The sequence below is a fragment of the Rhizobium sp. CB2179 genome, assembly GCF_057653455.1.
This window is the reverse complement of the sequence record NZ_CM172781.1, coordinates 4,805,881-4,860,187: the sequence shown is the minus strand read 5'-3', so window position 1 is coordinate 4,860,187 and position 54,307 is coordinate 4,805,881. Positions and strand designations below refer to the sequence as shown.

The window sequence follows — 54,307 nt, the reverse complement described above, 5'->3', positions numbered from 1 at the left end:
CGGCGTCCGTCCGGAAAATCTCGTCGCAATCGAATATTCGACGGATTTTCATAAACATCTGCAGCGAACCTATCCCGGCGTGCACTTCATCAACGGCGATGCCTTCGATCTTCAGAGCACTCTTGGCAATTTCAGCGGTCTCACCTTCGATTCCGTCGTCTCGGGCATTCCGCTGCTGAATTTCCCGATGGCGAAGCGCATCTCGCTGCTCGAAAGCCTGCTCGATCGACTGCCGGCCGGCCGGCCGATGGTGCAGATTTCCTATGGCGCGATCTCGCCGATCGCCGCCAATCCCGACCGCTACCATATCCAGCATTTCGACTTCGTCATGCGCAATATTCCGCCGGCGCAGCTCTGGATCTATAAGCGCGGCTGAGATGTTCGGGATCTACATCACTCATCCGCAGGTCAGGATCGACCCAAACGTGCCGGTGCCGAAATGGGGGCTTTCCGATGTCGGCGCGGCGCGGGCGCGCGAAGCGGCAGAGAGCGGCTGGGCGAGGCAATTGCAACGCATCGTCTCCAGCGACGAGACGAAGGCGATCGAGACGGCCGAAATCCTGGCGGAAGCGTCCGGCGTGACGATCGAGATCGTCCACGCGACGCACGAGAACGACCGCACGGCCACCGGCTTCCTGCCGCCGCCGCAATTCGAAGAGGCGGCCGACTGGTTCTTCGCCCATCCGGAACAAAGCTTCAAGGGCTGGGAGCGCGCAGTCGACGCGCAGGCCCGCATCGTCGAGGCCGTTAATGCCGTTCTTGCCACGCATGATGCGACGGCGCCGATCGCCTTTGTCGGCCATGGCGGCGTCGGCACGCTGCTCAAATGCCATCTGGCGGGCAGCCCGATCGCGCGCGACCGCGACCAGCCCGGCGGCGGCGGCAATCTCTATGCTTTCGGTCTTGCGGATCGGCGCCTAACATGCGACTGGACGCCCATCGAAGACTGGCAGGGGTGACTTCAGATGGACGCACGCGAGCGGTTGATCGTCGGCCTGGATGTTCCAACGATCGGCGAGGCGGAAAGACTGGTTTCCACGCTCGGCGACGACATTCTCTTCTATAAGATCGGCTATCAGCTGGTCTTTGCCGGCGGCCTGGAATTCGCCCGTGATCTTGCCGCAAGCGGCAAGAAGATCTTTCTCGACATGAAGCTGCTCGACATCGACAACACTGTCGCCTCCGGCGTCGAGAACATCGCCAAGATGGGCATGTCGATGCTGACGCTGCATGCCTATCCGAAAGCCATGAAGGCAGCGGTCGAGGCCGCAGCCGGCTCCGGCCTCTGCCTGCTCGGCGTGACCGTGCTGACCTCGATGGATGCCGACGACCTTGCCGAGGCGGGCTACAGCCAGGATCCGCACAGCCTGGTGCTGCGCCGCGCCGAACAGGCGCGCGCAGCCGGCATGGGCGGTATCGTCTGCTCAGCGGAGGAAGCGGCTGCGGTGCGCGAGATCGTCGGACCCGAGATGGCGATCGTTACGCCCGGCATTCGCCCTGATGGTAGCGACAAGGGCGACCAGAAGCGGGTGATGACGCCTTTCGACGCGCTGAAGGCGGGAGCGACGCATCTCGTTGTCGGTCGGCCTGTCGTCAAGGCGCCGGATCCCCGAGATGCCGCCCGCGCGATCCTCAGCGAGATGGTGTCGGCACTCTGGCCGGCAAACCGCTGACCGCATTCAACGACAAGAGGGAGAAGACCATGGCCAAAGGATACTGGATCGCCCGCGTCGACGTTCGCGATGCCCAGCGCTACAAGGACTACGTCGCTGCGGCCAAGCCGGCCTTCGAAAAATATGGCGCGAATTTCCTGGCGCGCGGCGGCGCCTTCACCGAACTCGAGGGCAAGGCGCGCGTCCGCAACGTAGTGATTGAATTCCCGTCGATGCCGCATGCGGTCGACTGCTACAATTCGCCGGAATATCAGATCGCCGCGAAAATCCGCCAGGAGGCCGCGGATGCGGAAATGGTCGTCGTCGAAGGCGTCTGATCGACGTTACATCTTAAAAAACTGACGGCGTGATGGGCCTTCCCGTCGCGCAGGGATTCGGCTAAGACGAGAGCCAATTCAGCATCCCGCAAAGCCTTTCGAGGAGCCTGCCATGACCCTTGCCAACCTGCCGCCGCTCGTTACCGTGTTCGGAGGCTCCGGTTTCGTGGGCAGGCACGTGGTTCGGGCGCTGGCCAAGCGCGGTTATAACATCCGCGTCGCCGTGCGCCGTCCCGATCTCGCCGGCTTCCTGCAGCCTCTCGGCAATGTCGGCCAGATCTCCTTCGTGCAGGCGAACCTGCGCTACCGCAGCTCGATCGACCGCGCCGTCGACGGGGCAAGCCATGTCGTCAACTGCGTCGGCATTCTGCACGAGGCCGGCCGCAACACATTCGACGCCGTGCAGGAATTCGGCGGCCGTGCGGTTGCCGAAGCGGCGCGCGGCGCGGGTGCGACGCTGACGCATATTTCGGCGATCGGCGCCGACGCGAAATCCGATTCCGACTATGGCCGCACCAAGGGCCGCGCCGAAACGGCCATCCTGTCGGTCAAGCCCGATGCGGTGATCTTCCGTCCGTCGATCGTCTTCGGACCGGAGGACAGCTTCTTCAACAAGTTTGCCGAGATGGCACGCATGTCGCCGATCCTGCCGCTTATTGGCGGCGGCAAGACGAAATTCCAGCCTGTCTATGTCGAGGATATCGCCGAGGCCGTCGCCCGCGCCGTCGACGGCAAGGTTGCCGGCGGCAAGGTCTATGAGCTTGGCGGGCCCGAGGTGCTGAGCTTCCGCGAATGTCTCGAGACGATGCTGAAGGTAACGTGCCGCAAGAACCCGCTGGTATCCCTGCCCTTCGGCATCGCTTCGATGATCGGCAGCATCGCCTCGCTGATCCCCTTCATAACGCCGCCGATCACGCCGGATCAGGTGCGCATGCTGAAGCGCGACAATGTCGTCTCCCGAGAAGCCGAGGCGGAAGGCCGCACGCTGAAGGGCCTCGGCATTGCGCCCACCATGGTGGCATCGGTGCTCGGCTCCTATCTGGTGCACTATCGTCCGCACGGCCAATACACCGGCACCGGCAAGGCCGCCTGACCATCTTTTCCAACAGATGCGACTTGGCCGTCTGCGGATCCCGTGGGCGGCCTTTTGGCGTTGCCGTGTCATGCAAAGCCCGGCGCAAGCCTGGGGTGTTTTGCTGTCCACCACATTGAGTTGCGTTGCATAAAAGACGCATCGGAAATTTTGTGGAATTAACGCGAAATTTAGCAGGAACGTTTATTGCTATTTGCCATTCCACTGACTACCAAACCCGCGCGTCTTCCAACGGACTCAACGCCTGCGGTCGCGCGCGGCAATCACTGTGAAAGGCAATTCTCGATGGGCAAGTCAATCGCGCTCCTGTTTGCGTGTGCGGCGCTGGTTATCCTTGCAGGCTCTTTCGTTGCGCCCGGTTCGGTCGCGGCGGTAAAGGGCGATTGCTCGCCGGCCTACGGCGTCGATCCTTGCTCGACGGCTTCGATCATCCATTGACGAAAAGCCCGGCCCTGCGCCGGCATCCTGCTCCAAGCAAGCAGTCGATCGAAACGCCTGACACAGGGCGCTTCTAGATCATCGCTCAGTTTCGCCTGCTTCAAAGCGGCGGTGGGAGCGTAGCCCCTCAATGACCAACTGAAAAATCGGCGCCTTGCCGGTAATCGGGTGCCTGTTTTGCGGTCCGACGGGGCATTTGCATTCGCGCCGGGAGTTGCGCGAATGCAATGCAGGACGGATGTCTCAGGCAATCAAGCCGGTCGCGGCCATGCCGAGCAGCAAAACACCGAGAATGATGCGGTAGATGGCAAACAGGGTAAACCGGTTGCTCCTGATATAGGCCAGCAGCCACTTGACCGCGACGAAAGCGACGACCGTGGAGACGACGAAGGCGATGCCGAGCGCCGTCCAGTCTTCGCCTGCCGCTCCGCCATCCCTGAACGTCTTCAGCAATTCATAGGCGCTGGCGGCGTACATTGTGGGTATGCCGACGAGAAAGGCAAATTCGGTCGCGGAGGCGCGGTTGCCCGTGCCTGCCAGCATGGCAACGAAGATGGTGGCGCCGGAGCGCGAGGTTCCCGGGAAGACGCCGGCAACGATCTGGGCGATGCCGACCAGGATGGCGACAAGCCAGGTAATCTCTTTATGCGGCGGCCTGCGGGCGGCGGCCCATTCGGCAAAGATCATCCAGATACCGCCAATGATGAGCGCCCAGGCGATCGGTGTTGCAGTCTCCGGCAGTTCAAAGCCGAGTTTCTTGACGACCAGTCCGAGAATGGCGGTGATGAGAAAGGCGACGATCAGCTTGGCGGCATAATCGCGGTTGACGGGGTCGCGCCAGCCAAGCACCAGATCCACCAGGCGACGCCAGTAAATGATGGTGACGGCGAGGATGGCGCCCGCCTGAATAACGATGTTGAACATATCCGACCGATGTCCGAGCCATTGCTCGGCGATGATCAGGTGGCCGGTGCTCGAGATCGGCAGGAACTCGGTGATCCCTTCTATGACGCCGAGAATTGCAGCATTTATATAATCCATACATTGTCTCCGGTTTAAAGTTCGGTCGGGCCTGAGCGCTTGGGCCGATCAGGCTGCCGCTTCCATTCGTTCGTTAGACCGTGTTTCGCCATTATCAGATGGCCTGAAAAATCCGATTCGCTTGTATTGGCGGGGCCAAGCTCCTATAGCTTCAACCAATGAGTCATGACTAGGGCGCTATAATCGAGCTGCCACACAGTCCTGTAACAGCAATCACAAAGCCCGAGTATCGATGCCCACGCTTTATCATCATCCCATGTCATCCGCATCTCGCTTCGTCCGGCTGATCCTGGCGGAATACGGCTACCAGGCGGATCTGATCGAAGAGCAGACATGGGAGAAGCGCCGGGATTTTCTGGCGCTCAATCCGGCCGGCACGCTGCCTGTTTATGTCGACGACAGCATGCGCGCGCTCTGCGGCGCGAGCGTCATTTCCGAATATCTGGACGAGACGCATGGCGTCTTGAAGCGCGACCGGCGGCTGCTCGCCGAAGACCCTTTCCAGCGGGCGGAAATCCGCCGGCTGACCGAATGGTTCATGCAGAAGGTGGAAAACGACGTGACCAAGCCGCTCGCCCGCGAGCGTGTCTACAAGTTGCAGATGACCGCGGATCAGGGCGGCGGAGCGCCGGATTCGAAGGTTTTGCGCACGGCCCGCGCGAATATCCGCCAGCATATGCGCTATCTCACCTGGCTTGCCGGCTCGCGTCAGTGGCTGGCGGGCGAGCGGATGAGCTATGCCGACCTTGCCGCCGCGGCGTCGATCTCAATCCTCGACTATCTCGGCGAGATCGAGTGGGCGGATTCGCCCGTCGTCAAGGACTGGTACCAGCGGCTGAAGTCGCGTCCCTCCTTCCGGCCGATGCTGACCGAGCGCGTGCGCGGCCTGACACCGGTTTCACACTATGCCGATCTGGATTTCTGACGAGGGCTCTTCATGCCCGAAGCTGACAATGATGCCAAAGAGCGCCGTCGCCGCGACAATTTGACCGAGTTCGTCCGGGCGGAATCTGCCGCCAAGGGCTTCGATCTTTGCCGCATCACGCGACCGGACACGATCCCGCAAGCGAAAGAGCGTCTCGGCCAATTCATCGATGCCGGGCGCCACGGGACGATGGACTGGATGGCGGAGACGCGCGACCGGCGCGGCGATCCGCGCACACTCTGGAGCGAGGTGCGCTCCGTTGTTGTCTTCGGCCTGAATTACGCCCCGGAGGAAGATCCCCGCGCTATCCTCGACAAGCCAGACAAGGCAGCGATATCAGTCTATGCCCGCAACCGCGATTATCACGACGTCATCAAGGGCCGGCTGAAGGAGATCGCCACGCGCTTTGCGGCGCGGGCGGGCGCCGATGTAAAGGTCTTCGTCGATACGGCGCCGGTGATGGAAAAGCCCTTAGCGGCGGCGGCCGGGCTCGGCTGGCAGGGGAAACATACCAATCTCGTCAGCCGCATGCACGGCTCCTGGTTGTTCCTCGGCACGATGTTCACCACCGCCGATCTTGTGATCGACGCGCCGGAGAGCGATCATTGCGGCACCTGCCGCGCCTGCCTCGACATCTGTCCGACTGCTGCCTTCCCGGCGCCTTACCAGATCGACGCGCGGCGCTGCATCTCTTATCTCACCATCGAGCACAAGGGACCGATCGACGCCGATTTGCGCATATTGATCGGCAATCGCATCTACGGCTGCGACGACTGTCTTGCCGCCTGTCCCTGGAACAAGTTCGCAAGCTCCGCCTCCGAGATGAAGCTACAGGCGCGGGAAGATCTGAAGGAGCCGTCGATCGCCTTTCTGCTGACGCTTGACGATGCCGCCTTCCGTGCCTTTTTCAGCGGCTCGCCGGTGAAGCGGATCGGCCGCGACCGCTTCGTCCGCAACGTGCTGATCGCCGCCGGCAATTCCGGCGACAAGGCGCTCATCGGGCCATGTCGCCGGCTTTCGGCCGATCCCTCACCCGTGGTGCGCGGCATGGCGGTCTGGGCGCTTTCGCGACTGATGCAGGCTGGCGAATTTGCGGCCTTTGCCGCACAAAGGACGGATGAGAGAGATGACGACGTCCTGAACGAATGGCGATTGGCGGGAGTGGGTTGATGCATGTGATGATCTTTGGCTGCGGCTATTCCGGCACGGCAATCGCCAAGGCCTTTGCCGGCGACGACGTGCGGGTTTCCGGCACCACGCGCTCGCCAGACAAGATGGACGTGCTCCGCCGGAACGGCATCGAAGCATTCCTTTTCGACGGCGAGAGCATGGAAGAGGGGCTGCGGCGGGCCTTGACTGGTGTAACGCATCTGGTGCAGTCGATCGCCCCTGGAAAGGCCGACCCGCTGCTGCGGCTGTTTGGCAAAGATGGCGCAAGCCTGCTGCCGAAGCTCGAATGGATCGGTTATCTCTCCACCGTCGGCGTCTATGGCGATCACCAGGGCGCCTGGGTGAGTGAGGAAACGCCGTGCCTGCCCGTTTCCGGACGGTCGACCGAGCGGCTCGAGGCGGAAGAGGGCTGGCTGGCGATGGGCCGGGAGCGCGGCGTGCCGGCGGCGGTGCTGCGCCTTTCCGGCATCTATGGGCCGGGCCGCAACGCCTTCTGCAATCTGGACAAGGGCACGGCGCGACGGCTGATCAAGAAGGACCAGGTGTTCAACCGCGTCCGCGTCGAAGATATCGGTGCGGCGACACGCTTCCTGTCGGAGCGCGGCCTCGGCGGCATCTATAATGTCACCGACGACCGGCCCGGCCCGCCGCAGAATGTGATCGTCGAGGCAGCCCGCCTGATGGGCGTCGAACCGCCGCCGGAGCAGGCCTTCGAGACCGCCGAATTGACGCCGATGGCGCGCACCTTTTACGGCGAGAACAAACGGGTTTCGAATGCGAAACTGAAGGCCGCCGGCTTCGCATTCTCCTTCCCGAACTATCCCATGTCGCTTGCGCAATTGTGGCGGGATGGACGCTGGCGGGGGGAGTAGAACTCAGTCCTGTTTGCGACGGATACGTTCACCCAAAATGAGTAGGAAATTCCTACTTTCCCGGTTTGGCCGGACAATTTTCGCCGCATCCTATGGTTAACGGCCTTTGAATTTGCCCAAATGTGGCAGTAAATATGGCGAAATGGGAAAAATATTTTCGCGATTTTCGTGAACGCCATGGCGTTAACTATCCCTTCGGAAAATTCGTTCGGATTTTAACTGATTTTATTAGGTTTTTTCCACGTTTTGGCGCGGCGCGCATTCCTGGAATCCCGACACCACACTCACGAATGTTACCGACTGTAATATTCCGTGAACAGTAGCGGCACTTTTTCGCCACTTTTTCGCAGATTTAAGCCCCGCCGCCTGCAAGGGCGTGAGTTCAATAGTTGAGGGATACTCTGTTTTGAAGAACATACGTCGTTCTATTGTCGCCGCTGTAACTATTGCAGCCTGTTCTTCCATGCTTCCGGCGGAAGGTTTTGCTGGCAATGGTTGTGGCGGTGCTTCATGGTACGCACTTCGCTCCAAAACTGCTTCCGGGGAACGTATGAACCCTGCCATCTTGACTGCCGCACATCGTTCGCTTGCTTTCGGCACCAAGGTGAAGGTCACCAACCGCAACAATGGCCGCACCGTCGTCGTTCGTATCAACGATCGTGGTCCGTTCATCCGTGGTCGTGTGATCGACCTGTCGCGCGCCGCCGCGCAGAATATCGGCATGGTGAGCTCCGGCACTGCGAAGGTCTGCTACCAGGTCGTCAGCTGAGGCCGCCACTGACTGCGCCGGAAGCGGCGCTTGCTCTTGCCGTCAATCGCGGTTACCACCCGGTTGAGACTTGTGAACAAACGACTGCGTGACACTCGCGTTTGCGCTGATCGTTCACACGCCACGGCAACAGGAGACATGTGAATGCGTCTGGGCGGCCGCCTCGAAGGGGCGATTTCTGTGCTCGCGGACATCGATGCCCGCAAGCGGCCCGTCGCCGACGCGCTGAAGGACTGGGGCCTTGCGCACCGCTTCGCCGGCTCCGGCGATCGTGCTGCGATCGGCAACATCGTCTATGACGCACTGCGCATGCGGCTTTCCCATGCCTGGCTGATGGATGACGACAGTCCTGCTGCCATTGCCCATGCCGTCATGTTCCGCCAATGGGGTTTCACACCTGACCGTCTTGCCACTGAGCTGGCGGATGACAAATTTGCGCCGGCGCCGCTTTCAGCCGACGCTGTTGCGGCCTTTCAAAGCCGCTCGCTCGACGATGCGCCGCCGCATATCCGCGGCGATATTCCCGAATGGGTCCAACCCTCCTTCGAACAGGCCTTCGGCGCCGGATGGCTCGTCGAGGCACAGGCGCTCGCCGCCCGCCCGACGCTCGATCTGCGCGCCAACAGCCTCAAGGCGTCCCGCGACAAGGTCGTCAAGGCGCTCGAAAGAGCCAACGCGCATGCTGCGAAGATCGCCCGCTACGGCATCCGGATTGCCGCTGGCGAAGGCGCCTCGCGTCTTCCCAACGTGACAGCCGAGCTTTCGTTCCAGAAAGGCTGGTTCGAAGTTCAGGACGAGGGATCACAGATCGTCGCTGACCTGGTGCTCGCCCATGATGGCGAACAGGTTCTCGACTATTGCGCCGGCGGCGGCGGCAAGACGCTCGCCATGGCCGCGGCCATGCAGAACAAGGGACAGGTTCACGCCTATGACGCCGACCGCAAACGGCTGGCGCCGATCATCGAGCGGCTGAAGCGGGCGGGCACACGCAATGTCCAGGTGCATGACGATGCCAGGGCGCTCGCCGCCCTTGCCGGACGCTGCGACAAGGTGTTAGTCGACGCGCCCTGCACCGGCACCGGCACATGGCGCCGCCGCCCCGATACGAAATGGCGGCTGACGGCGAAGAACCTCGACGAACGCACCGCCCAGCAACAGGACGCGCTGGCGCAGGCGAGCAGCTTCGTCAAATCAGGCGGCGAACTGATCTATGTGACCTGCTCGGTCCTGCCCCAAGAGAACGAGGAACAGGCGCGCCGCTTCACGGCTGACAATCCTGATTTTCAGATCGTCAGTGCCCTGCCTGCCTGGGATCAGCTGTTCGGAAAGGACGCCCCGCGTCCGCACTCTTCCGACGGCCTGTCGGTGACTTTGACCCCCGCTTCCACCGATACAGACGGCTTCTTCTTCTGCCGCATGCAGCGGAAGGGCTGACGCGACTTAGCGGAGGCCTCAGCAACTGCCGGTTTTTCAAGCAAATGCCGTTCAAAAATGACCGGTTAGCCACGCCTGTCCGTTCTTAAAATCATTCCAAACTAGAGTGTTTGACACCAGTTTGCTTTTGCGCGAAGAGACGGAGCCCGATTACAGCGCCGCGCGTCTTATCAGACGCGCAAAGGACGCTGTAACACTTTGAATCGACGCATCGTGCTTTCCGAAAATCGATTCCGATTTTCGGGCCGATGCGGTAGACGGAAAATCCCGTCACAGGAGAGGATCATGAAGCTCAACACATTCCGCGCAGCCGTGCTGGCGATTGCCCCCGCCGCCCTGCTCGCCCTTCCTGCGCATGCCGCGACCGATGCTGCTAGCGTGGTGAAACACTATGCCGACGTGGCGCATGCAAAATACGAAGACTCGCTGACGACGGCCAAGGCGCTCGACGCCGCGATCGACGCCTTCCTGAAGGCGCCGACTGATGCGACGCTCAAGGCCGCCAGGGAGGCCTGGATCAAGGCGCGCGTCCCCTACCAGCAGACGGAAGTCTATCGCTTCGGCAATCCGATCGTCGACGACTGGGAAGGCAAGGTCAATGCGTGGCCGCTCGATGAAGGCCTGATCGACTATGTCGATGCTTCCTACGGCACCGAGAGCGACGAAAATTCTCTCTATGTGGCAAATGTCATCGCCAACAAGACGATCAAGATCGACGGCAAGGATGTCGACGCCTCCAAGCTGACGCCGGAATTCCTCTCCGGCACGCTGGCTGAGGCCGGCGGCATCGAAGCCAATGTCGCGACCGGCTATCACGCCATCGAATTCCTGCTCTGGGGTCAGGATCTGAACGGCACGGGTCCCGGCGCCGGCGACCGTCCGGCAACCGATTACGACCTCAAGAACTGCACGCACGGCAATTGCGACCGCCGCGCCGAATATCTGAAGTCCGCCTCCACGCTGCTCGTTTCCGACCTGCAGGAAATGACCGACAACTGGACGCCGGACGGCGCTGCGACGAAGAACGTCGAAGCCGATCCGAAGGCCGGCCTCGTCGCGATCCTGACGGGCATGGGTTCGCTTTCCTACGGCGAGCTTGCCGGCGAGCGCATGAAGCTCGGCCTGCTGCTGCACGATCCCGAGGAAGAGCATGATTGCTTCTCGGACAATACCTACAACTCGCATCTCAACGACGCGATCGGGATCGCTGCTGCCTATACCGGCAACTATACCCGCGTCGACGGCACCAAGCTCAGCGGCCCGTCGCTGCATGATCTGGTGGCCGCCAAGGACAAGGCGCTCGATGCCGAAGTGGAAGGCAAGCTCAACAAGACGCTCGATGCGATGAATGCCATGGCAAAGCGCGGCGAGACCGTCGAGAAGTACGACCAGATGATCGGCGAAGGCAACAAGGAAGGCAATGCCGTCGTTCAGGCCGCCATTGACGGCCTGATCGATCAGACGAAATCGGTGCAGCGCGTTATTGCCGCACTCGATCTCGGTACGGTTCAGCTTGAAGGTTCCGACAGCTTGGATAATCCTAACGCCGTCTTCAAATAAGCAAAAAGGCGGGCCGCTTCGAAAGCCGGAGCGGCCCGGACCCTGAAATGTCGCATGCCCCGGCCCGCCGATTTTTCGCCAGCGTAGCGCTCTGCGCCACGATTGCCGGTTTTTCCGTCAGCATCGCCGCCGGTTTCGATCTGCCGCGGAAACGCACCGACCTCTCCGAGGCCGATCTGAAACGCGTCGCCGCCGTCACCCGGCCGACAGCGGATTTTTCCAAGGCCGAACAATACGAAGCCATGCAGGCAGGGGCTACGACCTCGATAGACCCTGTCACCGAAGACAGCTTCTCGCATATTTCGGCCAATATCCCCTTCGAGGAAGAGCAGAATTTCAAGCTCGGCAACGCGCTCTTCCGCAAGCTCTGGGTGTCCGCTCCCTCCTCGACGCAGGCTTCCGATGGTCTCGGGCCGCTGTTCAACGCCCGCTCCTGCATGAGCTGCCATGTCAATGACGGCCGCGGCAAACCACCGGAGGGAGGCCCGAGCGCCACCTCGATGTTCCTGCGGCTTTCCCGCGCCGCCACGACGCCGGAGGAAGAAAAGGCGGTCGCAAGTGCCGATGTCGTCAATTTTCCCGATCCGGTCTACGGCCATCAGCTGCAGGACCTTGCCGTTCCCGGCCTTGCTGCAGAAGGAAAGATGGCGATCAGCTACCAGGAAGAGAGGGTGACGCTCGGCGACGGCGAGACCGTATCGCTGCGCCTGCCGAGTTATGCGGTGACGAACCTCGGTTATGGACCACTCCACCCCGCGACGACGATTTCGCCGCGTGTCGCCTCGGCGATGATCGGCCTCGGACTGATCGAGGCCATTCCCGAGGCCGATATCCTGGCCCATGCCGATCCTGATGATGCCGACGGCGACGGCATCTCCGGCAAGGCAGCAATCGTGCGCGACCACCGCAGCGGCAAGATCGCGCTCGGACGATTCGGCTGGAAGGCACAGAACGCCACGGTGCGCGACCAGAGTGCCGATGCCTTCGCCAACGATATCGGCATCTCGACGCCCGATCACCCGGATGCGCAGGGCGATTGCACCCGGGCCGAAGAGAAATGCCGTGATATGCCAACCGGCGTGCAGAAGCGGCTGGGCGCCGAAGAAGCGCCGGGGCCCATTCTCGACCTCGTCACCTTCTATTCCGGAAATCTTGCCGTTCCGGCGCGGCGCAAGGCGAGTTTCCCCGAGACGCTGCAGGGCAAGCGGATCTTCTACGAAAGCGGCTGTATTTCCTGCCATCTGCCGAAATTCGTCACCCGCCGGGATACGCCGGACAAGGCACAGTCCTTCCAGCTGATCTGGCCCTATTCCGACTTTCTTCTGCACGACATGGGCGACGGGCTTGCCGACGGGCAGCAGGTCGGCCTTGCAAGCGGACGTGAATGGCGCACGCCGCCGCTATGGGGTATAGGACTGACCCGAACTGTCAGCGGACACAGCTTTTTCCTGCATGACGGCCGTGCGCGTGATCTCACCGAAGCGATCCTCTGGCATGGCGGCGAAGCTGAAAAGGCCCGCAACGCTTTCTCCTCCCTGCCGAAAGACGACAGGGCGGCCCTGATTACATTCCTGGAGTCACTTTGATGCGCCTTTGGCACCCCCTGCTCTGCCTTACTCTGATCGGCCTCGCGACATCAGCGGTCGCCCAGACGGCCACTCCGCCGGCAGGGCTGAACGAGGATGCCGTTCCCGCCGTCATGCAGCGCGCCGTCGACGAGGTGATCCGTCCCGGCTATCGCAACATGCAACAATCGGCCGCTCGGCTGACTACGGCGATGAAGGATCTTTGCGCCGACGGCACGCAGCAGACGCTCGACAAGGCGAAGTCCACCTTCGACGACACGATCCGCTATTGGTCGATCATCGAGATCGTGCAGACCGGACCTGTTATCCAGGACAATCTCTTCGAGCACATCCTGTTTTATCCCGACCGCAAGGGCGTCGGCCTCAAGCAGGTGCAGGCGCTGATCGCCAAGGCCGACCCGAAGGATGCGACGGTCGATGCGATCGCCGGCAAGAGTGTTGCGTTGCAAGGCCTGACGGCGCTGGAATACGTCCTTTATGGCAATGGCTCCGACGATCTCGTCGGGCAGAAGGGCAGTTTCCGCTGCCTTTACGGCGAGGCGGTCGCCGGCAATATCCAGCGTGAGGCCGGCGAAGTCGTCGCCGCCTGGGAAAAGCCCGATGGCGTGCAGGCGAGCTGGAAACATCCGGGCCCGCAGAGCAACGATTTCATGGACAACAAGGAAGCGGTGACCGCGCTGCTCGGCATTCTGGTCCATGGCGCCGAGAATGTCCGCGACCAGCGGCTGGAGCAATTCTACAAGGGCAAGGACACCGCGCCACGGCCGCGCATGGCGATCTACTGGCGCTCCAAAAATACCTGGAAATCGATGGCCGCCAATCTGGAGGGCCTGCGCACGCTCTGGCAGAAGGCCGGCATGGCCGAACTTCTGCCACCGGACAAACAGCCGATCGCCGCCGCGATCGACGAGGACTTCAAATCGCTGCTCGACAGCGTGCCGAAGCTCAATCCCGACATCGACGTCGCCACAAGCGATGCGGAGAAGGCCAAGCTCGATACGCTGCTTGCCGAAAGCCGCGACCTGATCACCCGGATCAGCGACGAATATGGCGCGGCGATTGGCCTTTCGGCCGGCTTTTCCTTTTCGGACGGAGACTGAGACGATGATGCAAAGTGCCGCGATCGACCGACGCAGCTTCGTCAAGGCGGCGGGGCTCAGCTTCCTTGCCACCTTGACGCCAAGGTCGCTGATGGCGCTGGAGAGGACCGATGCGGTCTATGCCTCGGGCATCCGGGCAGCCGACGGCTCCTTTGCCATTGCGACCGTGACCGAGCGCGGCGAGATCGTCGATCAGGTGGCGCTTCCCGCCCGCGCCCACGGCATGGCCTTCAGCGCCAGTACCGGCAAGACGGTCGCCTTCGCGCGCCGGCCCGGCACCTATGCGATGATCTTCGATCCCTGGAACAAAAGCGAGCCGATCGTCATCAACTCCAGGGAGGACCGGCATTTTTACGGTCACGGCGCCTTCTCTCCTGACGGCCGTTTGCTCTACGCCAGCGAGAACGACTTCGACGGCAATCGCGGCATGATCGGCCTCTACGACGCCACCGACCGCTTCACCCGCATCGGCGAATTCGAAACCTACGGCATCGGTCCGCACGACATGACGGTGTCCGACGACGGACGCCTGCTCATCGTTGCCAATGGCGGCATCGAGACGCATCCGGATTTCGGCCGCGCCAAGCTCAATCTCGGAGAGATGCAGCCGTCGCTTGCGCTGATCGATGCGGCAACAGGTGCGCTGGTCGAAAAACATGTGCTGCCGGCGGAATGGGCAGAACTCTCCACCCGCCATGTCGATCTCGACGGCGCGGGCCGCATCTGGTTCGCCTGCCAGTATGAAGGCCACCGCAAGGATTTGCCGCCGCTTGTCGGCCACTTCGCCAAGGGGGAGGATCTTACCTTCATCGACCTGCCGGAGGAGACCACGCGCAGGCTTGCCAATTACGTCGGGGCGATCGCCGTCAATCGCAGCGAAGGTCTCGTCGGCATCGCCTCGCCGAAGGGCGGCGCCTCGGTGACCATCGATGCAAGGACGGGCAAGATGCTGGCCGAGACTTCCGTTCCCGATGCAGCAGGCATCGCCCCGGCAAGAAGCGGCTTTGCCGTCTCCTCCTATGACGGCGATTTCCTGTCGACCCGCAGTGACGTCGCCTGGGATCAGCACATCGTGCGGATCTAATCACGGAAGCAGAGTTTTAGCTGGCACGCGAATAGGCTTTCTGCTCGGCGCTGACGCTCGATGCCGCGGCCCTTGCCGCCTCATGCAGCCATTCGTTTCCCCGCGCCGCCAAATCCTTCAGGATCGCCGCAACGGCCGCCGCATCGTCGGAATGGCAATTGGCGATCTCGAAGCCCATCAGTTCGAGCATCGTCGGCGAAAGCAGGATCTCGGGATGCCGGTCGACTTCGACCTTGCAGCTGTTCGGTGAGAGCCGGCGCACGAGGATGCGGCCGGAGACCCGGTAGTGCGGATCGGCTGAGCGCGCCCGCCCGTTGGCGATCTCTTCCGCATGGATCGCCATGTCCTGCGGGTTGTGGCGAAGCGACCAGGCGGACGGCAGCAGCGCCTTCGCCTCGCGCAGCACCGGCCCACCCTGCCATTCGGCATAGGCGACGAAACGCAGCCGACCGAGACTGCCGGTGCCGCCGCTGCGCGGCTTCGGCACGAAGGGTCCTGCCCCGGACGGCAGCGCGTCTGCGAGCGCCTTGGTGTAGGCTGATGGTGGCGGCTTGCTGCCGGGAAGCAACATCTCGTATTTCTCCCAGAATTCTCGGCGTTCGGAATTCGGCAGCAGCAGCGCCTTGCGCAGCCATTTGTGGTCGCGCTCGAGGATGACGGGCAACGGATTTTCAAGGCCCCGGCGATAGCCGCTCAAGATCAATTCGCCGATCATGCGAACCGAGGGACCGTCGTCGCCGCGGGCCAGGACAGCGCTTGCCGCAAGGCGAACGAGATCAAATGCATAGGGCATCACCGCCGCGTCGTCGAAATCATTGACACCCCAGACGAGCCGGCCCTCGATATCGCGCCAGGTACCGAAATTCTCCAGATGCGTATCGCCGATCGCCAATATCTCAGGCGCGCCTTTAAGTTCCGGGCAGATATCGAGGATGATCTCGCACCAGCGCCAGTAGGTGGCGCGCAGGAAGACGAAATCGCCACTTCGCATCTTCTCGTGCTTTTCCCGGAGATCGTCCTTGACGAGATCGTCGCCGAGTTCGACGGCCAGCCAGGTCTCGAAATTGCGGACCGATTGCGATATCGTCGTCATGCCGGCACTCCATCATTTCGCGACGCGTGCGGAGAATACGCGCGCCGCGCGAAGCTGCAATCGTCTTCGCATCGGATCGCCACGATCCAGCGGTATTGGCCAGCGGTACTGACCAGCTGTATCGGCTTGCACGGCGACGGAAAGGTGAAAGGTTGCCTCGGCGACACGGTCCCGGGTTTCCATCGCCGCCCGGACCGATTTCAGCAATGTCCAGCTTGTCGAATGCGGCGCGCCATGCCAATTTCGCGGCTGCAAGAGGGGCAGACATGAGCGAGACTGACAGGGGCGATTTCCGCGCGCGAATCCGCCGTAATTTTGCGCGGCAGGCGGCGATGGAAACGATCGGCGCGGAGCTGACGCGCGTCGAGCACGGCGTCGTGGAGATCGAGCTACCCTTCGACGTCAAACTGACACAGCAGCACGGCATCCTGCATGCGGGCATCATTTCCGCAGCGCTCGATTCGGCCTGCGGCTTTGCCGCCTATAGCGTCATCGACCCGGAAGCCTCGATCCTGACGATCGAGTTCAAGGTCAATCTCATGTCGCCGGGGCGGGGCGATCGTTTCCTGTTTCGCGGGGAAATCACCAAACCCGGCTCCACCATCATCGTCGCCGACGGACGAGGCTACGCGATCAGCGACGGGCCGGCGAAACTCATCGCCTCCATGACCGGAACGATGATGGTGATCCGCGGTAGAGAGGGCATTACGGGATGAAGTTCGAACTGAAATCGGTCGCGGGGAAATCCATCCTTTTCGTCATGGCGGCGGAGGCCGAATACGGCCCCTTCCTGCGTTCGCGCATCGAACCTTTGATGACCGGCGTCGGCCCGGTCGAGGCAGCCATCGCGCTGAGCAAGACATTGGCGCGGCTGGATGCCGTCGACGACCTGCCCGATCTCGTCGTGTCTCTCGGCTCGGCCGGTTCGGCGAAACTGGAGCAGACCGAAATCTATCAGGTGACTTCGGTTTCCTACCGCGACATGGACGCTTCGCCGCTCGGCTTCGAAAAGGGCAAGACACCCTTCCTCGACCTGCCAGCAACGCTCGATCTGCCGCTGCGCATTCCCGGCATTGCCGAAGCAAGTCTTTCCACCGGCGGCAACATCATCTCGGGCGCCGCCTATACCGGCATCGACGCCGACATGGTCGACATGGAGACCTATGCGGTGCTGCGCGCCTGCCAGGGCTACAAGCTGCCGCTGATCGGCCTTCGCGGCATTTCCGACGGCGCCGTCGAGCTGCAGCATATTTCGGGCTGGACCGAATATCTGCACATCGTCGACCGCAAGCTCTCCTACGGCGTCGACAGCCTGTTCACGGCGCTGGAGGATGGGGTTTTCTGGTTCTGAGCCCATGAACGCGCCGCACGTCTTTTTAGACGCGCGGGGGACAATCGGAACAATAAAAACCCGATGCCGCCGATTTCCCGGATTGCAAGGCGAAGCGCTTTTCATTAAAGCCTCGCCATGACCCAGACAGCACATCCCGACTCCGTTCTCATCGTCGATTTCGGCAGCCAGGTGACCCAGCTCATCGCACGACGCGTGCGCGAGGCCGGCGTCTATTGCGAGATCGTTCCCTTCCAATCGGCCGAAGAGGGCTTCCACCGCCTGCAGCCGAAGGCCGTGATCTTGTCCGGCAGCCCGGCTTCCACGGTGGACGAGGGATCGCCGCGAGCGCCTCAGATCATCTTCGACAGCGGCCTGCCGGTGTTCGGCATCTGCTACGGCCAGCAGACAATGTGCATGCAGCTCGGCGGCAAGGTCGAAAGCGGTCATCACCGCGAATTCGGCCGCGCCTTCCTCGAGGTCGACAGGGACTGCCAGCTGTTCGAGGGCCTCTGGTCCTCCGGCTCGCGCCATCAGGTCTGGATGAGCCATGGCGACCGCGTCACCGCGCTGCCGGATGGTTTCGAGGTGGTCGCCACCTCCTCCAACGCACCCTACGCCTTCATCGCCGACGAGAAGCGCAAATATTACGGCGTGCAGTTCCACCCGGAAGTCGTGCATACGCCTGATGGCGCCAAGCTGATCGGCAATTTCATTCACAACATCGCCGGCATCAAGGGCGACTGGTCGATGTCGGCCTATCGCCAGAAGGCGGTCGAGCAGATCCGCGCGCAGGTGGGCGACAAGCGTGTCATCTGCGCGCTTTCGGGCGGCGTCGACAGCTCCGTCGCAGCCCTGTTGATCCACGAGGCCGTCGGCGACCAGCTGACCTGCATCCTCGTCGACCACGGCTTGATGCGCAAGGACGAGGCGGCCGGCGTCGTCGCCATGTTCCGCGAGCACTACAATCTGCACCTGCTGCACGTCGATGCCGCCGATCGCTTCATTGGCGAACTCGAGGGTGTCAGCGACCCGGAAACCAAGCGCAAGATCATCGGCAGGCTGTTCATCGAGACCTTCGAGGAAGAGGCCAAGAAGCTCGGCGGCGCCGATTTCCTCGGCCAGGGCACGCTCTATCCCGACGTGATCGAAAGCGTTTCCTTCACCGGCGGCCCGTCGGTGACGATCAAATCGCACCACAATGTCGGCGGCCTGCCGGAGCGCATGAAGATGCAGCTCGTCGAGCCGCTGCGCGAGCTCTTCAAGGACGAGGTGCGCGCGCTTGGCCGCGAGCTTGGCCTGCCCGACAGCTTCATCGGCCGCCACCCTTTCCCAGGCCCCGGCCTTGCGATCCGCTGCCCCGGCGGCATCACCCGCGAAAAGCTGGAGATCCTGCGGGAAGCCGATGCGATCTATCTCGACGAAATCCGCAAAGCCGGCCTCTACGACGCCATATGGCAGGCCTTCGCCGTGCTGCTCCCCGTCCAGACCGTTGGCGTCATGGGCGACGGGCGCACCTATGAATTCGTCTGCGCGTTGCGCGCCGTCACCTCGGTCGACGGCATGACGGCGGACTTCTACCACTACGACATGGAATTCCTCGGCCGCGCCGCGACCCGCATCATCAACGAGGTGCGCGGCATCAACCGCGTGGTTTATGATGTGACGAGCAAGCCGCCCGGCACAATCGAGTGGGAGTGAGGGGAGTACCGCCGTCGGGCCCACCCCAACCTTCACGACTTTGTGGCCTTCAAATATTCGGTCGCGCGCTGCTCGAAGTTGTTAGAGCGCCGTGAGTCCTTTCGGACGCACGAAGGACGCTCTAACACTTTGAATCTACGCATCGTGCTTTAGCTCTTTGTCTTTACGCATGTCGTTATCGCAAAACCGCTGCACACTTTTGCGCGACATGCTTTAGCGCGCGCGACCAGTTCTCGGCGTCGATCACACGATCATAGATCGATTACTGCTCCTTCTTGAACAAATCCTGGAAGATGAGCTGGCCCCAAGTGCGGCCGCGTGCGTGCACCAGCGCGCCACCCTCGTTGAGCTTTCCCAGCTCGACGGGTGCGAACCCCAGTTGTTTGGCCAAATCCGCCACGGGAGCGATCGCGTCCTCGTCGTCGCTCGACAGAAAGACGACCCGGTGCCCGCCCTCGACGATCGGATCGGCAGCCAGGGTGGCCGCAATCAGGTGATTGAACCCTTTCACGAACTTGGCGCCGGTGAACGATTTCGCGACGAAGGCGGAGGACGGGAGGCCGTCCAGCTCTTCAGGGACGGGAAATGCGTTCGTCGCATCGATGACCGTCTTGCCTTTCCAGCTCGGCAGGGCCTTCGCAACCTCGCGATGCTCGCCGAACGGGACTGCCAGGATGATCGTGTCGGCCTCGAGTGCATCCCGCAGCGACCTGGCGACGACCGTGGGTCCAATCGCCCGAGCCTGCGGCGCCAACACCTCGGACGGCCGGCGGCTCGCGACGGTCACGGCGATGTTTTTACGGGCGAAGGCGTGGGCGAGGGCCTGGCCTATCTTGCCGAATCCTACAATTGCGTAGCTCATAATGCTTCTCCGATATTGTGTTGATATTGATTTCCCGACCCTTAGCGGCGCTGGGTTATCTGCCGAGCCCTACAGAGCTCCGAATAATCGAATGGAGCGCCCGGCCGGGTGCAGCGCGTCACAGTTGCGCCAGGCCGCCGTCGACGGCGATCTCGCTGGCGGTCATGAAGCTGCTGTCCGACGACGCCAGAAAGGCGGCCACCGCCCCGATCTCCTCCGGATCGGCCATACGCTGGAGCGGCGTCATCGCGCTGTAGGCCTTCTGGCCTTCCCCGCCCAGCGCCTCTTTCGCGAGTTCTGTCGCCGTCGCCCCGGGTGACAGCACGTTGACCCGGATGCCGGTGCCCTTCAGGTCCTCAGCCCAGGTCCGCGCGAGGTTGCGCACTGCCGCCTTGCTTGCGCTGTAGGCCGTAAATCCCGGTGCGCCCGTGGTGCCGGCGCTCGATCCGGTCAGGATGATCGAACCGCCCTTACCCATCAGCGGCAGCGCCTTCTGGACCGTGAAGATCGTACCCTTCACATTGGTGTCGAAGGTTTCGTCAATGTGCTGGGCGGTGATCTTGCCGAGCGCAAGCTGACTTCCCGCCCCGGCATTGGCGAAGACGATGTCGAGGGTTCCGCGCTCGGCCTTCACCGCCGCGTAAAGCCGGTCGAGGTCGCCCAGATCGGAGACCGAGCCCTTCACCGCACGGGCATTGGGCCCTAGGTCGGCCACTGCGGCGTCGAGCGCTTCCTGCCGGCGGCCGAAGATGAAGACGAAAGCGCCCTCCTCGATGAAGCGTTTGGCTGCGGCGCGGCCGATGCCGGTAGCGCCACCGGTGATCACGGCGGTCTTTCCATTCAGTCTGTTCATGTCATGCATCCTTTGGTCGTTCGGGGACGCCCCCGAGAGCCTCAAAATAGGTTCGCCGAAGTCAGGCGTTGAGTGCGGAAGCGCGCACATGGGTGGTGCAAAATCGATCCGGCCGGACGACTGACGCCAGCCGCGACGATGGGTGTGCGCCGTTTGGAATCGGGCCGTCCTTGCCTACATAGGCTATGATGACCGCCCGCACTGCTGTACGATGCGTTAGATACTGGCTTGGGAAGGCGCACCGCGCGGTGCCGGATTGCACCATGATCGACTGGGATGACATTCGCTACTTTCTGGCCGTGGCGCGCGGAGGCTCGGTGCGGGCTGCCGCCAAGGGCCTCGGAGTGAATCACGCGACCGTGCTGCGACGCATCGCACAGCTCGAGGAACGCCTCGGGGCGCAGATGTTCGAAAAGCTGCCTTCGGGCTACCGCCTGACGGCTGCGGGCGACGAGGTTCTCGAACTCGCGAACCAGATGGAAGCGTCGTCGCACCAGCTGGAGACGCGCGTCTTCGGGCGCGACCAGAGTGTGCGCGGGCTGCTGCGGGTGACGTTGGCTCCGACCCTTGCGACACACCTCCTGATGCCGGACCTCGCCGATTTCGCGCGTCAGCATCCTGATATCGAGATGGAAGTCTTGTCGTCCGGCGAGCTGGCAAATCTGACCAACCGAGAGGCCGATGTGGCGATCCGCGTCGTTTACGACCGCAAAACCCTGCCGCTCAATCTTCACGGCCTGAAGGGACCGGATATATTCGGCGGTATCTACATGTCCCGCGATCTGCTGGCAGCGTGGCGTGCGGGCGCGCCTGATCCCATCCGGTGGATCGTCATCAGCATGCATGGCATTCCGGATTGGGCCAGCGAGGGTGAGGTTCGCACTACAGGGGTTCCGTTCAGGACCACGGACGGCGAGGCGCAGATCGTTGCTGTACGGCAAGGGCTCGGGATGACGACGCTGCCGTGCTTCGTCGGAGATGCCGATCCGCTATTGGTAAGAGTGCCCGGCAGCGACCTGCACATGCATGGAACGCTCTGGCTTCTCACGCAGGGGGAGACACGCAAGACGAAGCGCGTCCGGCTCTTCACGGAGTTCGTATACCACAGGCTCGCCGCATACGCTCCGCTTCTCGCGGGGCTGCCCATATCGCGCGACTGACGCCCGGCAGGCCGCCGGCGACGCTTGCCGTCATCCGGTCGGAAGCCGCGCTGCGATTTTCGTCTGGCAAGTCGCGAGATCAAGCAGGAACGTAGGTCAACCTGATCACATCCTCGCCAATCCGGTCATGAGCCATCAGGTGGAGCGGCGGCCGGGGTCCGGCGAAATATGGCTTGCCGTGACCGAGCACGACGGGGTGCAGGTAGATTCGATACTCATCGATCAGGCCAAGTTCGGTCAGGCTTTGCGCCAAATTGGGGCCGGCAACTTCGATCTCGCCGTCGCGTTCCGCCTTCAGTTCGCGGATCGCGGCCTCAAGATCTTCCCCAACAAGCGTGGCCTTGGGACCGACCGACGCCAATGAGCGCGAGACGACCCATTTCGGTTGGCTCCGCCACGCCGTCGCGAAAGCCTGTCGCTCTGCATCCCATTCAGGATGTTCGTCGTCCCAGTAGCGCATGACCTCATACATCTGACGACCGTACACACTACCCGCCTGCCGCTGAGCCTCTTCGATGAAGTGGCGGAAGAGTGTCGGGCTTGGCGCAAACGCCATATGATCGACGTAGCCGTCCAGGGACTGGTTCATTCCGAACACAAGCTTAGCCATCTTCACTTCCTTTCCTAAAACGGCATATCCGCGCGCAGACCTGCTTGCATTATGCAATCGGTTGGAAGTTAGCTCAACTGGATTTATATCGCAATTGGTTTTTGAAGTGCACATAGATCCGCGAGCTGATGGTCGCCAACCGACCGGCCTGAGGTGGACAACGACCTGTCCGCTATCAGCGATCAGCATGGACAAGCCGCCGTCAGAGGGACGCTATTTCAGCGGCAGAAACAGCTCCGCCACCGCCTCATGCTCCGCCACCTCCGGGAAGAAGCTCAGCCGTTGGCAATAGATCGGGAAGTTGCGTGCTTCCTCGCCGCTGGCCGGAAGCCAGTCGCGATAAAGGTAGAGCGCGGCGGGCTCCAGATTGTCGGTGTTGCCGACGACACGCAGCACCGCGCAGCGCCCGCCGGGGATCTCGCCGGCTTTGATCTCTTCGCCGTTCGCCTCGATTGGTTGGCTGATCCCGACACAAAGGTCGACGCTATAATCGGCAGGCGACTGAGGACGCCGCTCGGAGCGCCAGACGTTGAAGGTCGGACTTGTCCTGGGGTGCAGGCCAGCGGCCTTGCGCCAAGCGATGAATCGCTGGATGGTGGCGCCGAGCGTCGCCGGGTCGCCCCGATGCTCCATGATCGCCACCGGCGTGGCAGGCACATTGCGAATTATCACGTCTTCAGCGATGAAAGTCTTCTGCATGAGCTTGCTCCTTGCATTGTCGAGAGGCCCGAAGGCGGCAAGCCACGGCTCCCATTCGGGAGATTTCCGGAACGACGAAGGCGATTGCCCGAACCGTTGCCGAAAGGCGCGGGCAAAGGCATCCGGTGCGTCGTAACCGGCATCCATCGCTATATCGGTGACGCGTTCTTCGTCCCTGTAAGCCAGCCGGTATGAAGCGCGCTTCATGCGGGCAAGCTGGATATAGCGATACACTGACAATCCGAAGGTCGCCGTGAACTGCCGGTGGAAATGAAATTTCGAGAAGGCTGCGACACTGCTCAACACGTCAAGATCGAGATCGTCATCGAGGTGCCGGTCGACATAATCCAGCACTCGCTGCATCCGCTCATGATAGTTCCGAAGCGCTGCGGTCATTCGTCTTGGTCTCCGTGGCAGCTCAAACTAGATCCCTCAGGCAACGCAGCGCTCGACCGATCTTGCGGTTTGGCATGGATCAGCCGGCGTGCGGCCCGATCGGAGCACTTGCGATCCTCGCCCGGCACTGTTATTCGCATTTCCATCTTAGAGGAGAATGCCTTTGTTTGCCGTCGCAACGATCCAGAATTCACCGGCTGCGGCGGTAGGGATGAAGGCGCACGGCATCGTGACCGAGAGCTGATCCTCGCTCTATCGCTCGGCCTTAGCGCGCCCAATGCTGGCGCATGTCTAATGTCGAGAAGACTATGATCATCGAACTAACCACTCGTGACTTCGAAGCGCTGCTAAAGGGCATCGCGCCTCGCAATCTGCGCCTTGTCCAAGACAGCGCAATTGCGCCTCCTGAGATATTGGAGATGTTGAACCGCCTCGCGACTGACATAGGCGCTGAATTCTCGCCGTCGGCCTGGATGATCGTGGAGGATGGCGAGATCGTCGGCCTCTGCTCCGTCGTTCGGGTTCCACAAGATGGAAACATCCATATCGGCTATGGGCTTGCGCCCTCACGCCAGGGTCGTGGATGCACCACGCGGGCCATAGGGCAGTTGCTGGAGTGGGCGCGGCATGACCCTCGCGTCGCCCTGGTCTCTGCGGAGACCGGGGTCGACAACATCGCGTCCCAGCGCGTTCTTGAGCGCAATGGCTTTATCCGTATCGGCGAGCGTATCGATGCCGACGACGGTCCGTTGATCTGCTGGGAAGCGATGACGGTCTAATTTTGCGGGCCGGATAAGCCCGCACAGGAACGGCCGGCCAAGGTTCAGTCACCTCGGCCGGCCGTTGTCATGGAGGAAATGACGACTGCGGATCCGAAGCCGGCTTCAGCGGCCGTAGGTGACCTCGACGGAGGCCTTGTCGAGCGTATTGGCCCTGACATAGAAGCCAACCATGGCAGCCGGGGCGGTCTCGGGAAGCGGGAGCTTGTCCACCGAGAGCGCGTAGACGGTGAACTGGTAGTGGTGCGGCTGATCGCCGGCCGGCGGGCATGCGCCGCCATATCCAGACATGCCAAAATCCGTGCGACCTTCGACAGTGGCTGCGGGAAGCTTTTTGTCACCGCTGGCGCCGGTGACAATCTCCGAGGCATTTGCGGGAATGTTGAAGACCGACCAATGCCACCAACCCGAGCCTGTGGGAGCATCCGGATCGTAAGCCATGACGGCGAAGCTTTTGGTCGCCTCAGGCGCACCCGACCAGGTCAGTTCCGGCGAGATGTTCTTGCCGGCGCAGCCGAAGCTGTTGAAGACCTGCGCGTCGGCCATGGACTTGCCGGCGGCCAGATCCTTCGAGGTGAGCTTCATTTCGGCTTGTGCGGCCGTCGCGCCAAAGACGGACGTAGCGAGAAGTACTGCTGTGATAAAACGCATGCTGTTTTCCTGCGGTTGATAATGCAAGAAAACTATCGTCACCGCGCAAGCGCATCTGCCCCGCTACGCTCAACTTCTGCCCCGATCCGCTCAAAACGGTCGGAGCCGCCCCGCACATGGCGCGGATTGACGCCAAACCGCTCTTTGAAACGCGCCGCGAATTGAGAAGGAGAGTCGTAACCGACCTCAAGCGCAATCTGCGCCATCGGCAGGGTTGTCGTCTGGATGAGCCCCAAGGCGCGGTTCATCCTTGTATCGCTCAGGATCTCAGTAAAGCCGGTATTTTCGGCGGCGAGCTTCCGCCTCAGCGTCGCTTCGCTCATGTTGAACGAGCGCGCCGCATGGCCCAGCGTCCAATCGAAGGCCGTATCGCTTTCGACTATCTGCCGCAGCCGGTCCTCGAACCGAGGACTTTGGCTTCGGCCCAACACCGCTCCGCCGAGCGCAAACCAGGTGATCAGCTCCATCAACCGAGCCTTGGCAATGGCGCCGGGAAGCCTCGTCAAATTGCCGGGCTGACAGCAATAGTCAAACAATGCCGCGGCTTCCTCCGGCAGCTTCGAGGTGCCTGCCGGCACAGGCCTCGATGGAACAGCGATCGATCCCATCCTGATATAGGCTTCCTCGAAGAGCGGTCGCGGAACGGGAAGCGCCAGGGTCTGATACTTCTGCGGCGCCTTGGGAATGTTCTCCATCGTCAACGGTCGATAGTCTGGCAGCAAGCCATAGGCGCCGGCCTCGAGGCGCAAAGCCTTATCGTCGGCCATGACAATCTTCGTTCCCGATTGCACCTGTATCAACAAGGGGCTCGTATTGACGAGACGATAAAAACAAGCCCGCCCACCCTGACGGATCAAAGCCCTGGCCGGAACGGGAAAGACGTCGTCGAGCATATGTTCTCCGCAAAAGGATGGAAGCGCGGCGAGCGGTGGCCTCTATAGAGCGCGCGCCGCCTCGCTGGCCTCTTTCATCGGGAATATCAAAGCCGGATGCCAGCGGCAACATTCAGCCCAAGCCGCAGGATTTGAGCCCGTGCGACTGGCCTGAAATCGCCGTCGAGACTTACCAGCGGCAGCTTGAGCCCAGACCGCATTACCGCCCGTCAAATCTGCGCACATAATCGACCAAGGCGCGCAACTTCAGCGGCTGCCTCTGGCGCCTGGGGTAGTAGAGATAGAAGCCCGGAAAGGGTGGACAGAAATCCTCCAGCAGCGGCACGAGTTCGCCGCGGTCGATATAGGACTGGAAGGTTTCCGCCATGCCGAAGGTGATGCCTGCCCCCGCGCAGGCCATACGGATCATCATTCCCATGTCGTTGGTCGTAACAGTGGGATCGACGGAGACGTCGAAGTCGCGGTCGTTTTCGGTGAACTCCCAGCGATAGGGCGCCGTATCCGGGCGTGGGCGCCATCCGATGCAGGCGTGGTTCTGCAACTCGCGGGGATGGCGGGGATGGCCGCGGCGCTCGAGATAGCTGCGGGATGCCGCCGCGCATTGTCGCTGCTCTTCGGAGACGGAGATCGCGATCATGTCCTGTTCGATCACCTCGCCAAGCCGGACGCCCGCGTCGAACCCGGCCTCGACGATATCGAATTCGTCATCGGTGATGGTGATATCGAGTTTGATGTCAGGGCAGGCTTCCATGAAGCCGGCCAGCAACGTGCCGGATAGGAAGCTCTCGGCGATCGAAGAAACAGTAATCCGCAACAGGCCGCTCGGGCGCGCCTGCATTTCCCGCACTGTCTGCATCGCATCCTTGACCTGGCGGACCGATGGGCGAACCGCGTCGAAGAACACTTCGCCGGCTTCGGTCAGGCTGACGCTGCGCGTCGTGCGCTGGACCAGGGCGACGCCGACCCGATCCTCGAGGCGCTGCAGGGCCTGGCTGACGGCGGAGCGGGTGACACCGAGCCGCTCGCCGGCAAGCCGGAAGTTCCGCGCTTCGGCCACCGCAAGAAAAACTGAAATGCCTTCGAGATCATCGACCATTGGTTAGCATTTCTAACCAAGGCATCCTGGATTGGCAACTTAATCGCCGCGGATCGGCACGCTATCTTTCAAGTCGAGATCAACGCCAAGACGCACTCATCGGCAGATCTTCTTCGAAAGGCAAGGCAATGCGAAAGACTTTCAAAAGCCCGGTCCTGCAGTTTTTCGCGGCGGTCACCCTGGCTGGCGCGGCGACCAGTTCGTCCGCGACCGATGGCGTGAACCGCCGAGATCAGCAGCAACAAACAAGCGAGAACAGAATGCAGCAAAATCGCTATGTCGGCATGTGGGTTACGGATGATGGCCGCGTCCGCCACGAGCTTCTGCCGAATGGCCGTTACGACGAAGCCCGTGGCAGCAGAGAAAGCGCCTATCGAGGACGCTACGACGTCACCGGAAACCACATCGAATATTGGGATGACACGGGCTTCACAGCCGACGGCGATTTCGTCGACGGCAATACCCTCCATCACGGTGGCATGGTGCTTCGGCGCAAATGACGTGCCGCCCGAAAGGCAACACCACACAGGAGAAGGCCGCATTTGCCGGCCGGAAAGGATGACGATCATGTCTTCCCCAACACCCATCTGGTTCATCACCGGCGCATCGTCCGGCCTCGGCCGGGCGCTCGCCGAAGCCGTGCTGGCCCGTGGCTGGCGCGCCGCTGTTACAGCGCGCAGACCCGAGACCCTGGCAGATCTCACGGCGCAACACGGCGACCCCGCGCTTGCCCTTGCACTCGATGTGACGGACAGCCGCTCCATCGCCGGCGCGGTTCGTGACGCCGAAACGCATTTCGGTGCGATCGACGTCCTCGTCAACAATGCCGGTTACGGCTACCTCTCGGCGATCGAAGAGGGCGATGATGCCGAGATACGCGCCCAGTTCGAGACCAATGTCTTCGGACTGATCGCCGTCACCAAGCAGGTTCTGCCGGGCATGCGCCGACGCCGGCAAGGGCATATCTTCAACGTCTCTTCGCTCGGCGGGCTCGTCGCTTTTGCCGCAACCGGCTATTACCATGCCACCAAGTTCGCGGTCGAAGGCTTGTCGGAATCGCTTTCGCATGAGGTCAAGCCGCTTGGCATCGATGTGACGATCCTTGAACCCGGCGCCTTCCGCACGGATTGGGCCGGCCGGTCGATGGTCGAATCCAGCACGATCATCGAAGACTACGCCGAAACGTCAGGCAAGCGGCGCCAGGCCACCCGCTCGATCTCCGGCAACCAGCCGGGCGATCCCGCGCGCGCGGCAACCGCGATCATATCGGCGTTCGAAGCGGACGTGCCGCCGCTGCGCCTGCTGCTCGGTGCACCCGCCCTGAAGATCGCCCGCGAACGGCTCGATGCGCTGCGCACAAATTTCGACGCCTGGGCGGAGACGACGCTCAGCGCCGATTTTCCAAGCTAACCGTAACGAAAATCTCACCTACAAAAATGGAGCTTGAAATGTCTGATATCAAAGGGAAAGTCATTGCCATCACCGGCGCCAGCAGCGGCATCGGAGAGGCCGCGGCAAAGGTGCTGGCTGCCGCAGGCGCCCATATCGTCATCGGCGCCCGCCGCACCGAGCGCCTGGAGGAACTCGCCGGCGAAATCGCCGCAAAGGGCGGGTCGGTGCGCCGGCGACAGCTTGACGTCACCGACCGTTCCCAGGTGGAAGCCTTTGCAGGCTTCGCCCGCTCCGAATTCGGACGGCTGGACGTTATCGTCAACAATGCCGGCGTCATGCCGCTGTCGCTACTCGACGCCCTCAAGGTCGACGAATGGGACCGGATGGTCGACGTCAATATCAAGGGTGTTCTCTATGGCATTGCGGCGGCGCTTCCGATCATGAAGGCGCAGGGATCAGGGCAGATCATCAACCTGTCTTCGATCGGCGGCCACAGCGTCTCTCCGACGGCGGCTGTCTATTGCGCGACGAAATTCGCGGTGCGGGCGATCTCGGACGGACTGCGGCAGGAGTCCGATCGTATCCGCGTCACCGTCATCTCTCCGGGCACGACGACATCGGAACTCGCCGACACCATCACCGATCCGACGGCGCGTGATGCCATGAAGGCTTTCAGGGCGATCACCATCAGCCCCGAGGCCGTCGCCAATTCGATCCTCTACGCCGTCAGCCAGCCTGATGATGTCGATGTCAGCGAGATCATCATCCGACCGACAGCCAGCCCCTATTGATCCGCTGAGATTGCTGCCAAAGTAATTCCAGCAAAAGTGTAGAGCGGTTTTGCCAGGCAAAGCGCGAAGCGATTTTGCCAGGCAAAGCGCGAAGCGATTTTGCCGGGAATTGCGGAAAACGAAAAGCCTCCGCCGCCTAAAAACCCAGCGACTGCTGGGCGGGCGGCGGCGGTGCAAGGTTGACGCCTTCGAGCTCCAGCATGCGGGCCTTCGATGACGAACCGCCGGGCGCGGAGAAGCCCCCGATCTTGCCGCCGGCCGCAAGCACCCGGTGGCAGGGGATGATCAGGGCGACAGGGTTCTTCGCCATCGCCTGGCCGACGTCGCGGGCGGCTTCCGGCCCGACGCCGAGCTCCTTGGCCAGCGCGCCGTAAGTGGTGGTGCGGCCCCAGCCGACACGCCTTGCCGCCGCATAAATATCCCGGAAGAAGGCATCCTGGCCGGCAAGATCGAGTTCGACGCCGGAAAAATCCGTCTCCTCGCCCTGGAAGTAGCGTTTCACGGCGGCGACCGTCTCGAGCACGCCGGGCGTTGGCGCGCCGGCTTCGGCATCCGGCAGGCGGCGCAACAGCAACCGTTCCGTCGCTTCCGCTGACTTGGTCGGCAGTTGGAAACGGATGATGCCGGCGTCGCTCCAGGCAATACCGCAGAAACCGCCCGCGGTTTCGAAGATGAGATAGTGGTGCGTTGTCTCAGCCATGACACAGCCTCCGCGTTTTCGATGACCTTCAAAATCGTATGGGACGGCCGCTGTTTCAACCCGTTTCTTGCGCGCGCCAGGCTTCCACGAAATATTGCGATGCGCCCCTGCATTGTCGACCGACTAGCCACTTCACCCGGTCCTGAGCGACGTTTCGGATAAGTGTGGCCCCGAGCATGTCGGGAAATTATGTTCTCTTTTTGTTCTTGATGTTGTTTCCTTGCAAAGTATCTTCGTCGCGTTTTGAAAACGACGAGGCGGGTCATGACGACCTGAAACTCTATGAACCAGATGCCCTTCGACTTCGGAGACGACAAAAATGGTCGCGGACGGCGGAACGAAAGCTACGTCAGCGGACACCGACTTTTCTTTGCGCTCTGCCCTCCTGATGCCGTCGAGCAGCAGGCGGCCGCAATCGCCGATGACTATCGTCGAGCCTTCTCCCTTTCCGGGATGCCGCGCCTGACGACATTGCATGTGTCGATCATCTGGGTCGGCGACTATCCGAGGCTGCCGGAGGATGTGGTCTTCGCGGCACGACAGGCCGGCGCCACAGTCGAGAGTGCCCCGATCGCAATAAGCTTCGACCGGATCATGCGATTCCCGCAGGCGCGTTCGCTTGTGCTTTGCGGCGAAGGCGGACGGAAACCACTGACACGGCTGCACGTCCAACTGGGCGTCGGCATGTACAATGCCGGCTTGCGGCACAATGTCGGCCGCGACTACAAGCCGCACATGACACTTCTCTATGACCGCAAAGCCGTGCCGCCGACGACCCTCGACGCACCCGTTTCATGGACCGCGTCCGAATTCCTGCTCATCCACAGTGTTCTCGGAAAAACCGAACATCGGATCATCGATCGCTGGCCGCTGCTCGGCTGAGGCAATGATGTCTTCGGACCACGCTTGCGCTTGCCCCATTTCCGCTCATATAGCTCGGAATGCCTAACCGGGCGCTGGTTGTAAACGGGAACGAAGACAGCGTGGACGTTTCAGAGATCATCATCCCTGGAGATACGCCGGGAACGGAGTGGCGGTTGCCGGTGCTGCGCTTTAAAGGCCACGATCCAAAGGCGCCGAAGGCCTATATCCAGGCGGCACTGCATGCCGGCGAGCTGCCGGGAACGGTGCTGCTGCATTTCCTCTGCGAAAGGCTGCGGCAGGCGGAAAGCCAAGGTGGGATCGCCGGCGACATCACCATCGTGCCGCAGGCCAATCCGATCGGTGCGGCGCAATCGCATTTCGGCGAGCTGCAGGGCCGTTTCGACCTGGGCTCACGCACCAATTTCAACCGGGATTTTCCGCTGATCTCGATTGTCGATCGCGCCACGCTGACCGAAGATCTCGATGATTACCCGGCTACCGACAGATTGAAGAGGCAGCTGCTGCATATGGCGCTTGGCGCCGATCTCGTGCTCGACCTGCATTGCGACGACGAATCCCTGCAATATGCCTATATCGACGAGGCCTTCTGGCCGGAGGCCGCCGATCTTGCCGCTTCACTCGGCATGGAGGCCGTGCTGCTTTCGGATGGCGAAAGCTCGGCCTTCGAGGAGGCCGTCGGCTTTGCATGGAAATATGAGGTTCCCGGCGAACGCCGGCCCCGTCTGCCCGGCAAACTCTCCGTCACCGTCGAGCTGCGCGGCAAACGCGACGTCGATCCGGTGCTGGCGAAAAAGGATGCGGATGGGCTCTGGCACTTCCTCGCGGCACGGGGGACCGTTGGCGACGAAAAGCCCGCGGCAATGCCATTTTCCGGTCCGGCCGTGCCGCTCGACAATGTCGAGATCATCCGCACGCCAGAAGGCGGAGCCGTGCTCTTCCATCGCGACATCGGCGAGAGGGTTGCCGAAGGCGACCGCCTAGTGACGATCGTCACTAGGCCGGGGCAGCCGGGCGGCAGCATCGAGCTCACCGCGCCGCAGGACGGGCTGATCCTGACCCGAACCTCCGACAGGCTGGTGCGGCGGCGCGGCGACCTGATGAAGATCGCCTGTGACGAACCCAGCAAGGCTTCCCGCAAGGCCGGCACGCTGGAGAATTGAACGGGGCCGGTTTTGTCCGGCTGCGATTGTCGACGCGCTCGGGGATAAAAGGTCGCACGGCGTTTGCGCTGGCCTTCGTGCATGTTATCTCGCTGCATCACAGGGAGATCGATCGGGCATGGCCGTCACCATCTATGGCATCAAGAATTGCGACACGATGAAAAAGGCGCGCAGCTGGCTGGAAGAACATAGCGTCGCCTATGAGTTTCACGATTACAAGGCGCTCGGTATCGACCGCGCCCATCTCGAAGCCTGGATCGACCAGGCCGGCCTCGATACTGTGCTCAACCGCGCCGGCACTACCTTCCGCAAATTGCCCGACGCCGAGCGCGAGAACCTCACCCGGGAGAAGGCAATCGCCCTGATGCTCGACCAGCCGTCGATGATCAAGCGGCCGGTGCTGGAAGTGAAGGGCAAGCTGCTGGTCGGCTTCAAGCCGGAGATTTACGCCGGTACGTTCGGAGGCTGACAGGCGGCCCGCTGAACTCACGAGGGAAAGAGATGTCCAAGACTACGCGCGCGACACAGCTTCTTTCGCAGGCAGGCGTCGCCTTCACCGTTCATGCCTATGACTACGACCCCAATGCCGAGCGCGTCGGGCTGCAGGCGGCCGAAGCGCTCGGCGAGGCGCCGCATCGGGTGCTGAAGACGCTGATGGCGGAGGTGGACGGCAATCCGGTCTGCGTCGTCGTGCCGTCGGACCGCGAGGTCAGCATGAAGAAGCTTGCCAGCGCCTTTCACGGCAAATCGGCCAATATGATGAGGCCTGCCGATGCCGAGCGGCTGACGGGTTATCATGTCGGCGGCATCAGCCCGTTCGGCCAGAAAAAGACCGTGCCGACGGCGATCGAGGAAGCCGCACTTGGCGAACCGCTGGTCTATATCAATGGCGGGCAGCGCGGGCTGCAGGTGCGGCTCGATCCGAAGCATGCGTTGAAGGCACTGAAGGCTGTCGCCGCGCCGCTGATTGCCTGATCGGAGCATGATGCCGAAAAGTGTGAGCGGGTTTCGGACGACATCATGCTCTCACTATTGAATCTAGAGGAAGCGGTCGAGCAGGCCGGCGATCGCCTTCGCCTCGTTTTCGGCAAGCTTGCAGCCGATATGGGTCTCGATCGACTTGGCATAGACGATCCACATGCGCTCGCGAAGCTTTCGGCCGGCATCTGACATCACCACCCAGCGGCCGCGGCCATCCTCGGCGAAGACCTCGCGCCGGACCAAGCCCTCTCTTTCCAGCCGGTCGAGCAGGCGAGAGAGATTATACTGGGCCAGCAATGTCCGCTCTTCGATCTCGTAGGGGCGCAGCTTGCCGTCTTGCGAGCGCGCCAATTCCCACAACACGTCGTACCAGGCAAGCGGCGGCACGCCGGCCGCCTTCAGATCGGCTTCGATGGCAGCGAGCAGCCGCTCGCGGGCGCGCATGATGCTCGTCCAGGCAGAGGTGACCGCTTCGCTTGGATTCGACGTTTTTTCGGACATAAATGCAATTACATCTATCTTGAATTCCGCTGCAAGCGATATTAGATGCATTTACATCTATCATCAATGCCAAGGAGACCCCATGAGCAAGCTTACCCTCGTCAGCCATCATCTCTGCCCCTATGTGCAGCGCGCCGCGATCGCGCTTCTCGAAAAGGGCGTGCCGTTCGAGCGCATCAACATCGATCTTGCCGACAAGCCCGACTGGTTCCTGCAGATCTCGCCGCTGGGCAAAGTGCCACTGCTGCGGATCGAGGAGGAGGACGGCAGCGAGGCGGTGCTGTTCGAAAGCAGCGTCATCTGCGAATATCTGGAGGAAACGCAGCCGGGCATCGCGCTGCATCCGAAAGACGCGCTGACGCGTGCCCGCCATCGCGGCTGGATGGAATTCGGTTCCTCCGTGCTTTCCGATCTCTGGGGTTACGAGACCGCCGAGGATGCCGCGCAGTTGGAGGCCAAGCGCAAGGCGCTCATCGCCAAATTCGCAACTGTCGAGAAGGTGTTGACGGACGGGCCGTATTTCGCCGGCAACGACTTCAGCCTCGTCGACGCCGTCTTCGCGCCGGTCTTTCGGTATTTCGATCTCTTCGAGACGCTCGGCGACAGCGGCATCTTCGAAGGGCTTGAGCGGGTGAAGCGCTGGCGCAAGGCTCTCTCCGAGCGGGCGAGCGTCAAGGCCGCCGTTGGCGAAGACTACCCGCAGCGGCTGATGGAATTCCTCGACAAGCATAACTCGATCCTGCTCAGGCAACCTGCCGCCGCCTGAAGCACGGCCGGCGGCCGGACATATATCCGGCCGCTTGCAATTCGGCGGCGATACGCTTCATTTTCGCCGCAAACGGGTCTAAGTCTTCCAGCCTCGCACCGTCGATGACAGAAGGCAGGTTGAACCATGACTTTCATGCCCCAGAGCCAGAACACAATTGATCCCGTCAAGCTGGAAAAACTTGCGGAAGTCGCCGTCAAGGTCGGGCTGCAGCTGCAAAAAGGTCAGGATCTGGTGATCACCGCGCCTGTCGTGGCGCTGCCGCTGGTTCGCCTGATCACCAAGCATGCCTATCTGGCCGGCGCCGGACTGGTCTCCGCCTTCTATTCCGACGAGGAAACGACGCTGGCGCGCTATCAATATGGCAGCGACGAGAGCTTCGACCGCGCCTCCGGCTGGCTCTACGAGGGCATGGCCAAGGCCTATGCCAACGGGGCGGCCCGTCTTGCGGTCGCCGGCGACAATCCGATGCTGCTGTCCGAGCAGGATGCCGGCAAGGTCGGCCGCGCCAATCGCGCCAACTCCACCGCCTACAAGCCGGCGCTGGAGAAGATCTCGAATTTCGACATCAACTGGAACATCGTCTCCTACCCGAACCCATCCTGGGCCAAGGTGGTCTTCCCCGACGATCCGGAACCGATTGCGATTGCCAAGCTCGCCAAGGCGATCTTTGCCGCCTCGCGCGTCGATGTCAGCGATCCCGTCGCCGCCTGGGCCGAGCACAATGCCAATCTTGGCAAGCGATCCGCCTGGCTGAACGGCGAGCGTTTCGCCTCGCTGCATTTTAAGGGACCGGGTACCGACCTGACGATCGGCCTTGCCGACGGGCATGAATGGCATGGCGGCGCTTCCACCGCCAAGAACGGCATTACCTGCAATCCGAACATCCCGACCGAGGAAGTATTCACCACGCCGCATGCGCTGCGCGTCGAAGGCCATGTGTCGAGCACCAAGCCGCTTTCGCACCAGGGCACGCTGATCGACAATATCCAGGTACGTTTCGAGGGTGGGCGCATCGTCGAGGCCAAGGCCTCGCGCGGCGAAGAGGTCTTGAACAAGGTGCTCGATACCGACGAGGGCGCGCGCCGGCTCGGCGAAGTGGCGCTGGTGCCGCATTCCTCACCGATCTCGGCCAGCGGCATCCTGTTCTACAACACGCTGTTCGACGAAAACGCCTCGTGCCACATCGCACTCGGCCAGTGCTATTCCAAGTGCTTCCTCGATGGCGCGACACTGAGCCAGGAGCAGATCAAGGCGCAGGGCGGCAATTCCAGCCTGATCCATATCGACTGGATGATCGGCTCCGACAAGGTCGATATCGACGGCCTCAAGCCGGATGGTTCACGGGTTCCGGTGATGCGGCAGGGCGAATGGGCCTGAGCGGCATCATCGTGCGCTGACTGGATAAAGCGCGCTGGTGCGGCCAGCCCCGTCCTTCGAGGCCCCTGCGGGGCACCTCAGGATGAGGCTGGAGAGAGGGCGTGCCAGAAGGATAGCGGCAGGCTCATCAGCCTGGGATGCCTGGAGCCTTGATCAGGTCACCAATCACACGGCACCACGATCCGCCCTCATCCTGAGGTGCGGAGGCCAAAGGCCGAAGCCTCGAAGGACGGGGGCGGGTGGCCCCGCGCTCACCGCAACGCCTGCATTGTTGGATGATACGCCGGCGGCCAGCCTCGTCCTTCGAGGACCCTGCGGGGCACTTCAGGATGAGGCTGGAGAGAGGGCCGCCAGAAGGACAGCGACAGGCTGATCGGCCTGGGATGCCAGGAGCTTTGATCAGTCCACCAGCCTCACGGCACCACGATCAGCCCTCATCCTGAGGTGCGCAGGCCGCAGGCCGGAGCCTCGAAGGACGGGGGCGGGTGGCCGTCCGCCACAACGCCTCATTGTTGCCGCCTTCACCCCATGCTAGCCTTCCGCCATGGAAGTCACCGTCTATATTCTCCGCTGCAGCGACGGCTCATATTATACCGGCCTCACCAAGCAGGAGATTGAGGCGCGTGTCTGGGAGCATAATGCCGGGACCTATGACGGCTATACCGCCAAGCGCCGCCCGGTCGAACTCGTCTTCAGCGAAACCTATGACCGCATCATCGACGCCATCGCCCGCGAGCGCCAGATCAAGGGCTGGTCGCGCCGAAAGAAGGAAGCGTTGATGGCAATGGATTACGAAGGCCCTGCCTGATTTGTCGAAGCGCGGGCCGGTTAAAGCCGGGCGAGCTGCCCGTGGCCAGCCCCGTCCTTCGAGGCCCCTGCGGGGCACCTCAGGATGAGGCTGGAGGGAGGGCCGTGCCGGTTCCACGGCATCGCGAGCAGCTCTCATCCTATCTGTTTTTTCACGCAATTTCGAACGCAAACCCGCTGCACGCTTTTGCTTTAGCGAATTGCCGATAGCAGCTTGCGCACGCGATAGAGATGCGCCCTGCGCTTCGCATCGGTGGCGCGGTCCATGTCGTGCAGGCTGAGCATCTTGAAATTCAATCCCTTCGAGCAGAAGGCGGCGATGCCGCGCTTCAGGAGCCGGCGCACCGGATCGCCCATATAGAGACGCACCAGCCACCAGGGCGAGCCTGTCGTCGTCAGCGCATAGAGTAGCCTGATATGGGTCAGCTGCGGCACGATACGGCCGCCGGCGGCATCATGGCTGAAGGCGACGCCGGGGGCGAAGACGCGGTCGAAGAAACCCTTCAGGATGGCGGGGAAATTGAACCACCATTGCGGAAAGACGAAGATCAGGCCATCGGCAGCCTTCAGGCGGGCAACGATATCGCCAACGGCTGACGTATCGTAGGGAATGTCGAAATAGCCGCCGCGCTCGGCCTTCGAAAGACGCGGATCGAAATTCTCGGCGTAGAGATCGAGTAGATCGACGACATGGCCCGAGGCTTCCAGCGCCTCACGCGCAGTCCTTGCCACGGCAGCGGCGAAACTATCCTCCAGCGGATGGGCAAGCACCAGCAGGATCCGCATCGTCAGAACAGGCTTCCCTGCTTCGGTGGGTCTGCGGGTCTTGCGCTGCGCTTCTTGGCCCCGGCCGGCGGTGCGCCGCCTTCCGTGGTCATGGCGCCGACACGGCCGTCGGCGAATTCGATGGCGATGCCCATGCCGGCGGAGAGCTGAGCAGCCTGCGAGACCGGCCTGTTATCCTCATCGCGAATGACGGCATAGCCGCGCTTCAGCACATTCTTGTAGGAGAGCGATTGCAGCACGCGGTCCTGCGAAGAAAGTTCGGCGCGCGCGCGGGTCAGCTGGTGGCGGACCGCCGTATCGGCATGGCGCGAAAGATTGCCGAGGCGTTCGCGACCGCGGTCGGTCTGGGTCTTCAGCCGGGCCGGCAGTGAGGCGAGGATGGCTTCGGCGCGGTCGACGCGCGATTTCGAACGGTCGATCAGCCGCTCAACCATGCGCTCGGCCCGGGCGATGCGCTCGTTCAGCGTCTGGCGGCGCTCGGCGATGCGGCCGGCGAGCAGATCGGGGCGCAGATGCGCGGCGACACGCTCGAAGCCGCGGCGCTTGTTGATAGTGTTGAGCTCCAGCCCGCGGCCGAGACCGGTTGCCGCCTCGTCGAAACGGCGGCGCGGCAAGGCGAGAAGCTGATCGAGCGACGGCAATGCCCGCATCAGAGCACGCACCGACTGGCGGCGCTGATCCATCTGCCGGTTCATGCAGCCCTGCAGGCGCGCGGCAAGAGCGGCGGCCTGCGCCTCGAGCTCCGCCTTGACCGGCACTGCCATTTCCGCTGCCCCCGTCGGCGTCGGCGCACGGACATCGGCGGCGTAGTCGATCAGCGTCCAGTCGGTCTCATGGCCGACGGCCGAGATCAGCGGTATCCGGCTTTCGGCCGCAGCACGCACGACGATTTCGTCGTTGAAGCTCCAGAGATCTTCCAGGCTGCCGCCGCCGCGTGCGACGATCAACACATCCGGGCGCGGGATGGCGCCTGAAGGTTCCAGCGCGTTGAAGCCGCGGATGGCGTTCGCCACCTCCTCGCCGGAGCCCTCGCCCTGGACCTTCACCGGCCAGACGAGGACATGCACGGGAAAACGATCGGAGATGCGGTGAAGGATATCGCGGATGACGGCGCCGGTCGGCGAGGTGACGACGCCGATTACGCCGGGCATGAAAGGCAGCCGCTTCTTCCGCGCGGCATCGAACAGGCCTTCGGCCCCGAGCTTGCGCTTGCGCTCCTCGATCAACGCCATCAGCGCGCCGGCGCCGGCCGGCTCCAGCGTCTCGATGACGATCTGATATTTCGAAGAGCCCGGAAAGGTGGTGACCTTGCCGGTGGCGATGACTTCCATGCCCTCTTCCGGACGGAACTTCAGTCGTGAGAAGGTGCCCTTCCAGATGACAGCGTCGATGCGGGCGCGATCGTCCTTCAGCGCGAAATAGGCATGGCCCGAGGAGTGCGGCCCACGATAGCCTGATATTTCGCCGCGCACGCGAACCTGGTCGAAGGCGGTTTCGACGGTGCGCTTGATCGAGCCGGAAAGTTCCGAAACCGAATATTCGGCAAGGTTGGTCGGCGAATCGCCGTCGAAGACGTTGCTCATCCCTCTTTGTATGTCGATCAGCGATAAACGGGAAGCTCGGCCTTGGCGCAGGAACCTGTTTTCCCGGCCGTCGAAATCGTTGGCGAGAGTGGTTCGTCGTTATTGCATCAAGCGCGCTCGTCTCAACGCATCCTGCACATGCACTCGTTGCAGCCAGGTGGACAAACAACAAAATCGTGTAAATCTGTTTTGTTGCGGAACGGATAGTTAGAATATGCGTTTTAGCCGAAAGGGATTGCTAACCACCGTAATACAAAGGCTTTTCGGCGAAGATCGCCGGTAAATCTTTGTTAGTTGGCGCTTCCTATGCTTCCCCTCGTTCTCTCTGGGAAGGTGCTGAAATGATTATTCTCACAGCAGCAGCATTGGGCGTCAGCGCCGGGCAGACTCGTTCGGCTGGCGTGATCGCGCTGGTCGCCGCGCTGATCGGAATCACATTCGCGCTGGCGGCGATAACCTCGCCGGGGCCGGTGTCGATTCTGGCATTCGTCTATGCCGTGCTCGGCTATAATGGCGGCCTCATGCTCTTCGTACTCGGGCTTTATGCCAGTCAGCGTCTTCGCCGCGCCATGCGCGTTTCGCACTGACAGCGCGTTTTCACACTGATAAGCGCGTCGCGATCTTTCAGATTGGCTTCCCGCGCTTACGCTGTTTTTACGCATGTCGTCATCGCGACACGCTTATCCCGTCCTGAAGATTGCCGGCGTCAGTTCATCGCCGGCCGATAGCGAAAGAACTGAACGCCCACGTCCGCTGCCTTCGGAAGCGGTTCCAGATAGGGCGGGATATTGCCCTTGCCGAGCTCAGCATAGAGCCCATCCGGCTTCAGTTTGGCGATCTCGCGGGTCTGTAGGTCGCCGGGGCAGAAGGCAAGCACCGTTACGCCGGTCCCTTTCAAAAAGGCCTCCGCCTCCTGCGGCTCCGCCATACCGATATGCAGTTCCGTCAGCATGCCGCCCTGATTGCGATGATAGGGCGCGGAGAGAACCCGGTTCGCGGTGAAGCGGAGGATCGGCACGCCCATTTCCGACGGCGCGGAGACCAGTCCGGCCGGTAGCCCGGCGAGCGGCGCCAGCGCCGCTTGCGATGCGCAGGAAATCTTCTTTGCCGGCTCTGCCGCCTTCTTCTGCGCAGCATTCTCCATCTGCAGCGAGATAAACCCGCCGCCGACCGCCCAGGCGGCCGGAGCACTGGCGAGCACGGTGACGATGTAGACGAAGGCGGCGGCGACATTTTCGCCGTCGCCGTTGGAGATGCGGCGGACATCGATAATCAACAGGGCAAGCGGCAGGATGGAGATCAGGTTCGAGAACGTCGAACCGCGCACCTGGACCAGCGCGATTGCCCAGCTCGTCATCAGCAGGAAGAGCAAGACCAGGTGGATTTGCATGCGGTCACGCTGAAAGACACGGAAGATGCAGACGGCGATGCCGAACAGGCCGGCCGCATAGAAGCCACCGATCGAGAAGGGATCGGTGCGTCCGAGAGCGAAAATCGACTGCGCTTCCGAGACATTTCTCAGCCAGAGCTCGACCAGCATCGGGTCGAGACCGGCCAGCGGATCGCTCAGGCATTGCGGTGCGATCACGATCGCCGAACCGAGAACGCCGGCGCCGACGACGGCGAGTGCGGCAAAGCGCAAGGGCCGGCGCAGGTGGCTGGCAAAAACCGCCGAGAACAACAGCAACCCGCCGCCGATCGCCGCCAGGCTGTAATAGCCGAGCGAGAGATTGTCGCAGGTGACCGTCGAATAAAGCCGGGGCGGCACCGTTGCAAAGAAGAGGATGCTGATCGCAATGGTCAGCGCCAGCCCGAAGGCCTTGGCGGCGGCGGCGAAATCTTCGCCTTCCCATGCCCAGAGCAGGGCAATGGTCAGGCAGACGGCGGCGACGAAGGGGGTCGTCTCGGCGCCGATGGCGATGGCAACGGCTGCCGCGATGCCGGCAACCGCATAGCTCCAGGCTCGACGCTCTGGATCCAGAAGCATCGCGATCATCGTCGCGACCAGCCCCAGCTGCGCATTGTGGTGATCGATGGCGCCAGGCGCGAAACGGTTTCCGGTGTAGATTGCAAGACCGGTCAAGCCGAGACTGATATGCATAGCGGCAACCCCGCCGATGCGCCGGCCGGCAACCGCCATGGCGAGCATGGCGGGCAGGATGAGCGATACCGGCCAGACAGCGAGCGCCAGCGCTTCGGCCGTCTCGCGGGGCGCAAACAGGCCGAAGAACCAGATCAGCGAGGCGATCGGCAGATCGATCAGCCGCGACCAATGCATCAGCGTACCGCCGTCGAGGCCGAGACGGTATTGCATCAGATCGAACCAGCCCTGCCCGGCCAGAAAATCGCGAACCTCGACGAGACGCATTCCGTCATCATTGTCGGGACCGACGTAATCGGTGGCGCTGGAAAGCTTGGTGATGAGGATGGCGGCGGTAACGATGACGCAATAGGCGATGACGGTTGGCCAGAGACGCGTCAGCAGGTCGCGCAGCCCGCCCCTGGGAGCGGGCACCCCGCCCCTGGGAGCGTCGATCGCGGAGGATGCGTGGGGGATCGGCTGCACAGCGTTCATTGTGGTTAGCGGTTCGTTTCGATACCCGAACTTTAGCCGCCGCCGATCAAGAAAGTGTAAAGCCGTTTGTGGCAGCTGCTATTTTTGCCTGCGTCATAGGGTCTTATTAACGGCGCGTGATTTAGGCTGAGCGCGGCTTTAAGTGTAACGAGTAGAGTCATGGCCCGATCGCGCACCGATAATCTGAATATTGCCGTTCTGCTTCCCTGCTATAATGAAGCGGCGACGATCAGCGCTGTCGTGCAGGGCTTCCGGGCGACGCTGCCCGATGCTGCGATCCACGTCTACGACAACAATTCCACCGACGGCACCGCGCTGCAGGCAATGCTTGCCGGCGCGCATGTCGTGCGCGAGCGGCGTCAGGGCAAGGGCCATGTCGTGCGCCGGATGTTCGCCGATATCGACGCCGACATCTACATCATCGCCGACGGCGACGGCACCTATGCGCCTGAGGATGCCGAAGAACTGGTGCGCACGCTGCTCACCGAGCGCGCCGACATGGTGGTCGGCACCAGGCGCGGCGTGCACGCCGATGCCGGCCGTCAGGGCCATGCGCTCGGCAACCGGCTTTTCAACCTGCTCTACCGGATGATCTTCGGCCCCGACTTCACCGATATCTTTTCCGGCTACCGCGCGTTTTCGCGCCGCTTCGTCAAGAGTTTCCCGGCGGTATCCGGCGGCTTCGAGATCGAAACCGAGATGTCCGTGCATGCCTCCCGGCTGAAGCTGCCGGTCAGCGAGCTGGAGCTCGACTATGGCCGCCGGCCGGAAGGCTCGCATTCCAAGCTTTCGACATTCCGCGACGGCGCCAAGATCCTCTGGATGTTCGCGATGCTGATGAAGGAAACCCGGCCCTTCGCCTTTTTCAGCGCGATCAGCGCCACCTTCATGCTGGCGAGCCTCGGCTTCATGGCGCCGGTGCTGGCGGAATATTTCGAAACGGGTCTCGTCAGCCGCATGCCGACCTGGGTGCTGTCGACGGCGCTGCTGATGATCTCCTTCATGCTATTCACCGCCGGCGTCATTCTGGATTCCGTTGCGCGTGCCCGCGCCGAACAGCTTCGTATCCATTATATGGGCCTCGAAAGGCCGAGCGCGTTGAAGGCACCGCTCAGCGACGCAGGGCCGGTATCGCGTGCGCGTCCCGGCAAGGCGGATGCCGCATGAGAAAGCTCATCCGCTTCACCATCGCCGGCGGCATCGGCTTCCTCGTCGATGCCGGCATCCTGTCGGCGCTGCTTCATCTGACGCCGCTCGGGCCGTTTCTGGCGCGGCTCGTGGCGATCGCCTTCGCTATGGCCGCGACCTGGGCTTTCAATCGGAGCTTCACCTTCGATCGTTCCGGCCGTTCGCTTGCCGCCGAAGGCTTCCGTTACGGCTCCGTCGGGGTGACGGCAGCGCTCGTCAATTACGGGCTCTATTCCGCGCTTCTACTGTCGCTGCCGGCGCTTCAGCCGCTGGCGGCCATGGTGATCGCCAGCATCGCCTCGATGATCTTCAGCTTCTTCGGCTATTCGCGCTTCGTCTTCCGCGCCGAGTGACTAGAGCGCCGCGCGTCCAATAGGACGCGCCAAGGACGCTCTAACCCTCTGAAATGGCGCATAATCCTTTCCGAAAATCGATTCCGATTTTCGGGGCTGTGCGCTAGACTGCCTCCCAGCCGTCCTTCTCGCTGGCCCGGTAGATCGCGTCGATCACCTTCTGGTTCAGCTTCGAATTTTCGAGCGTGACGATCTCTTCCTTGCCGTTCGTCACCGCCCGGGCGAAGGCCTCGACCTGCCGCTTGTACTGGCGGCTGTCCTGAAAGCGGAAGATGCGCGATTCACTGTGGCTGCGGTCGGCAAGCTCGATCTCTTCCGGCCCCCAGCGATTGGCGTTGAACGGCGACTTGACTTCGATGTAGCCTTCGGTGCCGTGGAAGACCATGACCTGGCGGTTGGCCATCTGCGTCGAGATATAGAAGCTCAACTCGAAATCGCCGAAATCGGCCTTGACGCTCGAATAGATATCCGTGCCGAAATCCGCATCGCGCTCGGTGATTGCCTGGATCCAGAGCGGCTCCTTGCCCGTGGAAAAACGCGTGCCCATGACGGGATAGACGCCGATATCGGGAAGGCCGCCGCCGCCGAGCTCGGGAACGTTGCGCATGTTGGCGGGGTCGCGGTTGAAATAGGTGAAGGCGCCCTGCACATGCCGGAGCGAACCGATGGCGCCCTCGTCGATCAACGAGCGCACCTTCTGCCAGACCGGCGAATAGGTGATCATATAGGCTTCGCTGACCACCACCCGGTTGCGGTCGCGGGCGGCGATCACGTCGTCGATATCGTCTGCCTTCAGCGCCAACGGCTTTTCGCAGAGCACGTGCTTGCCGGCATCCGCCGCCTTGATCGACCATTCGATATGCTGCGAGGTCGGCAGCGGGATGTAGACGGCGTCGATGAGGTCGGAGGCCAGCATTTCCTCGTAGGAGCCGAAGGCATGCGGCACGGAGAAGCGGTCAGCCATCTCCCTTGCGCGCTTGAGATCACGGCTGGCAATCGCCGTGACGACGCAATTTTCCGCATCCTGGATCGCCGGAACGACATTGTCGCGGCCGATCTTCGCCGTTGAAATGATACCGAAACGCAGCATGATCCAAGTCTCCCGAACTGATTTCCGCGAACCATATTCAGGCCCCAGCTGCGGCGCAATGGCGCAATCTGAAATCACGGAAGTTTGCCTTCCCGGATGCGCGGATCGCACTAAGTTGGTCAGGGCGGCGTTCTGCCGTATCCGCGATTTCAATTGCTTCACACTTCTGGAGAGCGTCATGGAAATGCGCCGGCTTGGAAAAACAGGTCTATCGGTCGCGCCGATCGTCATCGGCGGCAATGTCTTCGGCTGGACGACCGACGAAAAAACATCCTTCGCCATTCTCGATGCCTTCTTCGATGCGGGCCTGAACACGATCGATACGGCCGATGTCTATTCCTCCTGGGTTCCGGGCAACAAGGGCGGCGATTCCGAGGAGATCATCGGGCGGTGGCTAAGCCAAGCCAAGATCTCCCGCGACAAGGCCGTGATCGTCACCAAGGTCGGCTCCGACATGGGACAGGGAAAGACGCTGAAGGAGACCTATATCCTGAAAGCGGTCGAAGATTCGCTGCGCCGGCTACAGACCGACTATATCGACGTCTATCTGTCGCACTGGCCGGATGAAGATACGCCGCACGAGGAAACGCTTGGCGCCTTTGCCAAGCTGAAGCAGCAGGGCAAGATCCGCGCCATCGGCTGCTCGAACTATGATGCGAAACTGCTTCAGGCATCCTTCGACGCGGCCGAAAAGGCCGGATTGCCGCGTTATGATGTGTTGCAGCCGGAATATAATCTCTAGGAACGTTCGAGCTTCGAGGGGCCGCTTGCCGATCTCTGCGTCAAAGAAGACATCGGCGTCGTCACCTATTTCAGCCTCGCCGCCGGCTTCCTCACCGGCAAATACCGCAGTAAATCCGATATGCAAGGCCGTGCACGCGAGGGCCGGGTTTCGAAATATCTCAACGACAAAGGCCTGCGCATCCTGGCCGCGCTCGACAAGGTTTCGGCCGAGACCGGTGCCAAGCCGGCGGAAATTTCGCTCGCCTGGCTGCTGCGCAAGAAGGGCGTGACGGCGCCGATCGCTAGCGCGACCAGCCTTTCGCAGCTTGAAGGTTTGGCGAAATCGGCGACACTTGGGCTTTCCGATGATGCGATGGCGCTGCTCGACGAAGCCGGCGCCTGAAAGAAAGAGACGCCATGACCGTGACGATACGTGATACCCGCCCCGAGGACGAAGCCCGCTGGCGCGAGCTCTGGGCCGCCTATCTCGCCTTTTACGGCGTCACGGTCGATACCGATATCACCGAATCCACATGGCGCCGGGTCTTCGATCCGGCGTCGGCAATCGCGATGCGTGTCGCCGAAATCGACGGCAGGGTGATGGGCTTTGCGCTCTATCTCACCCATGAGGGCACGTGGATCCGCGGCAGGGACTGCTATCTCGAAGACCTGTTCGTCGATGCCGATGGGCGCGGCAAAGGCGTCGGGCGGGCGCTGATGGACGATCTCGTTTCGATCTGCAAAGCCAATGGCTGGTCGCGGCTCTACTGGCATACGAGCGAGCAGAACAGAACCGCGCGAGCGCTTTACGACAGCTATGTCGAAAGCGATGGCCATATCCGCTATCGCATCAGCTTCTGAGCACAGGAAATCCTTCGTATGAGGCGGCGTGATCGCCTTCCCAATTGGCCATGCCCGGTTTGGTCAGGATGCCGCGCGGGCTGATATAACTCTGGATCACCCGTTTCGGCCGTTCGTGCCACTGGATATTGAAGGCCCAGAGCTTCGGGAAGAAGCAGAGCGAGGCATAAGGCAGGTGGTCGTGAATCCACCAGGCGAGCCGCTGCCAGTCGCTTTCGTCGCGGTAATGGTCGATCATCCATGGCACGGCAATGCAGACGGCGGCGCCCATGCAGCCGTCAAAATCCCTCATATCCCAGATGTGATGCGCCGCGGTGGACGCATTGGTCGAACAGTTCAGATTGTTCTCGTTGCCGAACCTGTTGACCGCAGGCGAACGATAGCCGGAACGGATATGCAGGCGCCCGAACGTTGCCTCTAGCGGCTCCAGCAATTCCTCGCAGAGCCTCCTGCCCGCCTCGACCGCCAGATCGGGATCCACGGGGATATTGGGGATACGGTAGAAATCGGCGATTTCGGAATGCAGGAAATCGCGGAGAAAGAAGTTTTGCGACAGCCGCACACGGCCGAGATCCTCCAGACCCTTCATCGAATTCGGCTTTCGCATGACGTCATTCTCCTGCGCATCGACGGCAGGAATCATCGCCCGGCACTGATTTCCAGTCCACCCGAAATCGATCGGGAACAATTAGCGCGATCTTCGCTTCTTAATGTGTCGCCGCATTCGCGGTTTTCCCCAGAACAAGGATCGAGAAAATGGCCAAGGAAAAGACGTTGGAAGATCTCTTCTACGACACTCTGAAGGACATCTACTTCGCCGAACGGCAGATATTGCGCGCCCTGCCGAAGATGGCGCGCGCCGCCCAATCCCCCGAATTGAAGAAGGGCTTCGAAAAACACCGCGAGGAAACCGAAGGCCAGGTCGAGCGCCTGCAGCAGGTTTTCGAGCTGATCGGCAAACGCGCCCAGGGCAAGACCTGCGAGGCGATCCAGGGCATTATCGCCGAGGGCGAGGAAATCATGGAGGAATTCAAGGGCACGGCGGCTCTCGATGCCGGCTTGATTTCGGCTGCCCAGGCCGTCGAGCATTATGAAATCGCCCGTTACGGCACGCTGAAGACCTGGGCCGCAACGCTCGGCTTCAAGGAAGTCGTCGGCCTGCTCGACCAGACGCTGCAGCAGGAAACGGCCACCGACAAGACCCTCTCCCAGCTCGCCACCACGGCGGCAAACCAGAAGGCAAAGGCTGCCTGATGGAATGACGAGAGCGGGCGGTCCGGTTTCCTTACCGGCCGCCCGTATCCTGTTCACTGTATCTGAAGAAATCGATGAAGGCGCGCAGCGCCGGCCGCATCTGCCGCCGGGTGGGGTAATAGAGAAATGGCCCGGCATAGGGCGCGCACCAATCTTCCAGCACCCGCACAAGTTTGCCGCTCGCCAGTTCGTCATAGACCCGCATGTCGAAGAGATAGGCAAGGCCGGCGCCGTTCAGCGCCGCAAGCAGGGCGAGTCGGTCCTCGCTGACGATCAGCGGCCCGTCGACCGAAACGACAAGTTCCTGTCCGTCCTTTTCGAATTCCCAGCGATAGATCGAGCCGTTGGTAAACCGCCGCTTGATACAGCGGTGATGGACGAGATCGCGCGGATGCTCGGGCTTTGGATGATGCTCGAAATATTCGGACGAAGCGGCGATCACCGTCGTCAGATTAGGCGAGATCCTGACCGCGATCATATCGGCCTCCAGGCTCTCTTCCAGCCGAATACCGGCATCGAAACCCTCCTTGACGATATCGGTGAAGCCGTCCTCATTGGCGATCTCCAGGGTGATATCGGGGTAGAGGTTGAGAAAGTCGCCAAGCCGCGGAGCGAGCAGCAGATCGGAGGCGAAGCGCGGCGCGGTGATGCGCAGGTTTCCGGCCGGCTTGGCGCGCGTATCGCGGACCGCCTCCAAGGCGATATCGATCTCCTCGAGTGCTGGACGAAGTCTTTCAAGCAGCAGGCGGCCCTCTTCCGTCGGCGCAACGCTGCGGGTGGTCCGCGCCAGGAGCCGCACCCCCAGACTTTCCTCGAGGCTCGATATCGCATGGCTGATGGCCGAAGGCGCGACGAGGAGTTCCTTCGCCGCCGCCCGGAAGCTGCGATGCTCCGAGACGGCGGCGAGAACGGCGAGTTGTGAAAGCTGGGTTCTGTTCATTGATCGAAATAATAGAACAACCTGTTAGAAACTGCATGTATTTTCTGAGTGATAGCGCAGCGATATGGTCTGCCGGTACCGCAACCATCCAGAACAGGATGATTTCAGGCCGGGCGGCCTAAAATCTGAATCCTGTTCTGAATTAAATAGTTAGAGCATGATGATGCTCTGGCGGCTCAAAATCAGCTCAGAGGAGCACATCATGAAAACCCGGAAACTCGGAAACGACCTGACCGTCTCTGCCGTCGGCCTTGGGTGCATGGGCATGAGCTTTGCCTATGGCGCCAGCGACGATGCGGAATCGATCAAGACACTGCATCGCGCCATCGATCTCGGCGTCACTTTCTTCGACACCGCCGAAGTCTATGGTCCCTTCACCAACGAGGTTCTGCTCGGCAAAGCGCTGAAGCCGTTCCGCGACCGCGTGGTGATCGCCACCAAATTCGGCTTCAAGATCGATGCCAGCAAGCCGGGTACTGCCGCCATCGCCGGCGTCGACAGCCGCCCCGAGAATGTACGCGCGGTCGCCGAGGCTTCGCTGAAACGCCTCGGCATCGAGACCATCGACCTCTTCTACCAGCATCGGGTCGATCCCAACGTGCCGATCGAGGAGACCGTTGGCGTCATGGCGGAACTGGTGAAGGAAGGCAAAGTCCGGGCGCTCGGGCTTTCGGAAGCCGGCAGCGCCACCATTCGCCGCGCCCATGCGGTCCATCCGATCGCAGCCCTGCAGAGCGAATATTCGCTCTGGACGCGCGACCCGGAAGAGGAGGTGCTTGCCACCTGCCGCGAACTCGGCATCGGCTTCGTGCCCTACAGCCCGCTCGGCCGCGGCTTCCTGACCGGGTCGATCCGCAAAGTGGAAGATCTCGACGCGGACGATTTCCGCCGGCAGGTGCCGCGTTTCCAGGCGGAAAATTTCGACGCCAATGCCGCCCTCGTCTCGACTCTCGAGCGGCTTGCCGCCGAGAAGGACGTGACGGCGGCGCAGCTGGCGCTGGCCTGGGTGTTGAGCCAGGGCGACGACATCGTGCCGATCCCCGGCGCCCGCAAGCTTCACCACCTCGAACAGAATGCGGCCGCTGCCGATATCGTGCTGAGCCCGGCGGAACTCGAGCAGCTCAGCAACGCGATCCCCGCCGGACAGGTGGCCGGCAAGCGCTATTCGGACGCCTCGCTTGCCATGACGAACATCTGAACCCCTACCGAAACAAAGAGCGAAAGCCCGGTCGGCCACAACCGGCCGGGCTTGCCTTCGGGCCCGGCGAAACTATCTAACGCCATCTCTGAGAACGGGATGACAAAATGTCGGACAGGCAGGCAGTCGAACAGACGGTTCATCTCTATGTCGAAGGCATGGCCTTCGCCAATGAGGCAGCCTTGAAAAAGGCCTTTCATCCGAAAAGCTCGATCATCGGCCATTACGAAAATGCCGTCGAGTGGCTGACGCGGGACGAATTCATTGCCGCGATCCTGCAAGAGGAGCCGGCGCCGCCCGGCACGCAGCCCTACATGGACATCCAGAGCGTCGACGTCGAGGGCGATGCGGCGAGCGTCAAGGTCACCGACGACTTTGCCGGCATGCGCTTTACCGATTATCTCTCGCTGCTGAAGATCGACGGCCGCTGGACGATCGTCAGCAAACTCTTCCATCTGCATCGCTGAAAAGACCGGCAGCTATTCGCGACCGGTCCATTATCTGGCGACGTTGGGTAAACTCAGCTTCTGAGGACACCGCCGGTGAATTTCGCAACACTGGCGACGATCTTCTGCGTCAGCGCTTCGAAATCCTCATCCGTCAGCGTGCGCTCGACCGGCTGGATCTGAACCTCGATCGCCACCGACTTTTTGCCGTCGCCAAGCGATGCGCCCTCGAAAATGTCGAAGACATTGACGCCGGTCACCAGCTTGCGGTCCGCGCCCGTGGCGGCCTTGACGATGGCGCCGGCTTCGACCGTCTTATCGACGACGAAGGCGAAGTCGCGCCGCACCACCTGGAAGGGCGACAGTTCGAGTGCCGGCTTGGTGCGCGTCGCCTTGCGCTTGGCCTCCGGCATGGTGTCGACATAGACCTCGAAACCGCAGAGCGCGCCGGAGACATCGAGCGCTTCCAGTGTCAGCGGATGGAATTCGCCGAAATAGCCGAGCACGACCTTCGGCCCCATCTTGATCGTGCCGGAGCGGCCGGGATGATACCATGCCGGCCCCCCCTGCTCGATCTGGATATTGCCCATCGGCAGGCCGCAGGCTTCGATGACGGCGAGCGCGTCGGCCTTGGCGTCGAAGACGTCGACCGGCTTGCCGCCGCCCTTGGCGGTGTTCGACCAGGCGCGACCAGCGCCGGCAAGTGAGGCCGTGCCGCGGCGGATGCCGCCGGCAACGCGGCGCTGACCCTCCGGCCTGTCGTTCTCATAAGTGCCGGAGACCTCGAAGAGGGCGACGTCGCCGTAACCCTTGTCGGCATTGCGCTGGGCGGCTGACAGCAGGCCCGGCAGCAGTGAGGGGCGCATATCCGACATTTCGGCGGCGATCGGATTGGCAAGCTTGAGGGTCGGCGAACCGCCGCCGAAGAGCTTTGCCTGGTCTTCAGGAATGAACGACCAGGTGACGGCTTCGAGCATGCCGCGCGCGGCGAGCGCCCGCTTGGCGAGGCGGGTGCGGATCTGCAGCGTCGTCAGGATCTTGCCGTTGACGGCCGCATGGCTTTCAAGCGGCGCCGGCTTGATATTGTCGACGCCGTGAATGCGCATGACCTCCTCGACGAGATCGGCCTTGCCGTCGACATCGGGACGCCAGGAGGGGACAGCGACGGAGACGCGCTCGCCGGAACCGGAGACGGTGAAGCCGAGGCGCGTCAGAATCGTGTTGCTTTCCTCATTCGAGACCTCGAGGCCTGTCAGGCGCTTGACCTCCGAATAGGGGAAATCGACGATCTTCGGTTCGTAACCCTGGTAGCCGACGATCTCGGCCCTGGCGGCCTTGCCACCGCAAAGCTCCAGCACCAGTTCGGTCGTGCGTTCGAGACCGGGGGCCATATAGTCCGGATCAACGCCGCGTTCGAAGCGGTAGCGTGCATCGGTGATGATGCCGAGGCTGCGGCCCGATTTGGCGATGTTCATCGGGTCCCACAGGGCGGATTCGATCAGCACGTCGACGGTATTCTCGTCGCAGCCGGAATGTTCGCCGCCCATGATGCCGCCGATCGATTCGATACCGTTTTCATCGGAGATGACGACGTTGTTCGGCGACAGCTTGTACTCGCGCTGGTCGAGCGCCAGCACCGTCTCGCCTTCGGCGGCACGGCGGACGGTCAGGTTGCCGTTGATCTTGGCGGCATCGAAGACGTGGATCGGCCGCCCCTGATCGAAGGTCATGTAGTTGGTGACATCGACAAGCGCGTTGATGGGGCGCAGGCCGATGGCGATCAGCCGCTGCTGCATCCAGCGGGGGCTCGGGCCATTCCTGACGCCGCGCACGAGGCGCAGCGCAAAGCCCGGGCAGAGCTTCGGATCGTCGAGATCGAGCGTCAGCTTCACCGGCGTCTCGCCTTCGACGGCGAAGGACGGTGCAGGCCGCGTCTTCAGCGTGCCGAGGCCGGAGGCGGCGAGATCGCGGGCGATGCCGTGGATCGAGGTGCAGTCCGGCCGGTTGGGCGTCAGATTGATCTCGATGAGGGGATCGTCGAGATGAGCATAGGCGGCATAACTCTGGCCGACAGGCGCATCGTCCGGCAGGTCGATAATGCCGTCGTGACTGTCGGAGATCTGCAGCTCCTTTTCGGAGCACATCATGCCATGGCTTTCGACGCCGCGGATATTGCCGACGGCGAGCGTCACGTCGATGCCGGGAACATAGGTTCCGGGCGCTGCGAAGGCGCCGACGAGGCCGGCGCGCGCATTCGGGGCGCCGCAGACGACCTGGACCGGCGCGCCGGAACCGGTATCGACCATCAGCACCTTCAGGCGATCGGCCTGCGGATGTTTTTCGGCCGAGACGACCCTGGCGATGACGAAGGGCTTGAAGGCCGCCTTGTCGTCGACATCCTCGACCTCCAGTCCGATCTCGGTGAGGCGCGTGCAGATTTCATCGAGGCCGGCATCCGTTTCCAGATGCTCTTTCAGCCAGGAGAGCGTGAATTTCATCGTCCCAATTCTCCGTTCAAGCGCTGAGGCCGCCGAACAGCGTCGGCATGTCGAGCGGGCGGAAGCCGTAATGCGTCATCCAACGGACGTCGGCGTTGAAGAAGTCGCGCAGGTCGGGCATGCCGTATTTCAGCATGGCAATGCGATCGAGGCCCATGCCCCAGGCAAAGCCCTGATATTCGTCCGGATCGAGCCCGCCGTGACGCAGCACGTTCGGGTGGACCATGCCGCAACCGAGGATTTCCATCCAGTCGGTCCCCTCGCCGAACTTGACGATCGGGCCGGAGCGGTCGCACTGGATATCGACCTCGAAAGAGGGCTCGGTGAAGGGGAAGAAGGACGGGCGAAAACGCATCGTCACGCTGTCGACCTCGAAGAAGGTCTTGCAGAATTCTTCCAGCACCCAGCGGAGGTTGGCGACATTGGCCTTCTTGTCGACGACCAGGCCTTCGACCTGATGGAACATCGGCGAATGGGTGGCGTCCGAGTCCTGGCGGTAGGTCTTGCCGGGAATGATGATGCGGATCGGCGGTGTCTGCGCCTCCATGGTGCGCACCTGCACGGGCGAGGTGTGGGTGCGCAGGACCTTGCGCTCACCATTCTCATCCGGGTTGAAGAAGAAGGTGTCGTGCATCTCGCGGGCCGGATGGCCTTCGGGGAAATTCAACGCGGTGAAATTGTAATAATCGGTCTCGATGTCGGGACCTTCGGCGATCGAGAAGCCCATGTCGGCGAAGATCGCGGTGATTTCGTCGACGATCTGGCTGATCGGATGGATACGGCCGCGCTCGGCCGGCGAAGAGCGCACCGGCAGGCTGACATCGACCGTCTCGGCCTTCAGCCGCGCATCAATCGCCGCTTGCCGCAGCGTCGTCTTGCGGGTGGTGAGCGCCTCGGTCACCGCGTTCTTCAGAACGTTGATCGCCGCGCCCTTGCTTTGACGCTCTTCCGGCGTCATGGCGCCGAGCGTCTTCAACAATTCGGAGACGGAGCCCTTCTTGCCGAGGGCGGAAACGCGCACGGCTTCGAGCGCCGTCTCGTCATCGGCGGCAGCGATTTCGGCGAGCAGCGATGTGTTGAGCTGGTCGATATCTGACATTGTCACTTCTTTCCGTCCAGTATCAGGCGGGCGATCGGGAGGCAGGTGGCGCCAGCCGGCGCCAGGAATATAAAGAAAGAAAAACCCGCGCTAGCCCAAACCAGCGCGGGTTTCCCAAAATCATAAATTCAAAAGCTTGGGAAGCGCTGGTTACTTGACCGCGCCTTCAAACTCGTTCGTCGTGCCGGCTTCCTTGAGGTATTCAAGAGCCTTCTTGGCAGCGCTGACCAGCGCGCCGAATGCTTCCGGCTCGTGGATCGCCATGTCGGAGAGAACCTTGCGGTCGACTTCGATGCCAGCCTTGTTCAGGCCGTCGATGAAGCGGCCGTAGGTCAGGCCGAATTCACGCACAGCGGCGTTGATACGCTGGATCCAAAGCGCACGGAAGTTGCGCTTGTTGACCTTGCGGTCGCGGTAGGCGTACTGCTTCGAACGATCGACTGCAGCCTTGGCGGTACGGATGGTGTTCTTGCGGCGGCCGTAAAAGCCCTTTGCGGCCTTCAGAACCTTCTTGTGCTTGGCGTGAGAGGTGACGCCTCTTTTTACACGTGCCATATCATGATCTCCTTAAATCTAGCGTTCGCGGACGAGTCTCAGAGACCGTTCGGCAGGTAATTCTTGATAACCTTGCGGCCATCCGGTTCTGCGAGAACCATGGTGCCACGTGCATCGCGAATGAACTTGTTGGAACGCTTGATCATGCCATGGCGCTTGCCAGCAGCGGCAGCCTTGACCTTGCCTGACGCGGTGATCTTGAACCGCTTCTTGGCAGAGGACTTCGTCTTCATCTTGGGCATTTTGCTACTCCTTCTGTCCTCCCTGCGCGCTTCATCAAAAAAGCCCTTCCCGCGAAGTCCGGTTCTCCGGCCGTCGCAACAAGGTGCGGGAGCGATTGTTGTTGATCTGCGGCATCGGCGACGAACCGTTCCGCAAGCATTCGAAACTGCCACGGCATGCCCTGCCGGTCAGTTCGGACGCGCGCTTATAACCGCAGCGTCATGAAAGTGCAACGGGGCCGCGGAGGAATCTTCGCGCCTCCCAAAATACACCGGCCCAAAGCACAATGGCAGAAAGCACAAAAGCCGCCCTTGCGGACGGCCTTGGGCGAAAAACTGCCTGGCGCTTATTTCGGCGCCAGCACCATCATCATCTGGCGGCCTTCAAG

The 54,307-nt window shown here is 62.0% G+C and carries 58 protein-coding genes and 2 pseudogenes (2 of these 60 running past the window's edge); 38 read left to right on the top strand and 22 right to left on the bottom strand.

Annotation, left to right across the window (positions count from 1 at the left end; translation table 11 throughout):
• The 6 genes from pmtA to AC244Q_RS23785 all read left to right on the top strand — a co-directional run.
• Nucleotides 1-376: the 3' portion of a phospholipid N-methyltransferase PmtA gene (gene pmtA, locus AC244Q_RS23810; RefSeq protein WP_012759835.1), read on the top strand. 224 nt of this gene lie to the left of the window's left edge; 376 of the gene's 600 nt are visible here — the last part of the coding sequence; its start codon lies beyond the left edge, outside the window; the stop codon is at nt 374-376.
• A 1-nt stretch (nt 377) separates the two neighbouring features.
• Nucleotides 378-959, top strand: coding sequence for a histidine phosphatase family protein (locus tag AC244Q_RS23805; protein WP_113546520.1), 582 nt, complete (start codon nt 378-380; stop codon nt 957-959).
• 6 nt (nt 960-965) lie between these two features.
• A complete protein-coding gene (gene pyrF / locus AC244Q_RS23800) occupies nt 966-1,673 on the top strand; it encodes an orotidine-5'-phosphate decarboxylase (protein WP_003555977.1) in 708 nt (235 codons plus the stop codon).
• Between the two features lie 29 nt (nt 1,674-1,702).
• Complete coding sequence (locus AC244Q_RS23795) at nt 1,703-1,990, top strand: DUF1330 domain-containing protein (RefSeq protein WP_113546521.1); 288 nt, start codon at nt 1,703-1,705, stop codon at nt 1,988-1,990.
• Between the two features lie 112 nt (nt 1,991-2,102).
• Nucleotides 2,103-3,083, top strand: a complete 981-nt coding sequence (locus AC244Q_RS23790) for a complex I NDUFA9 subunit family protein (protein WP_113546522.1) — start codon at nt 2,103-2,105, stop codon at nt 3,081-3,083.
• Nucleotides 3,084-3,368: 285 nt separating this feature from the next.
• On the top strand, nt 3,369-3,521 hold the full coding sequence (locus AC244Q_RS23785) for a hypothetical protein (protein ID WP_003544729.1): 153 nt from the start codon (nt 3,369-3,371) through the stop codon (nt 3,519-3,521).
• A gap of 243 nt (nt 3,522-3,764) precedes the next feature.
• Here the strand turns inward: AC244Q_RS23785 and AC244Q_RS23780 are convergent, their stop codons facing one another.
• On the bottom strand, nt 3,765-4,562 hold the full coding sequence (locus AC244Q_RS23780) for an undecaprenyl-diphosphate phosphatase (RefSeq protein ID WP_128408005.1): 798 nt from the start codon (nt 4,560-4,562) through the stop codon (nt 3,765-3,767).
• Between the two features lie 232 nt (nt 4,563-4,794).
• Here AC244Q_RS23780 and AC244Q_RS23775 point away from each other — a divergent pair, with 232 nt between their 5' ends.
• The 9 genes from AC244Q_RS23775 (at nt 4,795) to AC244Q_RS23735 (ending at nt 15,062) form a co-directional block, all read left to right on the top strand.
• Nucleotides 4,795-5,487 carry a glutathione S-transferase family protein gene (locus AC244Q_RS23775; protein WP_113546523.1) on the top strand — a complete coding sequence of 231 codons (693 nt, stop codon included), beginning with the start codon at nt 4,795-4,797 and terminating at the stop codon, nt 5,485-5,487.
• Nucleotides 5,488-5,499: 12 nt separating this feature from the next.
• Nucleotides 5,500-6,657 (top strand): tRNA epoxyqueuosine(34) reductase QueG, encoded by a 1,158-nt coding sequence (gene queG, locus AC244Q_RS23770; protein WP_113546524.1) that lies wholly within the window; start codon nt 5,500-5,502, stop codon nt 6,655-6,657.
• The gene (locus AC244Q_RS23765) at nt 6,657-7,529 is read left to right on the top strand and encodes an SDR family oxidoreductase (protein ID WP_113546525.1); all 873 of its coding nucleotides are present in this window, start codon (nt 6,657-6,659) and stop codon (nt 7,527-7,529) included. Before queG ends, AC244Q_RS23765 begins: the two co-directional genes overlap by 1 nt.
• A gap of 406 nt (nt 7,530-7,935) precedes the next feature.
• Nucleotides 7,936-8,298, top strand: a complete 363-nt coding sequence (locus AC244Q_RS23760; protein WP_012759827.1) for a septal ring lytic transglycosylase RlpA family protein — start codon at nt 7,936-7,938, stop codon at nt 8,296-8,298.
• A 144-nt stretch (nt 8,299-8,442) separates the two neighbouring features.
• Nucleotides 8,443-9,732: an RsmB/NOP family class I SAM-dependent RNA methyltransferase gene (locus tag AC244Q_RS23755; protein ID WP_113546526.1), complete on the top strand. Its 1,290-nt coding sequence runs from the start codon at nt 8,443-8,445 to the stop codon at nt 9,730-9,732.
• 285 nt (nt 9,733-10,017) lie between these two features.
• Nucleotides 10,018-11,292 (top strand): imelysin family protein, encoded by a 1,275-nt coding sequence (locus tag AC244Q_RS23750; RefSeq protein ID WP_113546527.1) that lies wholly within the window; start codon nt 10,018-10,020, stop codon nt 11,290-11,292.
• A gap of 47 nt (nt 11,293-11,339) precedes the next feature.
• Nucleotides 11,340-12,878: a di-heme oxidoreductase family protein gene (locus tag AC244Q_RS23745; RefSeq protein WP_012759824.1), complete on the top strand. Its 1,539-nt coding sequence runs from the start codon at nt 11,340-11,342 to the stop codon at nt 12,876-12,878.
• Nucleotides 12,878-13,978, top strand: coding sequence for an imelysin family protein (locus AC244Q_RS23740; protein WP_012759823.1), 1,101 nt, complete (start codon nt 12,878-12,880; stop codon nt 13,976-13,978). Before AC244Q_RS23745 ends, AC244Q_RS23740 begins: the two co-directional genes overlap by 1 nt.
• A gap of 4 nt (nt 13,979-13,982) precedes the next feature.
• Nucleotides 13,983-15,062 (top strand): DUF1513 domain-containing protein, encoded by a 1,080-nt coding sequence (locus tag AC244Q_RS23735; RefSeq protein WP_012759822.1) that lies wholly within the window; start codon nt 13,983-13,985, stop codon nt 15,060-15,062.
• Between the two features lie 16 nt (nt 15,063-15,078).
• Here AC244Q_RS23735 and AC244Q_RS23730 read toward each other — a convergent pair whose 3' ends face one another.
• Nucleotides 15,079-16,155, bottom strand: a complete 1,077-nt coding sequence (locus AC244Q_RS23730) for a DUF2252 family protein (RefSeq protein ID WP_012759821.1) — start codon at nt 16,153-16,155, stop codon at nt 15,079-15,081.
• A gap of 266 nt (nt 16,156-16,421) precedes the next feature.
• Here AC244Q_RS23730 and AC244Q_RS23725 point away from each other — a divergent pair, with 266 nt between their 5' ends.
• From AC244Q_RS23725 to guaA, 3 genes are all read left to right on the top strand, one after another.
• Nucleotides 16,422-16,871 carry a PaaI family thioesterase gene (locus AC244Q_RS23725; protein WP_003544704.1) on the top strand — a complete coding sequence of 150 codons (450 nt, stop codon included), beginning with the start codon at nt 16,422-16,424 and terminating at the stop codon, nt 16,869-16,871.
• The gene (locus AC244Q_RS23720; protein ID WP_012759820.1) at nt 16,868-17,506 is read left to right on the top strand and encodes a 5'-methylthioadenosine/S-adenosylhomocysteine nucleosidase; all 639 of its coding nucleotides are present in this window, start codon (nt 16,868-16,870) and stop codon (nt 17,504-17,506) included. The genes AC244Q_RS23725 and AC244Q_RS23720 overlap by 4 nt, the downstream gene beginning before the upstream one ends.
• Before the next feature lie 117 nt (nt 17,507-17,623).
• Nucleotides 17,624-19,186 (top strand): glutamine-hydrolyzing GMP synthase, encoded by a 1,563-nt coding sequence (guaA, locus tag AC244Q_RS23715; protein WP_017962899.1) that lies wholly within the window; start codon nt 17,624-17,626, stop codon nt 19,184-19,186.
• 262 nt (nt 19,187-19,448) lie between these two features.
• Here the strand turns inward: guaA and AC244Q_RS23710 are convergent, their stop codons facing one another.
• Nucleotides 19,449-20,048, bottom strand: a complete 600-nt coding sequence (locus AC244Q_RS23710) for an NADPH-dependent F420 reductase (protein ID WP_128408210.1) — start codon at nt 20,046-20,048, stop codon at nt 19,449-19,451.
• 118 nt (nt 20,049-20,166) lie between these two features.
• Entirely contained in the window at nt 20,167-20,901 is a 735-nt protein-coding gene (locus tag AC244Q_RS23705) for an SDR family NAD(P)-dependent oxidoreductase (RefSeq protein ID WP_128408209.1), read from the bottom strand.
• Nucleotides 20,902-21,164: 263 nt separating this feature from the next.
• Between AC244Q_RS23705 and AC244Q_RS23700 the strand changes: the two genes are divergently transcribed.
• Nucleotides 21,165-22,061, top strand: a complete 897-nt coding sequence (locus AC244Q_RS23700; protein WP_017995775.1) for a LysR family transcriptional regulator — start codon at nt 21,165-21,167, stop codon at nt 22,059-22,061.
• A gap of 79 nt (nt 22,062-22,140) precedes the next feature.
• Here AC244Q_RS23700 and AC244Q_RS23695 read toward each other — a convergent pair whose 3' ends face one another.
• Complete coding sequence (locus AC244Q_RS23695) at nt 22,141-22,671, bottom strand: dihydrofolate reductase family protein (RefSeq protein WP_012759815.1); 531 nt, start codon at nt 22,669-22,671, stop codon at nt 22,141-22,143.
• A 213-nt stretch (nt 22,672-22,884) separates the two neighbouring features.
• Nucleotides 22,885-23,766, bottom strand: coding sequence for an AraC family transcriptional regulator (locus tag AC244Q_RS23690; RefSeq protein WP_017995774.1), 882 nt, complete (start codon nt 23,764-23,766; stop codon nt 22,885-22,887).
• Nucleotides 23,767-24,053: 287 nt separating this feature from the next.
• Between AC244Q_RS23690 and AC244Q_RS23685 the strand changes: the two genes are divergently transcribed.
• Nucleotides 24,054-24,545, top strand: coding sequence for a GNAT family N-acetyltransferase (locus tag AC244Q_RS23685; RefSeq protein WP_017995773.1), 492 nt, complete (start codon nt 24,054-24,056; stop codon nt 24,543-24,545).
• A gap of 105 nt (nt 24,546-24,650) precedes the next feature.
• Here the strand turns inward: AC244Q_RS23685 and AC244Q_RS23680 are convergent, their stop codons facing one another.
• From AC244Q_RS23680 to AC244Q_RS23670, 3 genes are all read right to left on the bottom strand, one after another.
• Entirely contained in the window at nt 24,651-25,196 is a 546-nt protein-coding gene (locus AC244Q_RS23680; protein ID WP_017995772.1) for a YbhB/YbcL family Raf kinase inhibitor-like protein, read from the bottom strand.
• 38 nt (nt 25,197-25,234) lie between these two features.
• Complete coding sequence (locus tag AC244Q_RS23675; RefSeq protein WP_128408208.1) at nt 25,235-26,089, bottom strand: helix-turn-helix domain-containing protein; 855 nt, start codon at nt 26,087-26,089, stop codon at nt 25,235-25,237.
• Nucleotides 26,090-26,288: 199 nt separating this feature from the next.
• Nucleotides 26,289-27,185, bottom strand: coding sequence for a LysR family transcriptional regulator (locus tag AC244Q_RS23670; RefSeq protein WP_128408207.1), 897 nt, complete (start codon nt 27,183-27,185; stop codon nt 26,289-26,291).
• Nucleotides 27,186-27,313: 128 nt separating this feature from the next.
• Here AC244Q_RS23670 and AC244Q_RS23665 point away from each other — a divergent pair, with 128 nt between their 5' ends.
• From AC244Q_RS23665 to AC244Q_RS23655, 3 genes are read left to right on the top strand one after another with little or no spacing between them, the layout of a single operon-like run.
• The gene (locus AC244Q_RS23665) at nt 27,314-27,685 is read left to right on the top strand and encodes an Atu4866 domain-containing protein (protein ID WP_128408206.1); all 372 of its coding nucleotides are present in this window, start codon (nt 27,314-27,316) and stop codon (nt 27,683-27,685) included.
• Nucleotides 27,686-27,743: 58 nt separating this feature from the next.
• The gene (locus tag AC244Q_RS23660; RefSeq protein ID WP_206641143.1) at nt 27,744-28,595 is read left to right on the top strand and encodes an oxidoreductase; all 852 of its coding nucleotides are present in this window, start codon (nt 27,744-27,746) and stop codon (nt 28,593-28,595) included.
• A 38-nt stretch (nt 28,596-28,633) separates the two neighbouring features.
• Nucleotides 28,634-29,368, top strand: a complete 735-nt coding sequence (locus AC244Q_RS23655) for an SDR family oxidoreductase (RefSeq protein WP_026157539.1) — start codon at nt 28,634-28,636, stop codon at nt 29,366-29,368.
• Nucleotides 29,369-29,504: 136 nt separating this feature from the next.
• On the opposite strand, the gene AC244Q_RS23650 is transcribed toward AC244Q_RS23655, so the two are convergent.
• Complete coding sequence (locus AC244Q_RS23650; RefSeq protein WP_012759806.1) at nt 29,505-30,068, bottom strand: methylated-DNA--[protein]-cysteine S-methyltransferase; 564 nt, start codon at nt 30,066-30,068, stop codon at nt 29,505-29,507.
• Between the two features lie 282 nt (nt 30,069-30,350).
• On the opposite strand from AC244Q_RS23650, the gene AC244Q_RS23645 reads away from it, so the two are divergent.
• The 4 genes from AC244Q_RS23645 to ybaK all read left to right on the top strand — a co-directional run bounded on the left by AC244Q_RS23645 (nt 30,351) and on the right by ybaK (nt 33,088).
• Nucleotides 30,351-30,950, top strand: a complete 600-nt coding sequence (locus AC244Q_RS23645; RefSeq protein WP_128407758.1) for a 2'-5' RNA ligase family protein — start codon at nt 30,351-30,353, stop codon at nt 30,948-30,950.
• A 101-nt stretch (nt 30,951-31,051) separates the two neighbouring features.
• Nucleotides 31,052-32,113 (top strand): succinylglutamate desuccinylase/aspartoacylase family protein, encoded by a 1,062-nt coding sequence (locus tag AC244Q_RS23640; RefSeq protein WP_128407757.1) that lies wholly within the window; start codon nt 31,052-31,054, stop codon nt 32,111-32,113.
• Between the two features lie 118 nt (nt 32,114-32,231).
• The gene (locus tag AC244Q_RS23635) at nt 32,232-32,582 is read left to right on the top strand and encodes an ArsC family reductase (RefSeq protein WP_012759803.1); all 351 of its coding nucleotides are present in this window, start codon (nt 32,232-32,234) and stop codon (nt 32,580-32,582) included.
• A 32-nt stretch (nt 32,583-32,614) separates the two neighbouring features.
• Nucleotides 32,615-33,088, top strand: a complete 474-nt coding sequence (gene ybaK / locus AC244Q_RS23630) for a Cys-tRNA(Pro) deacylase (protein WP_012759802.1) — start codon at nt 32,615-32,617, stop codon at nt 33,086-33,088.
• A 63-nt stretch (nt 33,089-33,151) separates the two neighbouring features.
• Here the strand turns inward: ybaK and AC244Q_RS23625 are convergent, their stop codons facing one another.
• A complete protein-coding gene (locus tag AC244Q_RS23625; protein WP_113546634.1) occupies nt 33,152-33,595 on the bottom strand; it encodes a MarR family winged helix-turn-helix transcriptional regulator in 444 nt (147 codons plus the stop codon).
• 82 nt (nt 33,596-33,677) lie between these two features.
• Here AC244Q_RS23625 and AC244Q_RS23620 point away from each other — a divergent pair, with 82 nt between their 5' ends.
• From AC244Q_RS23620 to AC244Q_RS23610, 3 genes and pseudogenes are all read left to right on the top strand, one after another.
• Nucleotides 33,678-34,361, top strand: coding sequence for a glutathione S-transferase family protein (locus tag AC244Q_RS23620; protein WP_113546540.1), 684 nt, complete (start codon nt 33,678-33,680; stop codon nt 34,359-34,361).
• Nucleotides 34,362-34,487: 126 nt separating this feature from the next.
• Nucleotides 34,488-35,741, top strand: coding sequence for an aminopeptidase (locus tag AC244Q_RS23615; RefSeq protein WP_128407756.1), 1,254 nt, complete (start codon nt 34,488-34,490; stop codon nt 35,739-35,741).
• Between the two features lie 544 nt (nt 35,742-36,285).
• Nucleotides 36,286-36,637, top strand: a pseudogene (locus AC244Q_RS23610) (GIY-YIG nuclease family protein).
• 103 nt (nt 36,638-36,740) lie between these two features.
• Here the strand turns inward: AC244Q_RS23610 and AC244Q_RS23605 are convergent.
• Together AC244Q_RS23605 and xseA are read right to left on the bottom strand one after the other, a co-directional pair.
• On the bottom strand, nt 36,741-37,334 hold the full coding sequence (locus AC244Q_RS23605; protein WP_128407755.1) for an NAD(P)H-dependent oxidoreductase: 594 nt from the start codon (nt 37,332-37,334) through the stop codon (nt 36,741-36,743).
• A gap of 2 nt (nt 37,335-37,336) precedes the next feature.
• Entirely contained in the window at nt 37,337-38,917 is a 1,581-nt protein-coding gene (gene xseA / locus AC244Q_RS23600; protein WP_128407754.1) for an exodeoxyribonuclease VII large subunit, read from the bottom strand.
• Nucleotides 38,918-39,258: 341 nt separating this feature from the next.
• Here xseA and AC244Q_RS23595 point away from each other — a divergent pair, with 341 nt between their 5' ends.
• Nucleotides 39,259-39,504 (top strand): hypothetical protein, encoded by a 246-nt coding sequence (locus AC244Q_RS23595; protein WP_012759796.1) that lies wholly within the window; start codon nt 39,259-39,261, stop codon nt 39,502-39,504.
• Between the two features lie 119 nt (nt 39,505-39,623).
• Here AC244Q_RS23595 and AC244Q_RS23590 read toward each other — a convergent pair whose 3' ends face one another.
• Nucleotides 39,624-41,492, bottom strand: a complete 1,869-nt coding sequence (locus AC244Q_RS23590) for a hypothetical protein (protein ID WP_128407753.1) — start codon at nt 41,490-41,492, stop codon at nt 39,624-39,626.
• A 159-nt stretch (nt 41,493-41,651) separates the two neighbouring features.
• On the opposite strand from AC244Q_RS23590, the gene AC244Q_RS23585 reads away from it, so the two are divergent.
• Complete coding sequence (locus tag AC244Q_RS23585) at nt 41,652-42,659, top strand: glycosyltransferase (protein WP_012759794.1); 1,008 nt, start codon at nt 41,652-41,654, stop codon at nt 42,657-42,659.
• Nucleotides 42,656-43,033: a GtrA family protein gene (locus AC244Q_RS23580; RefSeq protein WP_113546544.1), complete on the top strand. Its 378-nt coding sequence runs from the start codon at nt 42,656-42,658 to the stop codon at nt 43,031-43,033. The genes AC244Q_RS23585 and AC244Q_RS23580 overlap by 4 nt, the downstream gene beginning before the upstream one ends.
• A gap of 103 nt (nt 43,034-43,136) precedes the next feature.
• On the opposite strand, the gene AC244Q_RS23575 is transcribed toward AC244Q_RS23580, so the two are convergent.
• Nucleotides 43,137-44,123: a Gfo/Idh/MocA family protein gene (locus AC244Q_RS23575; RefSeq protein WP_012759792.1), complete on the bottom strand. Its 987-nt coding sequence runs from the start codon at nt 44,121-44,123 to the stop codon at nt 43,137-43,139.
• 178 nt (nt 44,124-44,301) lie between these two features.
• On the opposite strand from AC244Q_RS23575, the pseudogene AC244Q_RS23570 reads away from it, so the two are divergent.
• A pseudogene (locus AC244Q_RS23570) lies at nt 44,302-45,249 on the top strand (aldo/keto reductase).
• A gap of 14 nt (nt 45,250-45,263) precedes the next feature.
• Complete coding sequence (locus tag AC244Q_RS23565; RefSeq protein ID WP_113546546.1) at nt 45,264-45,707, top strand: GNAT family N-acetyltransferase; 444 nt, start codon at nt 45,264-45,266, stop codon at nt 45,705-45,707.
• On the opposite strand, the gene AC244Q_RS23560 is transcribed toward AC244Q_RS23565, so the two are convergent.
• Nucleotides 45,697-46,350, bottom strand: a complete 654-nt coding sequence (locus tag AC244Q_RS23560) for a hypothetical protein (protein WP_113546547.1) — start codon at nt 46,348-46,350, stop codon at nt 45,697-45,699. The genes AC244Q_RS23565 and AC244Q_RS23560 overlap by 11 nt on opposite strands.
• A gap of 113 nt (nt 46,351-46,463) precedes the next feature.
• On the opposite strand from AC244Q_RS23560, the gene AC244Q_RS23555 reads away from it, so the two are divergent.
• A complete protein-coding gene (locus tag AC244Q_RS23555) occupies nt 46,464-46,961 on the top strand; it encodes a YciE/YciF ferroxidase family protein (RefSeq protein WP_012759788.1) in 498 nt (165 codons plus the stop codon).
• Nucleotides 46,962-46,992: 31 nt separating this feature from the next.
• Here the strand turns inward: AC244Q_RS23555 and AC244Q_RS23550 are convergent, their stop codons facing one another.
• Nucleotides 46,993-47,901, bottom strand: coding sequence for a LysR family transcriptional regulator (locus AC244Q_RS23550; RefSeq protein WP_012759787.1), 909 nt, complete (start codon nt 47,899-47,901; stop codon nt 46,993-46,995).
• Between the two features lie 202 nt (nt 47,902-48,103).
• Here AC244Q_RS23550 and AC244Q_RS23545 point away from each other — a divergent pair, with 202 nt between their 5' ends.
• Nucleotides 48,104-49,099, top strand: a complete 996-nt coding sequence (locus AC244Q_RS23545; protein ID WP_012759786.1) for an aldo/keto reductase — start codon at nt 48,104-48,106, stop codon at nt 49,097-49,099.
• A 107-nt stretch (nt 49,100-49,206) separates the two neighbouring features.
• On the top strand, nt 49,207-49,566 hold the full coding sequence (locus AC244Q_RS23540; protein WP_003544625.1) for a nuclear transport factor 2 family protein: 360 nt from the start codon (nt 49,207-49,209) through the stop codon (nt 49,564-49,566).
• A 53-nt stretch (nt 49,567-49,619) separates the two neighbouring features.
• Here AC244Q_RS23540 and pheT read toward each other — a convergent pair whose 3' ends face one another.
• The 5 genes from pheT to infC form a co-directional block, all read right to left on the bottom strand.
• Complete coding sequence (gene pheT / locus AC244Q_RS23535; RefSeq protein WP_017995752.1) at nt 49,620-52,043, bottom strand: phenylalanine--tRNA ligase subunit beta; 2,424 nt, start codon at nt 52,041-52,043, stop codon at nt 49,620-49,622.
• Nucleotides 52,044-52,059: 16 nt separating this feature from the next.
• On the bottom strand, nt 52,060-53,142 hold the full coding sequence (gene pheS / locus AC244Q_RS23530) for a phenylalanine--tRNA ligase subunit alpha (protein ID WP_012759784.1): 1,083 nt from the start codon (nt 53,140-53,142) through the stop codon (nt 52,060-52,062).
• Between the two features lie 150 nt (nt 53,143-53,292).
• Nucleotides 53,293-53,697: a 50S ribosomal protein L20 gene (rplT, locus tag AC244Q_RS23525; RefSeq protein ID WP_012759783.1), complete on the bottom strand. Its 405-nt coding sequence runs from the start codon at nt 53,695-53,697 to the stop codon at nt 53,293-53,295.
• Between the two features lie 38 nt (nt 53,698-53,735).
• Nucleotides 53,736-53,939, bottom strand: a complete 204-nt coding sequence (gene rpmI, locus AC244Q_RS23520) for a 50S ribosomal protein L35 (protein ID WP_012759782.1) — start codon at nt 53,937-53,939, stop codon at nt 53,736-53,738.
• 326 nt (nt 53,940-54,265) lie between these two features.
• A protein-coding gene (infC, locus tag AC244Q_RS23515; protein WP_072640862.1) for a translation initiation factor IF-3 crosses the window boundary here: on the bottom strand, nt 54,266-54,307 show its final stretch. It continues 495 nt past the right edge of the window; the window shows 42 of its 537 coding nt (coding positions 496-537); the start codon falls outside the window, past its right edge; its stop codon occupies nt 54,266-54,268.

Coding starts and splice junctions, on each gene's coding strand:
- AC244Q_RS23720 (WP_012759820.1), top strand. CDS start 16,868: ATGAAGTTCGAACTGAAATCGGTCGCGGGGAAATCCATCCTTTTCGTC.
- AC244Q_RS23750 (WP_113546527.1), top strand. CDS start 10,018: ATGAAGCTCAACACATTCCGCGCAGCCGTGCTGGCGATTGCCCCCGCC.
- ybaK (WP_012759802.1), top strand. CDS start 32,615: ATGTCCAAGACTACGCGCGCGACACAGCTTCTTTCGCAGGCAGGCGTC.
- AC244Q_RS23680 (WP_017995772.1), bottom strand. CDS start 25,196: ATGCGTTTTATCACAGCAGTACTTCTCGCTACGTCCGTCTTTGGCGCG.
- AC244Q_RS23585 (WP_012759794.1), top strand. CDS start 41,652: ATGGCCCGATCGCGCACCGATAATCTGAATATTGCCGTTCTGCTTCCC.
- AC244Q_RS23565 (WP_113546546.1), top strand. CDS start 45,264: ATGACCGTGACGATACGTGATACCCGCCCCGAGGACGAAGCCCGCTGG.
- AC244Q_RS23735 (WP_012759822.1), top strand. CDS start 13,983: ATGATGCAAAGTGCCGCGATCGACCGACGCAGCTTCGTCAAGGCGGCG.
- AC244Q_RS23665 (WP_128408206.1), top strand. CDS start 27,314: ATGCGAAAGACTTTCAAAAGCCCGGTCCTGCAGTTTTTCGCGGCGGTC.
- AC244Q_RS23765 (WP_113546525.1), top strand. CDS start 6,657: ATGCATGTGATGATCTTTGGCTGCGGCTATTCCGGCACGGCAATCGCC.
- AC244Q_RS23670 (WP_128408207.1), bottom strand. CDS start 27,185: ATGGTCGATGATCTCGAAGGCATTTCAGTTTTTCTTGCGGTGGCCGAA.
- AC244Q_RS23540 (WP_003544625.1), top strand. CDS start 49,207: ATGTCGGACAGGCAGGCAGTCGAACAGACGGTTCATCTCTATGTCGAA.
- guaA (WP_017962899.1), top strand. CDS start 17,624: ATGACCCAGACAGCACATCCCGACTCCGTTCTCATCGTCGATTTCGGC.
- AC244Q_RS23700 (WP_017995775.1), top strand. CDS start 21,165: ATGATCGACTGGGATGACATTCGCTACTTTCTGGCCGTGGCGCGCGGA.
- AC244Q_RS23575 (WP_012759792.1), bottom strand. CDS start 44,123: ATGCTGCGTTTCGGTATCATTTCAACGGCGAAGATCGGCCGCGACAAT.
- AC244Q_RS23740 (WP_012759823.1), top strand. CDS start 12,878: ATGCGCCTTTGGCACCCCCTGCTCTGCCTTACTCTGATCGGCCTCGCG.
- AC244Q_RS23550 (WP_012759787.1), bottom strand. CDS start 47,901: ATGAACAGAACCCAGCTTTCACAACTCGCCGTTCTCGCCGCCGTCTCG.
- pheS (WP_012759784.1), bottom strand. CDS start 53,142: ATGTCAGATATCGACCAGCTCAACACATCGCTGCTCGCCGAAATCGCT.
- AC244Q_RS23785 (WP_003544729.1), top strand. CDS start 3,369: ATGGGCAAGTCAATCGCGCTCCTGTTTGCGTGTGCGGCGCTGGTTATC.
- AC244Q_RS23790 (WP_113546522.1), top strand. CDS start 2,103: ATGACCCTTGCCAACCTGCCGCCGCTCGTTACCGTGTTCGGAGGCTCC.
- AC244Q_RS23580 (WP_113546544.1), top strand. CDS start 42,656: ATGAGAAAGCTCATCCGCTTCACCATCGCCGGCGGCATCGGCTTCCTC.
- AC244Q_RS23745 (WP_012759824.1), top strand. CDS start 11,340: ATGTCGCATGCCCCGGCCCGCCGATTTTTCGCCAGCGTAGCGCTCTGC.
- AC244Q_RS23695 (WP_012759815.1), bottom strand. CDS start 22,671: ATGGCTAAGCTTGTGTTCGGAATGAACCAGTCCCTGGACGGCTACGTC.
- AC244Q_RS23705 (WP_128408209.1), bottom strand. CDS start 20,901: ATGAACAGACTGAATGGAAAGACCGCCGTGATCACCGGTGGCGCTACC.
- AC244Q_RS23775 (WP_113546523.1), top strand. CDS start 4,795: ATGCCCACGCTTTATCATCATCCCATGTCATCCGCATCTCGCTTCGTC.
- rpmI (WP_012759782.1), bottom strand. CDS start 53,939: ATGCCCAAGATGAAGACGAAGTCCTCTGCCAAGAAGCGGTTCAAGATC.
- AC244Q_RS23725 (WP_003544704.1), top strand. CDS start 16,422: ATGAGCGAGACTGACAGGGGCGATTTCCGCGCGCGAATCCGCCGTAAT.
- AC244Q_RS23655 (WP_026157539.1), top strand. CDS start 28,634: ATGTCTGATATCAAAGGGAAAGTCATTGCCATCACCGGCGCCAGCAGC.
- AC244Q_RS23545 (WP_012759786.1), top strand. CDS start 48,104: ATGAAAACCCGGAAACTCGGAAACGACCTGACCGTCTCTGCCGTCGGC.
- AC244Q_RS23650 (WP_012759806.1), bottom strand. CDS start 30,068: ATGGCTGAGACAACGCACCACTATCTCATCTTCGAAACCGCGGGCGGT.
- AC244Q_RS23805 (WP_113546520.1), top strand. CDS start 378: ATGTTCGGGATCTACATCACTCATCCGCAGGTCAGGATCGACCCAAAC.
- AC244Q_RS23605 (WP_128407755.1), bottom strand. CDS start 37,334: ATGCGGATCCTGCTGGTGCTTGCCCATCCGCTGGAGGATAGTTTCGCC.
- AC244Q_RS23795 (WP_113546521.1), top strand. CDS start 1,703: ATGGCCAAAGGATACTGGATCGCCCGCGTCGACGTTCGCGATGCCCAG.
- AC244Q_RS23710 (WP_128408210.1), bottom strand. CDS start 20,048: ATGAGCTACGCAATTGTAGGATTCGGCAAGATAGGCCAGGCCCTCGCC.
- AC244Q_RS23685 (WP_017995773.1), top strand. CDS start 24,054: ATGTCTAATGTCGAGAAGACTATGATCATCGAACTAACCACTCGTGAC.
- AC244Q_RS23635 (WP_012759803.1), top strand. CDS start 32,232: ATGGCCGTCACCATCTATGGCATCAAGAATTGCGACACGATGAAAAAG.
- AC244Q_RS23625 (WP_113546634.1), bottom strand. CDS start 33,595: ATGTCCGAAAAAACGTCGAATCCAAGCGAAGCGGTCACCTCTGCCTGG.
- rplT (WP_012759783.1), bottom strand. CDS start 53,697: ATGGCACGTGTAAAAAGAGGCGTCACCTCTCACGCCAAGCACAAGAAG.
- AC244Q_RS23560 (WP_113546547.1), bottom strand. CDS start 46,350: ATGATTCCTGCCGTCGATGCGCAGGAGAATGACGTCATGCGAAAGCCG.
- pyrF (WP_003555977.1), top strand. CDS start 966: ATGGACGCACGCGAGCGGTTGATCGTCGGCCTGGATGTTCCAACGATC.
- AC244Q_RS23675 (WP_128408208.1), bottom strand. CDS start 26,089: ATGCTCGACGACGTCTTTCCCGTTCCGGCCAGGGCTTTGATCCGTCAG.
- AC244Q_RS23595 (WP_012759796.1), top strand. CDS start 39,259: ATGATTATTCTCACAGCAGCAGCATTGGGCGTCAGCGCCGGGCAGACT.
- AC244Q_RS23620 (WP_113546540.1), top strand. CDS start 33,678: ATGAGCAAGCTTACCCTCGTCAGCCATCATCTCTGCCCCTATGTGCAG.
- AC244Q_RS23555 (WP_012759788.1), top strand. CDS start 46,464: ATGGCCAAGGAAAAGACGTTGGAAGATCTCTTCTACGACACTCTGAAG.
- xseA (WP_128407754.1), bottom strand. CDS start 38,917: ATGAGCAACGTCTTCGACGGCGATTCGCCGACCAACCTTGCCGAATAT.
- AC244Q_RS23755 (WP_113546526.1), top strand. CDS start 8,443: ATGCGTCTGGGCGGCCGCCTCGAAGGGGCGATTTCTGTGCTCGCGGAC.
- AC244Q_RS23590 (WP_128407753.1), bottom strand. CDS start 41,492: ATGAACGCTGTGCAGCCGATCCCCCACGCATCCTCCGCGATCGACGCT.
- AC244Q_RS23660 (WP_206641143.1), top strand. CDS start 27,744: ATGACGATCATGTCTTCCCCAACACCCATCTGGTTCATCACCGGCGCA.
- AC244Q_RS23645 (WP_128407758.1), top strand. CDS start 30,351: ATGAACCAGATGCCCTTCGACTTCGGAGACGACAAAAATGGTCGCGGA.
- queG (WP_113546524.1), top strand. CDS start 5,500: ATGCCCGAAGCTGACAATGATGCCAAAGAGCGCCGTCGCCGCGACAAT.
- pheT (WP_017995752.1), bottom strand. CDS start 52,043: ATGAAATTCACGCTCTCCTGGCTGAAAGAGCATCTGGAAACGGATGCC.
- AC244Q_RS23690 (WP_017995774.1), bottom strand. CDS start 23,766: ATGACCGCAGCGCTTCGGAACTATCATGAGCGGATGCAGCGAGTGCTG.
- AC244Q_RS23615 (WP_128407756.1), top strand. CDS start 34,488: ATGACTTTCATGCCCCAGAGCCAGAACACAATTGATCCCGTCAAGCTG.
- AC244Q_RS23780 (WP_128408005.1), bottom strand. CDS start 4,562: ATGGATTATATAAATGCTGCAATTCTCGGCGTCATAGAAGGGATCACC.
- AC244Q_RS23730 (WP_012759821.1), bottom strand. CDS start 16,155: ATGACGACGATATCGCAATCGGTCCGCAATTTCGAGACCTGGCTGGCC.